Raw genomic sequence first — 56,678 nt, 5'->3', positions numbered from 1 at the left:
GACCACTTCCTGGAAAAACGGGTTTGACGAATTCATCTCGAAACTCACGAACGTTGAGAAGCCGCACGCCCGGCGGGCGCACGGTGCGCGGCGAGGCGCGCGACGAACGGCAGCGGCAGCAGCGTCGCCAGCGCCGCCAGGCCGAAACATTGCTGGTACGGCAGCCGCCCATCGTCCCCGTGGATCGACAACAGGAAGTTCAACGCGCTGCCCAGCACCGCGACGCCGAGGCAGAAGCTCAGTTGCCGGTTGATGTTCCACAGCGCGCTCGCGTCGCCCATTCGCGCGGCGGGGACATCGAGAAACGCCGCGCTTTGCGACGTGCTCGTGCACATGCTGGCGCCGAGCCCCATCGCGACGAACGCGAGCACGCGCCCGGCCTCGAAACCTGCAAGCGGGGTCGCGAGCAACACGATCCCGATCGCGTCGATCGCAATCCCGCACATGAACAGCGGCTTCGGCCCCCACTTCGGGAAACAACGGCGCGTCGTCGCGATCGCGGCGAACGACGCGATCGCCCACGGCACCATCAGCGCGCCCGTATGCGTCGCGCTGAGCCCGAGCGCGTTCTGCAGATACAGCGCGGCGACGAGGTTCACGCCGGTGAACACGCCCGGCACGCACAGGTAGACGATCAGCCCGATCCGCAGCAGCGGCTGCGCAACAAGGCGCAGATCGAGCAGCGGCGCGGCAGCCCGGCGCGCGTGCGCGACATACGCACCACCGGCGACGAGCGCGATCGCGAGCGGAACGAACGCGTCGCGGCCCGCGCCCGGCTGTCCCGCGAACGTCAGGCCGAGCAGCAGCGCAACGAGCGCCGCGGCGCTCAGCCCGAGGCCGCGCACGTCGAGCGCCGGCGGGCTGCCGTCCGGTTCGTCGGCCGGCAGCCACGCGAACGCGAGCACGCTCGTGACCGCAGCGAGCGGCAGCATTCCGAAGAAGATCGCCCGCCACGACACGCGATCCACGACCACGCCGCCCAGCGCCGGCGACAGCGCCGGCACGAGCAGCGCGACCATCATCACGATCGACGTCAGATGCGCCCGCGCATCGGGCGGATACGCACGGTAGGCCATCGTCTGCCCGACCGGGATCAGCAATCCGCCGCCGAGCCCCTGGATCAGCCGCCATGCCAGCAGTGCGCCGATCGACGCCGACAGGCCGACGCCGAGGCTGCCGAGCGCGAACAGCAGCAGCGACGCGATCAGCAGCCGGCGCTCGCCGAACCGGCGCGCGAGCCACGTGCCGAGCGGGATCACGACCGTCAGCCCGAGCACGTACGCGTTGCCGATCCACGCCAGCTGCGCGACCGACGCGTGCAGCTCGCGCTGGATCGTCGGATAGGCGGCGTTGATGACGAACATGTTCGCGAGGTCGATCGCGAACCCGAGCAGATAGACGGCGGCGATTTTCGAGCGATCGGTCATGGCGGCGGAAGACGAACGAAACGCCGCAGTGTAAGGTTCGCCGCGCACGTCGATAAGCCCGGCCGGACGGCAAGACTGGTCGAAAAATTTTGACAATCAGGGCACCATGTCGGTTTTCCGCCTCACATCCGACACGCCATGGTGAGTCTCGATCGTTTCGCCGTCTTCCGCGCCGTCGTGGAAGCAGGGTCGTTTACGGCCGCCGCCGCCCAGCTGAACCAGGCCCGGGCCGCGGTGAGCTTCAACATCAAGCAGCTGGAAGCCGAGCTCGGCGTCACCCTGCTCACGCGCACCACGCGGCGCGTCGAGCTGACCGACGCGGGCGAGCGCTTCCATGCGCGCTGCCTGCGCGTGCTGGAGGAAGCCGAAAGCGCGATCGAGGACGCGCGCAGCGAGCATGGCGGGATGCACGGCGTGCTGCGCGTGACGTCGACCGTCGAGTACGGGACGATGGTCGTCGCCCCCGCGCTGCACACGTTCATGCAGCGGCATCCCGCGCTGCGCGTGCGGCTCGAAACGCATGCGTCGCAGGTCGATCTGGTGCGCGAGCGCGTCGACGTGGCGATCCGGCTCGGCCGCCTCGAACAGTTCCAGGATCTGCCGTACCGCGGCGCGTGCCTCGCGACGTACGAAGTGCGGCCCGTGATCGCGCCGTCACTGCTCGCCGCGGCCGGCCTGTCGCACATCGATTCGCCGGACACGCTCGCCCGGCTGCCGCAGCTCGGCCATACGCGGCTCGAGCGCATCGCCACGTGGCCGCTCGCCGATCGCGACGGCAACCCGCACGCGTTCCGGCCCGGCGCCAAGCCGCGCGTCGTGGTCGACAACGCGTCGGTCCTGCGCGTGCTCGCGCGGCAAGGCAGCGGCGTCGCGCTGCTGCCCGAATGGCTCGTGCGCGACGATCTCGCGAGCGGCGCGCTGGTCGATGCGCTCCCCGGCTACCGGTTTCCGCCGCAGGCCGTCTATGCGCTGTACCCGTCGACCCCGCACGTACCGCAGAAAGTACGTGCATGGGTCGACTTCATGAAGGCATATCTCGCCTGAACCCGGCGTGAACGTGGCAGGCGCGCGGCGACTCACGCGCGCGCCGCATCGTCCCGCAGCAGCGCGTCGATCCGCCGGGCGATCGCGAGCAGACGGCGATCGCCGCCCCATGGCCCTTCCAGCATCAGCCCGACCGGCAGCGCCGTTTGCGGGGAGCGTCCGGCCGGGATCGAGACGGACGGCACGCCGGCGAGCGTCGCCGGCGAAGTCTGGCGTGCGACGCGCGCGAACAGCGCCGCATCCTGCGCGGCGGTCATCGCGGCCGTGTCGTCGAGCGACGGCGGCTCGCCCGGCACAGTCGGCATCGCGATGCAGTCGACCGGCGTACCGAACGCGTCGTCGTACCAGCGCACGAGACGCCGACGGCACCCGATCGCGTCCGCATACGCCTGCGCATCGACTGGCGTAGACACGAACGACCGGAAGATCGCGCGCACGTCGTCGCTCGCGATCCGCTCGACGAACGTGTCGAACGGGATGCCGAGCCGTTCCGCCGCGAAGCGGCGCCAGTATTGGTTCGCCTCGTATCCGACGAGCGGAAAGCCGCATGCTTCGCTGGCCTCGTGCAGCGGCATCGCCGGCAATGGCACGAGCGTCGCGCCGGCTGCCGCGAACGACGCGAGCGCACGCTCGATGCAGGTCGCGACGCCCGGATCGAGCGCGTCGAAGTACGGTGCGCCCGGCACGCCGATGCGCAACTGCGGCCACTCGGGCGCGGTCGCGATGCTGTCGTCGCGCGTCAGCACCGCGTCGAGCAGCAGCAGATCGTCGATGCCATGTCCGATCGGCCCCACCGTGTCGCGCGTGGGCGACAGCGACAGCACGCCATGCGCCGAATAGCGCTGCGCGGACGGCCGCAATCCGTAGACACCGCAGAATGCGGCCGGAATCCGCACCGAGCCGCCCGTATCGGTACCGAGACCGAACGGGATACCGGCCGCGACGGCCGCCGCCGTGCCGCCGCTCGACCCGCCGGCGATACGCCGCGGATCCTGCGGATTGCCGACCGCGCCGAAGTGCCGGTTGCCGCTCGTGATGCCGAACGCAAGCTCGTGCATGTTCGCCTTGCCGAGCGGCACCGCGCCGGCGTCAAGCAGACGCCGCACGGTCAGCGCGTCCGAGGCCGCCCGATAGCCGTTCACCGCGGGGCTCGCACCGAGCGTCGGCATCCCGGCGGTATCGAGGTTGTCCTTGATCACGAACGGCACGCCGGCAAGCGGTAACACGTCGCCCTGGGCGACGCGCGCATCGACGTGCTCGGCCGTGCGGCGCGCGAGTTCGCCATCGACGTGCACCATCACATTGAGCGGCGCGATCGCCGCGAGACGCGCGAGCGCGTCGTCGGCCAGATCGACAGCGCGGCGTTCGGCCGTGCGCACGGCATCGGCAAGCTCGCGCACGCTGGCGGCGGAAACGAATGAAGAGGAAGAAACGCGGTTCGGCTGTATTGTCATGTTGTGTGCTGGACGCGGAATCGATCGGGAAACGCGCGACGTGCCGGAGGCCCTGTCCGGCACGCTACGCGAAGGCGATGGTATCCCGGCCCGCGGCCGCATGCACGCTACGCGCCGCGCGACGACCGCTCGCGCGTTTCCCCCGCGTCGCCGACCGGGCGCGTCAGCCACGGCCCGATCTCCATCTGCTCGTACCGCACGAGCCGGCTCTTGCGCGCGCGGCGATACGCCCACCAGATCGCGACGAACAGCGGAATCCACACATAGATCGACAGCACTTCCATCCAATCGATGCGAGCGGCGAAGAACGCCTGGTAATCCTGCCCGAGCGAGATCACGATGCAGATCGCGATCGCGAACAACGGCCCGAACGGGAACCACTTCGCGCGATACGGCAGCTGATCGAGCCGGTAGCCCTGCTTCAGAAAGCCCTTGCGGAACCGGTAGTGGCAGACCGCGATGCCGAGCCACGCGATAAAGCCGGTGATGCCGACCGTATTGAGCAGCCACAGATAGATGCGCTGGTTGTTGGTCAGTGACGTGAGGAAGCACAGCCCGCCCACCGCCATCGTCGCGTAAAGCGCGTTGCGCGGCACGCCGCCCGGCGACAGCGTCGCGAACATCGCGGGCGCGCGGCCTTCCGCCGCGAGGTTGTACAGCATCCGCGTGGCCGCATACGTGCCGGAGTTGCCGGCCGACAGCACGGCCGTCAGGATCACGAGGTTCATCGCGCCCGCGGCGAGCGGAAAGCCCGCATGGCTGAACACGAGCGTGAACGGGCTCACGCCGATGTCGGTCACGTCGCTCTTCAGCAGGTTCGGGTCGGTGTACGGTACCAGCAGGCCGATCACGAAGATCGCGAGCACGTAGAACAGCATGATCCGCCAGAAGATCTGCTTCACCGCGCGCGGGATCGTCTTGCGCGGGTTTTCCGATTCGCCGGCCGTGATCCCGACCAGCTCGGTGCCGAGAAACGAGAAGCCCGCGATCAGCGCGACGCTCATCATCGCGTGCACGCCGCCGACGAACGGTGCATCGCCGGTCCTGAAGTTGCGCCAGCCGACGGGATGCCCGTTGCCGAGCAGGCCAGCCGCGATCAACAACCCCGCCGCGATGAACGCGATCACGGTGACGACCTTGATCAGCGAGAACCAGTATTCGGATTCGCCAAAGCCGCGCACCGACAGCGTGTTCAGCAGGAAGATCAGCACCAGGAAGCCCGCGCCCCACCACACGCCCGGCACGGCTGGAAACCAGTAGCGCATCACGATCTGCCCGGCGACGAGTTCGATCGCGATCGTCACCGCCCAGCTGTACCAGTAGGTCCAGCCGAGCGCGACGCCGAAGCCTTCGTCGACGTACTTCTCGCCGTAGATCGCGAACGAGCCCGACACCGGCATCAGCGCGGCCATCTCGCCGAGCCCGGTGACGACGAAGTAGACCATCAGCCCGATCGCGATATACGCGGCGATCGCGCCGCCCGGCCCCGCCTGCGCGACCGATGCGCCCGACGCGACGAACAGCCCCGTGCCGATCGAGCCGCCGATCGCGATCATCGCGATGTGGCGGCTCTGCAGCCGGCGCTTCAGCGCCGTTCCGGACGACGCGGCCGTCTCCACTGCCGCTTGCAAAGCATCCATAGTGTTCATCCTGATTGGATTCGGGCCGCTCCAATTGATTCGGAATACCAACCGATTGGCCCGGTTATTCGCGTCGAAGAACGGTCCTGTTCGCCGGGCCGCGCGTCCGATGCGGGCGGCCCGGACGCGCACGGCCACCTCAGACGACGCTGCGCTTGATCGCTTGCAGCTCGGCCGTCGTCACGATCTTCTCGATCCGGAACCGCTGACTTTCCAGCCACATGTTCGCGATCCGCCGGTATTCGTCGAGATCCTCGCACGCGAGCCGCACGAGAAAATCGAACGTGCCGCTGACGAGCCAGCAGTCGAGCACCGCCGGATTGTTCCGCATCTCGTCCTCGAACGGCGCCTGCGAACGCCCGTGGTCGGCCAGCACGATCTGCGCGATCACGACGATCGGCTTGGTCGCGCGCGGCGCCTTGATCACCGCGCGATAGCCTTCGATCACGCCGAGCGCCTCGAGCCGCTCCACGCGCGCCTGACATGGGCGCGGCGTGAGGTTCACGAGCTCCGACAGCTTCCGGTACGAAATCCGTCCGTCGGTGCGCAGGATGTCGAGGATCCGGAGGTCGATCTTGTCGAGCTGCATCTTCTTGTCGGTCATCCGCGTTCGCTCCGGTCGGGTGGTGGCTGGCGCGTGGAGCGTCTGCTCCAGTTCCGCGCGGGGGCCACATTATCCGGCCGAAGCGGCCGCGCGCCAATCGGCTAGAAGCGCAGCGACAGGCAGGTCAGGCCGCCGTCCATCTTGCGGAACTCGCTCGTGTCGATCACGTGCAGCGGCAGCCCGAGCGAGCCGATCGCGTCGTGCACGCGCGGATAGCCGGCCGGTGTGATCAGCGTGCCGTTCACGCGCAGCGTGTTGCCCGCGTATTCATCGGCGGCCGAGATGGCGATCCGGCGATAGTCGGCGAACGCCGGATGCTCGGCCAGCGCCTCGGTCACGAGCAGCGTGTCGTCGCCGAGCGCGTTGACCACCGATTTCAGATGCAGGCCGGCGCCGACCGGCACCGCGACGACCGAGTAGCCGTAGCGCGACACCAGCGACTCGAACGCGGCGATGCCCTCGGCATCGGTGCGGCTCGTCAGGCCGATGTAGAAGCGCTTGCCGACGAGCATCACGTCGCCGCCGTCGAGGCGGCCCGCCTGCATCGGCAGCAGGTCGCGATGCGCGCCGAGCGCCGCTTCGATATGCGCCGTCTCGCCGCGCCGCGCGGGTGCGCCGGGGCGCGTGATCACCGCTAATTCGGGGGTGACGACAGCGACGTCCTCGACGAAGTGCGAATCGGGAAACGCGTCCAGCGGCGGCAGTTCGGTCAGTTCGACACCGAGGCCGCGCAGCGCGTCGCAGTATGCGTGGAACTGCGTGAGCGTCTTGTCGTAGTCGGGCGCGCCGAGCGCGGCGGTGGTGAGACCCGCGCCGCAGGACGGCGCGGGACGGCGAACGATCGCTTGCGTGAATTGCATCGACTCCTCCATGGTCACGCTGCCCCGTGCGGCGCGCGGGGCAGCTGCGTTGTGTCCGGACCATTATCGGAAGCCAAATTGCGCAATTCGCGTCGAATTCGGGCGTGCCCGCAGCCGATCGCGTCGAATTGCGTGCGTGACGCAGCGGATTCGGCAGACGGCTGGCGTGCGCGGCGCAAACGCACCGTACGCGGATGCCGGAGCGACCGACGCGTCCATGCGCTGCATCCGTTATGCGGCGACAGGCGCGAACCCCATTTGCGCACGCCCCAGCGCCGTCAGATCGCCCTCGCCGCCGCGTCCGTCGAAATCGACCTCGAAATGATCGGCCGGGAAATCGGGCGGGCTGTCGCCGCGCAGGAACGCGAGCCGCTGGCGCTGGAGGTACGCATCGTTCTTCGCGCAACCGGGCGCGGCCGCGATGTACATCACGTTGCTGTCGCCGCTGCCGCGATGCGCATCCTCGACCGCATGCACGACGTCGCCATGCCAGAACACCGCATCGCCCGGCTCCATGTGCGGGATCGGCACCAGCGCGTCGAGCAGCAGCGCATGCCATTCGGGCAGGATCGACAGCGCGCGCCCCGGACGCGCGCCGCACAGGTCGTCGTCGGCGACGTCGTCCTGCAGCGCACGCAGCACGACGTACGCCATCGCGTTCGCAACCGGGATCAGCTGCAGCGTGCCGTTGCCGGGCCCTTGCGGCGTCAGCGCAGTCCAGCCCTGGAACGTGCGGAACATCGAGCACACGGCCGGCGACGGAATCTCCTCGACGTCGGGGCGGAACGCCGCGTCGAACGGATCGTAATCGCGCCAGTGGCCGGCCAGCACGTGGCGGTAGACCTGCCGGAAATTCGCGCCGAGCCAGCGTTCGACCGAGCCGCCGTCGACGTGCGGCGACAGCCCGAGCGACGTCGAGCCCGGTGGCCGGCGGCGGATCCGGTCCGCGTAGGCCGGCACCTGGTCGGGATCGAAATGCGTGCGCGCGCCGTCCGCATGACGCCACAGCCGGTTCAGGAACACGCGTGCCCGCGTGAGGGCCGGCGACTGGCGCGCGGCCACCTGCGGCTTCGACCAGTAGACGCCGTAGATCTGCGGCTTGCCCGACGCGAGGTTGCCGAAGTAACGGTCCTCGGCGCGCGCATGCAGCCGCTCGGCGAAGCGGTTCGCGTCCAGATAGGCGCCGATCTCGTCGTTCCAGTCGCGCGCCTGCTGCGCGTCGAACACACCGCGGATCACCGCCGCGCCATGCGCACGGATCGCGGCGATCGCCCGCGGATCGACGGTGTCGTTCGCGATATCCGCGAATCGCAGCACCGGAATCACGTCGCGGCCTTGCGCGTGCGCGCGGCGGATCGCGTCGACCTGCCGCGCGATATCGCCCTCCAGCTCGCGGAACGTGGCCGCGTACCCGGGCAGATCGGCGCGCAGCGCCCGTTTCGCCGTGCGGACCGCGGCCGGCAGATCGTCAATCGTCAGGTGCATCGTCGTCTCCTCGCTGAATCGTGTGTCGTGTCGAGCATTCAGCGTACGGCCGACGCGGCGCCGTCATCGACACTATCCGGTCAACTATCGATACAATCCCGACAACCACTCGCTACTCGGGGCGATGGCAGACCACGCACAGCTTGTTGCCGTCCGGGTCGCGGAAATACGCGCCGTAGTAGTCGGCGTGATAGTGCGGCCGCAGCCCCGGCGGGCCGTCGCAGGTGCCGCCCTGCTGCAGCGCGAGCGCATGACAGCGGTCGACCCGCGCGCGCGTCGCCACGTCGAACGCGATCGTATGGCCGTTGCCCGGTTCGGGCGCGCGGCCGTCGAGGGGCCAGCCGAAGAAGAACAGCGGCCGGTCGGCATCGGCCGGCATCCAGCCCGACCAGCCGTCCGGCTCGCTGAACTTCAGACGCAGCCCGAGCTCCGCGAACAGCGGCGCGTAGAAGTCGTACGCGCGCGCGGTATCGCTGACGCCTACGCAAACATGTGAAAACATGGCATCGCTCCGTCGTGACGATCGATCACGATCATGCCACGGCGCGCTGCCCCGCTCGACCGGAGGTCGCGATGAAGCCGCAATACGAGCATGTGACGTTCGCCCCCGGCTGTTCGATTCGCGTGTATCACCGTCAACTCGCGCACATTCCGTTCGAATGGCATCGACATCCCGAATACGAACTGACGCTGACGCTGAACAGCCGAGGCCGGCGCTTCGTCGGCGATCATGTTGCCCGTTACGGGGACGACGACCTGGTGCTCGTCCCGCCCAACCTGCCGCACACGTGGTCGTCGAATGCGCGCATCGATCGTGACGCGCCGGAAGTCGCGCTCGTCGTCTGGTTCGACGGCGACTGGGCACGGCGCATGGCCGACTGCTGCCCCGAGTACGCGCCGCTGCGCTCGCTGCTGCGTCGCGCGGCGCCTGGTCTCGCATTCGACGCCGAGACAGCCCGCGCGATGCGCGCGCGGTTGCCGCAGTTGCTCGACTCATCGCCGCGCGTCCGCCTCGCGGCCGCACTCGACACGCTCGCCGATCTCGCTGAAGCCGGCGGCGAACCGCTCGCCACCGCCCAGGCCTACGGCCGGCCCGACGCAGCCGCGTCATCGGCCGACTCGGCCGCACCCGAAGCCGAACGCCTCGACCGCGTGCTCGACGCGATCGACCGGCGCTTCCATGAGCCGCTGCGCATCGACGCGCTCGCCGCCGTCGCGCACATGTCCGAACGCACGCTGCAGCGGCTGTTCGTGCGGCACCTCGGCGAAAGTGTCGGCCGCTACGTGCAACGGCTGCGGCTCGCGCATGCGTGCCGCCACCTGGTGGGCACCGACTGGCCGATCGCGACGGTCGCCGCGCGCTGCGGCATTCCGAATGCCGCGAACTTCAACCGCCAGTTCCTCGCCGCGCGCGGGATGACGCCCGGCGCATACCGGCAGTTCTTCGCGCGGCATGGCCACGCTCCCGACGCCGGCGCGCCGCCACCGCTCGACACGCGGCCGCCGTCGCTGGAACGCCATGCCGTTCGGCCGCGCAAATGAAAACACCCCGGCGGGATGACCCACCGGGGTGTCGGGGCGTTGCGATTGCCGGACGCGAGCGGCCTTGCGGCCGTTCGCGCCGCGCACGACTCAACGTGCGTTGAGCGGCTTCGCTTCGCGCGGCGTGTCGCCGATGAACAGCTGACGCGGACGGCCGATCTTCTGTTCCGGATCCGCGATCATTTCGTTCCACTGTGCGATCCAGCCGACCGTACGTGCCATCGCGAAGATACACGTGAACATCGACGTCGGGATGCCCAGCGCGCGCTGAACGATACCCGAGTAGAAGTCGACGTTCGGGTACAGCTTGCGCGACACGAAGTATTCGTCTTCCAGCGCGATCTTCTCGAGCTGCATCGCGAGCTTGAACAGCGGGTCGTCGTGCAGGCCGAGTTCGTTCAGCACTTCGTAGCACGTTTCGCGCATCAGCTTCGCACGCGGGTCGTAGTTCTTGTACACGCGGTGACCGAAGCCCATCAGCTTCACGCCCGAATTCTTGTCCTTCACCTGCTTGATGAATTCGGGGATGTTGTCCGGCGAACCGATCTGCTCGAGCATGTTCAGCGCGGCTTCGTTCGCACCGCCGTGCGCCGGGCCCCACAGACATGCGATACCGGCTGCGATACACGCGAACGGGTTCGCGCCCGACGAGCCGGCCAGACGGACCGTCGACGTCGAAGCGTTCTGCTCGTGGTCGGCGTGCAGGATCAGGATACGGTCGAGTGCGCGGACGAGCACGTCGTTGACCTTGTACTCTTCGCACGGGTTCGAGAACATCATGTGCATGAAGTTCGCGCTGTACGACAGTTCGTTCTTCGGATAAACGAACGGCTGGCCGATGCTGAACTTGTACGCCATCGCGACGAGCGTCGGCAGCTTCGCGATCATGCGGATCGCCGACACTTCGCGGTGACGCGGATCGTTGATGTCGAGCGAGTCGTGATAGAACGCCGACAGCGCGCCGACGGCAGCCACCAGCACTGCCATCGGGTGCGCGTCGCGGCGGAAGCCACGGAAGAAGAAGTGCATCTGCTCGTGCACCATCGTGTGCTTCGTGACGGTGTCGACGAATTCCTTCTTCTGTGCTGCGTTCGGCAGTTCACCCTTCAGCAGCAGGTAGCAGCTTTCGAGGAAGTCCGCGTTTTGCGCGAGATTGTCGATCGGGTAGCCGCGGTACAGCAGTTCGCCCTTGTCGCCGTCGATGTACGTGATCGCCGAATTACAAGCTGCCGTCGACATGAAGCCCGGGTCGTAAGTGAACTTGCCGGTTTGGCCGTACAGCTTGCGGATGTCGATCACGTCCGGGCCCATCGTCCCCTTGTAGATCGGCATTTCGACGCTCGGCGAATTGTCGCTGAACGATAGCGTGGCTTTAACATCAGACGGAGTCATGGCACATCCTCAATCGAAATAAAGAAACGGGATTCGATAACGGGCGTAACGCGTTACACGTTGCGCAGCATCTCCAACAGCCGGTGAACGTCCGGGCTGTCTAGGTCGCCCTCTGGTTCCTTGCGCGCGAGGAGCAAGTCCATCAGGTCGTTGTCGCTCAGATCGAGCAGGCGCGACAACGCGCCTACGTCTGCATCGGTGAGGTCATGCTCGTATCTGCTGAAGAAACGCTCGAATACGATGTCGTTTTCCAGCAGACCCCGCCGCGCGCGCCAGCGGAGGCGCGCGCGACGGTGCGGGTCGGATTGATGCGAATCGTCGCTCATCACAAACTTTAAACCGCGCGACGGACCATCAGTTCCTTGATCTTGCCGATCGCCTTCGTCGGGTTCAGGCCCTTCGGGCAAACGTCGACGCAGTTCATGATCGTGTGGCAACGGAACAGACGGTACGGGTCTTCCAGGTTGTCGAGACGCTCGCCGGTGGCGGTGTCGCGGCTATCGGCGATGAAGCGGTAAGCCTGCAGCAGGCCGGCCGGGCCGACGAACTTGTCCGGGTTCCACCAGAAGCTCGGGCACGACGTCGAGCAGCTCGCGCACAGAATGCACTCATACACGCCGTCGAGCTCGTCGCGTTCTTCCGGCGACTGGAGACGTTCCTTCTCCGGCGGCGGCGCGTCGTTGATCAGGTACGGCTTGATCGAGTGGTACTGGTTGAAGAAGTGCGTCATGTCGACGATCAGGTCGCGCACGACGGGCAGGCCCGGCAGCGGGCGCAGCACGATCTTCTGCGGCAGGTCGTTCAGGTTCGTCAGGCACGCCAGACCGTTCTTGCCGTTGATGTTCATCGCGTCGGAACCGCACACGCCTTCACGGCACGAGCGGCGGAACGACAGCGTCTCGTCCACGGCCTTCAGCTTGACCAGTGCGTCGAGCAGCATGCGCTCATGCTGGATCTCGAGCTCGTACGTCTGCATGCGCGGCGCCGCGTCCTTGTCCGGATCGTAGCGGTAGACTTCAAAAATGCGTTTTGCCATTTCGGATTCCTTTGACTCGGCTTAGAACGTGCGCGGCTTCGGCGGCACGGAGTCGACCGTCAGCGGCTTCATTTGAACCGGCTTGTAGTCGAGGCGATCGCCTTCGCTGTACCACAGCGTGTGGCGCAGCCAGTTGTCGTCGTCGCGATGTTCGAAATCGCTGTGTGCGTGCGCGCCGCGGCTTTCCTTGCGCGCTTCCGCCGACACCATCGTCGCGCGGGCGACTTCGATCAGGTTCTCCAGCTCGAGCGCTTCGACGCGCGCGGTGTTGAACACCTTCGACTTGTCCTTCAGGTGGATGTTTTCCACGCGTGCCTTCAGGCCGGCCATCTGGTCGACGCCTTCCTTCAGCAGTGCCGACGTGCGGAACACGCCTGCGTGCTTCTGCATCGTCGCGCGGATGTCGTTGGCGACGTCCTGCGTGTACTCGCCCGAGGTCGACTTGTCGAGCTTGTTCAGACGCGCCAGCGAGAATTCGCCTGCATCGGCCGGCAGCGGCTTGTGTTCCTTCTGGTTCTTCACGTGCTCGACGATGTGGTTGCCGGCCGCACGGCCGAACACCACGAGGTCCAGCAGCGAGTTCGTGCCGAGGCGGTTCGCGCCGTGCACGGACACGCACGAGCACTCGCCCACTGCGTAGAAGCCGTTGACCGGATCCTTGTGGCCGCGCGACGTGCCGACGACCTGACCATGGATGTTGGTCGGGATGCCGCCCATCTGGTAGTGAATCGTCGGGACGACCGGGATCGGTTCCTTGATCGCATCGACGTTCGCGAACTTCAGCGCGATTTCGCGGATCGACGGCAGACGCTTCATGATCGTCTCGGCGCCGATGTGCGACAGGTCGAGCAGCACGTGGTCCTTGTTCGGACCGACGCCGCGGCCTTCCTTGATTTCCTGGTCCATCGAACGCGACACGAAGTCACGCGGCGCCAGATCCTTCAGCGTCGGTGCGTAGCGTTCCATGAAGCGCTCGCCGTTCGCGTTGCGCAGGATGCCGCCTTCGCCGCGCACGCCTTCGGTGATCAGCACGCCCGCGCCGGCCACGCCGGTCGGGTGGAACTGCCAGAACTCCATGTCCTGCAGCGCGATGCCCGAGCGCGCGGCCATGCCGAGGCCGTCGCCGGTGTTGATGAACGCGTTGGTCGACGCCGCGAAGATCCGGCCTGCGCCGCCCGTCGCGAACAGCGTCGTCTTGCCTTCCATGATGTAGACGTCGCCCGTCTCCATCTCGAGGGCCGTCACGCCGAGCACGTCGCCGTCCGCGTCGCGGATCAGGTCGAGCGCCATCCATTCGACGAAGAATTGCGTCTTCGCTTCGACGTTCTGCTGGTACAGCGTGTGCAGCAGCGCGTGACCGGTACGGTCGGCGGCCGCGCAAGCGCGCTGGACCGGCTTCTCGCCGTAGTTCGCGGTATGGCCGCCGAACGGACGCTGGTAGATCGTGCCGTCCGCGTTACGGTCGAACGGCATGCCGAAGTGTTCCAGCTCGTACACGACGTTCGGTGCTTCGCGGCACATGAACTCGATCGCGTCCTGGTCGCCGAGCCAGTCGGAACCCTTGATCGTGTCGTAGAAGTGGAAGTGCCAGTTGTCTTCGCTCATGTTGCCGAGCGACGCGCCGATGCCGCCCTGTGCGGCCACCGTGTGCGAACGGGTCGGGAACACCTTCGACAGCACGCCGACCGACAGGCCCGCGCGCGACAGTTGCAGCGCTGCGCGCAAGCCCGAGCCGCCCGCGCCGACGATCACCACGTCGAACTTGCGGCGCGGCAGGGAAGTTTTGATTGCAGCCATTCTTTACACTCTCCAGAGAATCTGCGCGGCGTAGCCCGCACATGCGAGCAGCCAGACGATGGTCAGCGATTGCAGCAGCAGGCGCACACCGACGGGCTTCACGTAGTCCATCCAGATGTCGCGCACGCCGACCCATGCGTGGTAGAAGAGGGAAAGCAGCGTCACGAAGGTCGCGAGCTTCATCCATTGCGCGGAGAAGATCGATGCCCAGCCTTCGTACGAGAAGTCATGCGCGCCGAAGAACAGGACGAGCAGAATGACCGTGTAGACCGCCATGATCGTGGCGGTGACGCGCTGCGCGAGCCAGTCGCGCAGGCCGTAGTGAGCGCCGACGACGAGGCGCTTCGAGCCGATTCGGTTATTGGCTGCCATTTTCTTAGAATGCTCCGAACAGTTTGAGTGCCATGGCGATCGTCAGGGCGATCGAGACGACAAAGACGACGACGGCCGTCCGCTTGCCGCCTTCCTTCGAGACGGCGTCGTGATTGACGTCCATCAGCAGGTGGCGAATGCCGGCGCAGAAATGGTGGAGGAACGCCCAGGACAACGCGAGGACGATCAGCTTGACGACGATGTTGGAGAGGAAACCCTTGAAGACTTCGAAGCTGAGCTCGGAGGTGAGGCTCTGATCGAAGAGGAACAGCAGGAACGGCAGGAACAGGAACAGCAGCGCGCCGCTGACTCGATGGAGGATCGACAATATCGCCGCCAAGGGCATGCGATATTTCATCGTGATATCGCCGAATCCGATGTTCCGGTATTCCGGCCTCGGCTTTCTTACTGCGTCAGTCATGCTAGACCCCTACTATGTTGTCACACTAATCCGCGATTTTAGCGCCTTTTTATATCGCGCTGCAGCGAAAGTCTGCTCTGGATCATTACGCGAACGGGAATAAAGGCGGCCCGAAACGTGCTACGCGAACATGGGGAGTGCGCGCGCACGCTGCTTGTGCCGATACGTCGTCAGCTCAAGTCATTCTGATAGTAATACCCGGTTGTGACATACCAGCCGCGTCGCACTTCCACCGGCCGGTCTCCGTATGTATAGGACACACGCTCCACAGACAGCAAAGGAAAACCCGCCGGCACGTGCAGCAGGTCGGCCACCGCCGGCTCCGCCGCCACCGCGCGGATCTTCTCCGTCGCGCGGATCATCCGCGTGCCGAATTCCGTCTCGAACATCGCATAGAGCGGCCCCTTGTACTCGCTCAGCCGCTCGAACGTGAGCCCGCGGAACATCACGCCCGGCAGCCAGATCTCGTCCAGCACCGTCACTTCGTTCTCGAACTCCAGCAGGCGGCGCACCTGCACGACCGGGTCGGCCGGCTTCAGGTCGAGCTGCCGCGCGATCTCGGCCGGCGCGCGCAGGCGCCGGCATTCGAGCAGGCGACTCACGTGCGGATGCTCAGCACCGTCGTCGGCCAGCAGACGCAGAAAGCGGAACTGCGCGCGATCTTCGTTGTGCGTTGCAACAAAAGTGCCCTTGCCCTGCCGCCGGACCACCAGGTTTTCAGCGGCCAGTTCGTCGATCGCCTTGCGAACGGTGCCCTGGCTGACCTTGTAACGGGCCGCGAGCTCCACTTCGCTCGGAATGATCTCGCCCGGCTTCCACTCGCCGGATTCCAGGCTTTGCGTGATCAATGACTTGATCTGCTGGTATAACGGACTGAATGTCGGCGACGGCGAAGCGGCAGGCGCCGGCACGGAATCGGCCGCGCCCGGCTGCCCTGGGCCGCCTGCGCCGGTCGGATTCGCGTTGTTCGCCTGGTTCGATGTCATGGCGCGCATTTCATCACAAACCGCGCTTTTCCGTCCACTCAAATTCCGCAAAACATCTGTCTTATATAAGACATATGATACCGTTTGACTTTGGGTCCATCGGCTCCTACACTCCGGGGCGAGCAAGGGTTCGCGGGTGCAAAATGCGTCCCCGGCTACGTGCCACGGCCGTCTCCAGGTTCACCGCGTCTGCCTTTCGCGAGTCCTCCGCCCTGCTTCAATGCAACGCTACGCGTAACGCGCATAGAATGGCGTTTTGCCTAGCGTCCACCGCTTCACCCGTCCTGGAGATTTTCAATGGCTAAGCCCGCAAAGCGCGTTGCCGTCACCGGCGCCGCAGGTCAAATCGCTTACTCCCTGCTGTTCCGCATCGCGAACGGCGACCTGCTCGGCAAGGACCAGCCGGTCATCCTGCAACTGCTCGACCTCCCGCAAGCCCAAGCCGCCGTCAAAGGCGTCGTGATGGAACTCGACGATTGCGCGTTCCCGCTGCTCGCGGGCGTCGTGATCACCGACGATCCGAAGGTTGCATTCAAGGATGCAGACGTCGCGCTGCTGGTCGGTGCACGTCCGCGCTCGAAGGGCATGGAGCGCAAGGACCTGCTGTCGGCGAACGCCGAGATCTTCACGGTCCAGGGCGCTGCGCTGAATGAAGTCGCGAGCCGCGACGTGAAGGTGCTGGTCGTCGGCAACCCGGCGAACACCAACGCGTACATCGCGATGAAGTCGGCGCCGGATCTGCCGAAGAAGAACTTCACGGCAATGCTGCGCCTCGACCACAACCGCGCGCTGTCGCAGCTCGCGGCGAAGTCGGGCAAGCCGGTCGCTTCGATCGAGAAGCTCGCCGTGTGGGGCAACCACTCGCCGACGATGTACCCCGACTTCCGCTTCGCGACCGTCGAAGGCGAGTCGCTGCTGAAGCTGATCAACGACGACGTGTGGAATCGCGACACGTTCATCCCGACCGTCGGCAAGCGCGGCGCGGCGATCATCGAAGCGCGCGGCCTGTCGTCGGCAGCGTCGGCAGCGAACGCGGCGATCGACCACGTGCGTGACTGGGTCCTCGGCACGAACGGCAAGTGGGTCACGATGGGCATCCCGTCGGACGGCTCGTACAGCATCCCCGAAGACATCATCTACGGCGTGCCCGTCACGTGTGAAAACGGCGAGTACAAGCGCGTCGAAGGCCTCGAAATCGACGCATTCTCGCGCGAGAAGATGGACGGCACGCTGGCCGAACTGCTCGAAGAGCGCGACGGCGTCGCTCACCTGCTGAAGAACTAAGCAGACTGCATGGCCGGGCCACCTCCGGGCGGTCCGGTCACGGCACGGGCGGCGGGCCGGCAGCCGGCCCCGCCGCCCGATCCGATCCGGGCACGTTTTGCCGCCCAGGCGCCCCGCGCGCCGGCCCAGAACGCGCCCGAATCCGATTTTCTCCACGTTGCCCGCCTCCTTGACGTAGAAGAGATGTCCGCGCTCACTCCTGCACAAGTGCTGTACGACGGGGCGTCCCCGCCCGCGATCCTGCCCTGCTGCGATCACTACGCGGGCAGCGAGAAGCTGATGCGCAAGTCGCTCGCGCTCCAGGCCGAACTCGGCCCCGTGTTCGACATCACGCTCGACTGCGAGGACGGCGCAGCCGTCGGCCAGGAAGCCGCGCACGCGCAGCTCGTCGCCGAACTTCTCGGCAGCGCCGAAAACCGCTTCGGGCGTGTCGGCGTCCGCATCCACGACTTTTCCCATCCCCACTGGCGCGACGACGTGCGCATCGTACTGCGCGCCGCGCGCGCGCCGGCCTACGTCACGCTGCCGAAGATCGCGAGCGCCGCGGACGCGGCCGAGATGGTCGCGTTCATCGAAGGCACGCGCCGCGAGCTCGGCCTCGCGCAGCCGATCCCGGTCGACGTGCTGGTCGAGACGCACGGCGCGCTCGCGCAGGCGGCCGCCCTCGCCGCGCTGCCGCTGGTCGGCACGCTCAGCTTCGGGCTGATGGACTTCGTGTCCGCGCATCACGGCGCGATTCCCGATGCGGCGATGCGCTCGCCCGGCCAGTTCGACCACCCGCTCGTGCGCCGTGCGAAGCTCGAAATCGCCGCCGCCTGCCACGCGCACGGCAAGACGCCGTCGCACAACGTGACGACGGAGGTGCGCGACATGGCCGTCGTCGCCGGCGACGCGCGTCGCGCGCGCGACGAGTTCGCGTTCACGCGGATGTGGAGCATCCATCCCGCGCAGATCCGCCCGATCGTCGACGCATTCGCGCCGCGCACCGATGAAGTCGCGCTGGCCGCCGAGATCCTGCTGGCCGCGCAGGCCGCCGACTGGGGCCCGACGCGCCACGGCGATACACTGCACGACCGCGCGAGCTACCGCTATTACTGGTCGGTGCTGCGCCGCGCACGGGCGACCGGCCAGCCGGTGCCGGCCGAGGCCGCGCCGCTGTTCGGCCCGGCCGCCGGAGACGCGCGGTGAGCGCGCGCCGACACACGCATTTCATCGAATCACCGGAGCGTGAACCCGAGACAGGTTTGCGAAACGACAAAAAACGTAACGGAGCCCGAAAACCTGAAATATGCGCGGCCAAATAGGTGAAAATAGCGGCCGCTGCGCGCTTCCGGGGCGCGTGCAGTTTCAAACCGGCCGACGGTGTCTGCCGCCGGCCCTTGTCAACTGATTATCGAAAGGTTCTGACTCCATGAAGAAACTCCTGATCGCTACCGCCATCGGCGCGTTGTCCGCCACGATGCTGGTGTCGGCTCCGAGCGCGTTCGCCCAGGATACGGCGACGACCGCGAAGAAGACGGCCAAGCGCCCGGCGCCGGCCAAGCGCATCGTTCCGCGCAGCAAGAAGGCGCAGGCGCGTGCCGCGGCCAAGGTCGATCCGGTACCGGACGGCGCAGTCAAGTGGGCGTGCAAGGACGGCCTGTCGTTCGACCTCGCCGGCGACATGAAGCGTGACCAGGTCGTCACGGTTCACTGGGCGAAGAAGAACTACAAGCTGCCGCGTCAGGCCACGACGACGGGCGCCGACACGTTCTACGATCCGGCCGCGGGCTTCAAGCTGGTCGTGATCCCGAGCAAGGCGATGCTGTTCAGCGACGCCAACGGCGGCGAGCGTCTCGCCGACGAATGCGTGACGCCGGAAATGGCGCAAGGCACGCCGGCTCCGACGCAATCGAACGAACTGAAGCCGGCAACGAACTAAGCGCCCGCGTCTTCACGCTCCCAGGCCCCTCGATGTCCGCCTCGGTCTCCAACGTCCGCCCCGCTCCGGATACGGTACTCGTCGATATCGTCGACTACGTGCTGAACACCGGAATCGACAGCGCGCTCGCGCTGGAGACGGCGCGTCATTGCCTGATCGACACGCTCGGATGCGGACTCGAGGCGCTGTCCTACCCGGCCTGCACCAAGCTGCTCGGCCCCGTCGTGCCCGGCACGATCGTGCCGAACGGCGCGAAGGTGCCCGGCACGTCCTTCCAGCTCGATCCCGTCCAGGCCGCTTTCGACATCGGCGCGATGATCCGCTGGCTGGATTTCAACGACACCTGGCTCGCCGCCGAATGGGGTCATCCGTCCGACAATCTCGGCGGAATCCTGGCGACGGCCGACTGGCTGTCCCGCACGGCCGTCGCGGCCGGCAGGAAGCCGCTTTCCATGCGCGACGTGCTCGTCGCGATGATCCAGGCCCACGAGATCCAGGGCTGCCTCGCACTCGAGAATTCGTTCAACGCGGTCGGGCTCGACCACGTGCTGCTCGTCAAGGTCGCGTCGACGGCCGTCGTCGGCCGCCTGCTCGGCCTCACGCGCGACGAGCTGATCAACGCGGTATCGAACGCATTCGTCGACGGCCAGGCGCTGCGCACGTACCGCCACGCGCCGAACACCGGTTCGCGCAAGTCGTGGGCGGCCGGCGACGCGACGTCCCGCGCGGTGCGCCTCGCGCTGATCGCGAAAACGGGTGAAATGGGCTACCCGTCGGCGCTCACCGCGAAAACCTGGGGCTTCTATGACGTGCTGTTCAACGGGCAGCCGTTCCGCTTCCAGCGCCCGTACGGCACGTACGTGATGGAGAACGTGCTGTTCAAGATCGCGTTCCCCGCCGAATTCCACGCGCAGACGGCCGCCGAGGCTGCGCTGCAACTGCACGCGCAGCTCACCGCGGCGGGCCGCACGACCGACGAGATCAGCCGGATCACGATCCGCACGCACGCGGCCGCGATCCGCATCATCGACAAGCAGGGTCCGCTCGCCAATCCGGCCGACCGCGATCATTGCATCCAGTACATGGTCGCCGTGCCGCTGCTGTTCGGCCGGCTGACCGCGGCCGATTACGAAGATGCGGTCGCCGCCGATCCGCGCATCGACGCGCTGCGCGCGAAAACCGTGTGCGTCGAGGATCCGCAGTTCACGAAGGATTACCATGACCCGGCCAAACGATCGATCGCGAATGCGCTGACGATCGAATTCGCGGACGGGTCGAAGCTTGCCGAAGTGGCGGTCGAATACCCGATCGGCCATCAGCGACGCCGTGCGGACGGCATCCCGCTCCTGGTCGAGAAGTTCAGGACCAACCTCGCCCGTCGCTTCCCGGCAAAGCAGCAACAAGCGATTCTCGACGTGTCGCTGGACCAGGCAAAGCTCGAAGCGATGCCGGTCGATGAGTACGTCGATCTGTACGTGATATAGCCGTCATTTACAGGACTCTTTGTTTCCTAGCCTTAAACCCAGGAAAATCACCATGGCCCACAATCTCCACAAGACCCTCAAGGAATTCGACAGCGGTTCCGGCAAAGGCAAGTTCTACTCGCTGCCGCAGCTCGGCAAGGAACTGAAGACGAAGATCGAACGCCTCCCGGTGTCGATCCGTATCGTGCTCGAGTCCGTGCTGCGCAACTACGACGGCAAGAAGATCACCGAAGAACACATCGAGCAACTCGCGAACTGGAAGCCGACCGCGAAGCGCGTCGACGAGATTCCGTTCGTGGTGTCGCGCGTCGTGCTGCAGGACTTCACGGGCGTGCCGCTGCTCGCCGACATCGCGGCCATGCGCGGTGTGGCAGAGCGTTCGGGCAAGAACCCGAAGAAGATCGAGCCGCTGGTCCCGGTCGATCTCGTCGTCGACCACTCGGTCCAGATCGACTACTTCCGCCAGAAGGACGCGCTCGACCTGAACATGAAGCTGGAATTCCAGCGCAACAACGAGCGCTACCAGTTCATGAAGTGGGGCATGCAGGCGTTCGACACGTTCAAGGTCGTGCCGCCGGGCGTCGGCATCGTCCACCAGGTGAACCTCGAATATCTCGCGCGCGGCGTCCACAAGAAGGCGGACGGCGGCGACACCGTGTACTACCCGGACACGCTCGTCGGCACGGACAGCCACACGACGATGATCAACGGCATCGGCGTGGTCGGCTGGGGCGTGGGCGGCATCGAGGCGGAAGCCGGCATGCTCGGCCAGCCGGTGTACTTCCTGACGCCGGACGTCGTCGGCGTCGAGCTGAAGGGCAAGCTGCGCGAAGGCGTAACGGCCACCGACCTGGTGCTGACGATCACCGAAATGCTGCGCAAGGAGAAGGTCGTCGGCAAGTTCGTCGAGTTCTTCGGCGAAGGCACGAAGTCGCTGTCGCTGCCGGACCGCGCAACGATCGGCAACATGGCGCCGGAATACGGCGCGACGATGGGCTTCTTCCCGGTCGACGAAAAGACGATCGACTACTTCGAAGGCACGGGCCGCACGAAGGCGGAAATCGCCGCGTTCGAAAACTACTTCAAGGCCCAGAAGCTGTTCGGCATTCCGAAGGCCGGCGACATCGACTACACGAAGACGGTGACGCTCGACCTGGCAACGGTCGCCCCGTCGCTGGCCGGCCCGAAGCGCCCGCAGGACCGCATCGAGATCGGCAACGTCAAGTCGACGTTCACCGACCTGTTCTCGAAGCCGGTCGCGGAAAACGGCTTCGCGAAGAAGGCGGACGACCTGAACGCGCAATACACGACGAGCAACGGCGTCGACGTGAAGAACGGCGACGTGCTGATCGCCGCGATCACGTCGTGCACGAACACGTCGAACCCGAGCGTGCTGCTGGCCGCCGGCCTGCTCGCGAAGAAGGCCGTCGAAGCCGGCCTGACCGTCGCGCCGCACATCAAGACGTCGCTCGCGCCGGGATCGCGCATCGTCACCGAATACCTGACGAAGACGGGCCTGCTGCCCTACCTCGCGAAGCTCGGCTTCGAAGTCGCCGCCTACGGCTGCACGACCTGTATCGGCAACGCGGGCGACCTGACGCCGGAACTGAACGAAGCGATCACGAAGAACGACATCGTCGCGGCTGCGGTGCTGTCGGGCAACCGTAACTTCGAAGCGCGCATCCACCCGAACATCCGCGCGAACTTCCTCGCGTCGCCGCCGCTGGTCGTCGCCTACGCGATCGCCGGCAACATCACGCGCGACCTGATGACCGAGCCGGTCGGCAAGGGCAAGGACGGCTACGACATCTACCTCGGCGACATCTGGCCGACCAGCGATGAAATCCACGCGCTGCTCAAGTTCGCGCTCGACCCGAAGAAGTTCGAGGACAACTACTCGAAGCTGACCAAGAAGGGCGACCTCTGGAGCAAGATCGAGGGCGAAACGGGCCAGGTCTACGACTGGCCGAAGTCGACCTACATCGCCGAGCCGCCGTTCTTCGGCAACGACTTCTCGATGGAGCCGGCAGCGTCGATCCCGACGGTCAAGGGCGCGCGCGCACTGGGCATCTTCGGTGACTCGGTCACGACCGACCACATCAGCCCGGCAGGCTCGATCAAGGAAGACTCGCCGGCAGGCAAGTGGCTGAAGGAGAACGGCGTGCAGAAGGCCGACTTCAACAGCTACGGCTCGCGCCGCGGCAACCACGACGTGATGATGCGCGGCACGTTCGCGAACGTGCGGATCAAGAACCTGATGATCCCGGCGAAGGCGGACGGCACGCGCGTCGAAGGCGGCCTGACGATCCACCAGCCGAGCGGCGAACAGCAGTCGATCTACGACGCGGCCATGCAGTACGTCGCGGCCGACACGCCGACCGTCGTGTTCGCAGGCGAAGAGTACGGCACGGGCTCGTCGCGCGACTGGGCCGCGAAGGGCACGCAACTGCTCGGCGTGAAGGCCGTGATCGCACGCAGCTTCGAGCGGATCCACCGCTCGAACCTGGTCGGCATGGGCGTGCTGCCGCTGCAGTTCAAGGGCGCGGACAGCGTCCAGTCGCTCGGCATCACCGGTGAAGAGACGTACGACATCGAGGGCCTCGGCGACGACTTCAAGCCGCAGCAGGACGTCACGCTCGTGATCCACCGCAAGAACGGCGAAGCGACCCGCGTGCCGGTGCTGCTGCGCATCGATACGCCGATCGAAGTCGACTACTACAAGCACGGCGGTATCCTGCCGTTCGTGCTGCGCTCGCTGCTCGCAGCGTAAGCGTCCTGCTTTTGCAGGTGCCGCAGCCGCCTCGCGGCGGTTGCGGCCGATTTGGATGCCCGACCTCGTGTCGGGCTTTTTTTATGCGCGCGCGGCGGGAGCGCGATGTCGGCAGTACGTCATGCGGCCTTGTCGCCGCGTGCCTTGGCCCCCGCCCGCACGTTCTTCTTCAGGTGCGCGCGGTTGTAGTCGATCGCCGCGCGAACGAGGCGCTTCAATGCCCGCTTGTCCAGCTTGTCGCCTTCGAGGAAATCGATCGCGCGCCGCGCATTGCCGTCGAGGCCGGCATTGAACAGCCCGTCGGGATCGGGCAGGTGCGCGCCGTGCATGAACGTGAGCTTCACCTTGCCCTTGTGCGCGTTCGCGACCGCGATCATCCCGTCGCACGACCACACCGGGCTGCCCATCCATTTCCATTCCTCGACGATGCCGTCTTCGGCGGCAAGGATCGTCTCGCGCAGTTCGGCGAAGGTCTTGCCTCGCCAGTCGGCGATTCCCGCGATCAGCGCGTCGATGCGTGCCGACGGCTCCAGGTCCGATGCGCTCATGCCCCGGCCTCCGGTTCTCCATCGGGCCGCGCCAGCACCTGTTCGAGCGATTCGAAGAATCGCACCCACCCGTGCTGCGCCCCGCGATACGCCTGTTCCTGATCCGCGCGGAAGCCGGCCTGCTCCATGCGCAGCAGCGTGCCGGCCGGCGTCGGCGTGAGCGTCCACGTGACGACACTTTCCAGGCCATACGCGGCCCATGTATAGGACAGCACGCGCTGCGGCTCGATCGTCAGCACCGTGCAGTCGACCGAACCCCAGTCGGCGCGGAAGCTGAACGCACGGCCCGCGACGGGTTCGAAGTCGCTCTGCATCAGCCACGCCTCGATCAGGTGCGGTTGCGTGAGCGCACGCCAGATCTTCTCCGGCGGATGCGACAGTTCCCGTTCGACGACGACGGTACGCGTTTCGGTAGTGGCCTGGTTCATTGATCCATCCTTTTGAGCAGATCTTCGAGAGCGTCGAACCGGTTCTGCCAGAAGCCGGCCATCTGGCTGGTCCAGTCGATCAACGGCATCAGCGCCTGCGGCTGCGCGCTGTAGTGCGTCTGCCGGCCTTCGTGACGGTCGCTCACGAGCCCGGCCTGCTTCAGTACGCCCAGATGCTTCGATACCGCCGGCTGCGACACGCCTGCATGGGCCGTAAGCGCGGCGACCGTCAACTCGCCCTCCTCGCACAGCCGCTCGAAGAGCGCGCGGCGCGTCGGATCGGCCAGTGTTCTGAAAAGCAGGTCGTGAGCGTCGTGCATGTTCGAATTAATAACCCGACGGTTATGGATTGAAGCATAGCCGGAGAACGATACGCGTCAAGGAGGAATTTCGCGCGTGACGTCGTTCGATCCCGCAGTGTGCTCGTTCGCCGGCGCAGGGCGAGCGGCAACGGAACCGCTGGCGACGGATATCCGGCGCGCGCCGAATCGGCGCCATCGTTCGCATTCGAGCATTTCCTCTAATCCGCTCGCCCGACCCGTGAACCGAAAGCGCGCTGCAAGACTCGGCAACGCGCTGTTCCACAGTTCGGGAAACGCTCGCGATCGACCGGCCCCGTTTCTGTGCATCCGCGCATCGCGGCGTCGTCGCGTTGGCGTCATGGCGACGCTTGACCACATAGTGCAACGCGCGACGCACCGACGCCCCATCACACGCAATGCGCTTTCGCGGCGATTCGCTCCGCAATCGCGCGCATTCCGATACCGCGACGAACGAGTCGTGCGTGCAAACGTCGTCGACCGCAGCGCGATCGCGTCGCGAACCGGTTCCCTTCGGCGGCACCGATGCCGCGTGCGTCGACGCCGCCGCGCATGCGCGCGTACATGCCGATGTCAGAACTGACAGCTATGGAAACTGGCAGCTACCTGAACGGCACCGACGCCCTACGCTCGTCACCGCTCGCGGCCCCACAAGGGCCGGGTGCTCCAGCAACGTCGTCTCTCCTAAAAAGGACTCCCGATGAAAAGGAACGCCTGGTTTGCCCTCCCCCTTCCGTCGCCCCGCCGCCTCGCGTGCGCGTGGCCGCTCGTGCTCGCCGCCGGCGCGGCGCATGCGACGACGGACTGGGTCGACACCCACACGAAGGCCTTTCTGACCGGCCCGCAACTGATGGCGCGCAGCGCGGCGCCGTCGCTCGAACTCGCGGCCGGCGAGACGACCGACGTCGTCGTCAGCCTGAAGCTGCGCAACGCCGCGCAGCTCAAGCAGCTCGCGCACGACGTGAATCGGCCCGGCAACGCGCATTACCGCCAGTACCTGACGCACGAGCAGTTCCTCGCCAGCTACGCACCGACCGACGCGCAGGTGAAGTCGGTCGTCGACTATCTGCGCAAGAGCGGCTTCGTGAACATCGAAGTGGCGCCGAACCGGCTGCTGGTATCCGCACGCGGCACGGCCGGCACGGTGAAGACCGCGTTCAACACGTCGCTCGTGCATTTCCAGTACGCGGGCCGCTCGGGCTTCGCGAACGCGTCCACCGCGCAGGTGCCGCGCGCGCTCGGCGACGTCGTCGGCTCGGTGCTCGGGTTGCAGAACGTCGCCCGCGCACGGCCGATGCTCCGCATCGGCAACGTCGCGAAGCCGCAGGCACTCGCGGCCGGCACGGCCACCGGCCACTATCCGAAGGAATTCCCGGGCCTCTACAACGCGACCGGCGTGCCGACCGCGGCCGGCGTGACCGTCGGCATCATCACGATCGGCGGCGTGTCGCAGACGCTGCAGGACCTGAAGCAGTTCACGTCGAGCAACGGTTACGGCACGGTCACGACCCAGACCGTCAAGACCAACGGTACCGGCACGAGCGGCAGCTACAGCGACGACCAGGACGGCCAGGGCGAATGGGATCTCGACAGCCAGTCGATCGTCGGCTCGGCCGGCGGCCAGGTCGGCAAGCTGCTGTTCTACATGGCGGACCTGAACGCCGCCGGCAACACGGGGCTCACGCAGGCATTCAACCGCGCGGTGTCGGACAACACCGCGAAGGTGATCAACGTGTCGCTCGGCTGGTGCGAAACCGACGCGAACGCGGACGGCACGATCGACGCCGAGGAACAGATCTTCACGACGGCTGCCGCGCAGGGCCAGACGTTCTCGGTATCGTCGGGCGACGAAGGCGTCTACGAATGCAACAACCGCGGCTATCCGGACGGCGCGAACTACACGGTGTCGTGGCCGGCCGCGTCGCCGCACGTGCTCGCGATCGGCGGCACGACGTTGTACACCACGTCGGCGGGCGCATTCTCGAACGAAACGGTGTGGAACGAAGGCCTCGACGGGAACGGCAAGCTGTGGGCCACGGGCGGCGGCGTCAGCACGGTCCTGCCGGCGCCGGCGTGGCAGTCGGGCAGCAATCGTCAGTTGCCCGATGTATCGTTCGACGCCGCGCAAAGCACGGGCGCGTACATCTACAACTACGGCCAGCTGCAGCAGATCGGCGGCACGAGCCTCGCCGCGCCGATCTTCACCGGTTTCTGGGCGCGTCTGCTCGCGGCGAACGGCACGGGTCTCGGCTTCCCGGCCGGCAAGTTCTATGCTGACATTCCGTCGAACCCGTCGCTCGTGCGCTATGACGTCGTGTCGGGGAACAACGGCTATCAGGGGTATGGCTACAACGCGGGCACCGGCTGGGATCTGACGACCGGCTTCGGCAGCCTGAACATCGCGAACCTCAACAAGCTGATCCAGACGGGCGGCTTCTGAGCGTGATGCGAAGGCCGGCGCGCGGCGGTCGTTCGCCGCGCGCCGGCCGGGAAACTCGCGGGCAGCGGGCGCGTACGGAACGCTACTCCGTCGCCGGCTCCTTCGCCGGCGTCGCCGCGACCGATGCGACCGGCGCACCGGCCCGATGCGACGGTGCGAAGAGCCGCAGCCCGCTCGCGACGCTCGCGGCGCCGGCAAAACCCGCACCGAGCATCAGCGCGAGCGTCGGCCCATGACGCCCGGCGATCCCGAACGACAGCGCGACGAGCGCCGCGCCGGTCGCCTGCCCGATCAGCCGCGCGGTCGCGATGATGCCGCTCGCGCCGCCACTGCGCTCGGGAGGCGCGCTCGACATCAACGCCTTCAGGTTCGGCGACTGGAAGAAGCCGAAGCCCGCGCCGCACAGCATCATCCGCCAGCCGATGTCGACGACGTTCGGCGCCGCCGGCAGCGCGGCGAGCGACACCATCCCCGCGCTCAGCAGCGCAAGACCGATCGCGCCGAGCAATCCGGGCGGATAGCGATCCGAAAGCCGGCCCGCGATCGGCGCGGCGAGCGCGACGATCGCCGACCATGGCGTCATCAGGAAGCCGGTCTCCACCGCGTCGCGATGCAGGACGGTTTCGAAGTAGAACGGCAGCGACACGAACGCGAGCCCCTGCGCGGCGAACGCACACACGGCCGTCAGCGCGGACAGCGTGAACACCGGCCGGCGGAACAGGTCGACCGGCAGCATCGGCGCCGGGTGCCCCGGCTGGCGGCGGATCAACAGCGCCCCGAACGCGAGCGCGACCGCGGCAGCCGCGAACACGACGGACAGCGGCCCGCGCTGCGCGAATTCGCCGAGCGCGAAGATCAGCGATGCGAACGTGATCACGTTGAACAGCGCGGCGAGCGGATCGAACGCATGCTTGCCGCGCGCCGTCTGCGACAGCGACGGAATCGCCACGGCAAGCGCGAGCACGCCGAGCGGCACGTTCACCGCGAACAGCCACGGCCAGGCGGCCACCGACAGGATCAGCGACGCGATCGTCGGCCCCACGGCGAACGACACGCCGACGACCAGTGCGTTGAAGCCGACGCCGCGCCCGAGCCGGTGCGCGGGAAACAGGTTGCGGATCAGCGCGACGTTCACGCTCATGATCGCGCTCGCGCCGAAGCCCTGCACGATCCGCGCCGCCGTCAGCTGCGGCAGCGTCGCCGCGAGCGAACAGCCGAGCGACGCGAGCGTGAACACCGCGAGGCCCGCGACATACACGCGCTTGTGACCGACGATGTCGCCGAGCGACGCGAACGGCAGCAGCGTCGCGACCATCGCGAGCTGGTAGGCGTTGATGATCCACACCGACGCGGCCGGCGACGCGTGCAGGTCGGTGGCGATCGCGGGCAGCGCGGTGTTCGCGATTGCCGTGTCGAGCGTCGCGAGCGCGACGGCCAGCAGCACGGCGGACATCGCGCGCCAGTTGACGGCCGGCTCCCGGGCGCCGGCAGGGGATGCGAATTCGGACAAGATGAGGCTCGACTGACGAGCGACGCGCGGCGTCGCGGATTGAGCGGCGCGGCACCGGGCGCCCCTGCTGCAAGAACGGAACGCGCGGCACTGCGAGCCGTATTGTTGCAGAGCCGCATCGAACGTGCAGGCGACCGCGTCGTCAGTCAGCGAAACGAAAGCTTCGGGGCGCCGCGTCGAGTGCGCGGCATCGTTGAAAACGCAACGATCGACGGCACACCGGACGCTGCGCTTCCGGCCGTCACGACACCGCGCGCCGCGCGTTGCGCCCGCGCAGCCATTCGAGCGCGAGCAGCAGGCTCGTCGAGAAAATGATCAGGATCGTCGCAAGCGCGGCGATCGTCGGGCTGATGTTCTCGCGAATGCCGGTGAACATCTGGCGCGGCAGCGTCGTCTGGTCCGCGCCCGCGAGGAACAGCGTGACGACGACTTCGTCGAACGACGTCGCGAACGCGAACAGCGCACCCGACATCACGCCCGGCGCGATCACCGGCAGCGTCACGCGGAAGAACGTCGTGACGGGATTCGCGCCGAGCGACAGGCTCGCGCGCACCAGGTTCTGGTTGAACCCCTGCAGCGTCGCAGCCACCGTCGTCACGACGAACGGCACGCCGAGCGCCGCGTGCGCGGCGATCAGCCCCGTGTAGGTATTCGCGAGCCCGAGCGGCGCGAAGAACAGATACATGCCGACACCGACCACGACCACGGGCACGATCATCGGCGACAGCAGCACGGCCATCAGAAGCCCCTTGCCGCGGAAGTCCGCCTTCGTGAGGCCGATCGCGGCGAGCGTGCCGAGCACGGTCGCGACGACGGTCGCCGACGGCGCGACGATGAAGCTGTTCTTCGCGGCCATCCGCCACTCGTCCGACGCGATCAGGTTCTCGTACCAGCGCATCGAGAAGCCCGGGATCGGATAGACGAGGAACGTGCTCGACGAAAACGACAGCGGCACGATGGCGAGCACCGGCAGGATCAGGTACAGCAGCGTCAGCACGACGAGCACGCGCAACGCGACGTACCACGCGCGCTCGACGAACGACATGTGCGGCGCGAACAGCGGCCTGGCGAGTTTCATGGTCGGCATCCCCTTCCCGTTTCGTTGTGCGCGGCGCTCAGCCGAGGCTCACGTTGGTGCGCGTGAAGCGCCCATATACCGCATACAGCACCAGCGTCGCCGCGAGCAGCAGCCCGCCGAGCGCGCACGCCATGCCCCAGTTGATCGTCACGTTCGTGAAGTACGCGACGTAGTAGCTGACCATCTGGTCGTTCGGCCCGCCGAGCAGCGCAGGCGTGATGTAGTAGCCGATCGCGAGGATGAACACGAGCAGCGCGCCGGCGCCGACGCCCGGATAGGTCTGCGGCACGTACACGCGCCAGAACGCGGCGAATGGATGGCTGCCGAGCGACACGGCCGCGCGCTGGTAGGTCGGCGGGATCGACTTCATCACGCTGTAGAGCGGCAGGATCATGAACGGCAGCAGGATGTGCGTCATCGAGATGTACACGCCGACGCGGTTGAACAGCAGCGTCAGCGGATGCGAGATCAGCCCGCTGCCGATCAGCGCCGTGTTGATGAGCCCTTCGCTCTGCAGCAGCACGATCCACGCGGCGACGCGCACCAGCACCGAGGTCCAGAACGGAATCAGCACGAGGATCATCACGAGGTTCGCGCGCCGCTCCGACAACGTCGAGATCCAGTACGCGAGCGGATAGCCGAGCAGCAGCGCGAACAGCGTGACCGCGACGCCGATCACGAACGTGCGGCCGAAGATCGCGAGATAGATCGACTGATCGGGATCGGCCTGCACGATCCGGCCGAAGCCGTCCTGCTTGTGGTCGAGCGCGGCGAGCAGGTAGAACGGCGACATCTGGCTGCCGTTCTTCGCGATCGACTGCCAGTACGCGACGTCGCCCCAGCGCGAATCGAGATCGATCAGTTTCGCGCGCGTTTGCGCGGGCGTCAGCGCCGCGTCGTTGTCGCCTTTCAGCGGCATCGCGCGCGCCGTCTTCGCGACGAGCGAGCGGTAGCCGGGAATCTCGGTGTTCAGGCGCCGCGCGAGTGCGCCCATCGCCTCGCTGTCGGCGACCTTCGTCATGTCGGCCGCGAGCGCGGCATACGCGGCGTCGGCCGGTGGCGCCTTGCGGTCCCAGCCCGACAGCGCGGCGATCGTGTTCGGCAGCGCGGTCGCGATCTCGGGGTTCTGCACCGCGCGCGTGAGCAGCGTGCCGATCGGCACGACGAAGATGAGCAGCAGGAAGATCGCGAGCGGCGCGATCAGCAGCAGCGCCATCGTGCGCTTGCGGGCCTCGGCTGCCTTCAGCTCGCGCTTGAGCGCAGCTGTCGACGGCGAGGAAGGAGCGATCGTCATCGTGTTCAACGGTTCTCTCCGGCCGGGCTCGATCCGGCGGAATGCCGCGCGACGCAGTCGATGCGCCGCGCGGCAGGTTTCATCAGGACACCTGAGTAGCGGTTACTTCGTCGCCCACGCGGCGAAACGCTGCTCGAGCTCGTCGCTGTGGTCGGTCCAGAAGCCGATGTCCTCCAGCACCGCGTTCTTGCCGTTGGCCGGCGAGTTCGGCAGGTTCGCGAGCGTCTTCGCGTCGAGCGACTTGATCGCCGAGATGTTCGTGGGGCCGTACGCGATGTGCTGCGCATACCCTTGCTGCGGCTTCGGCGTCAGCGTGTACGCGATGTACTGCTCGGCCAGCGCCTTGTTCGGCGAGCCCTTCGGAATCGCCCAGTAGTCGAGGTCGTAGATGCTGCCGTTCCACACGACCTTCAGGTTCTTGCCTTCCTTCTGCGCGGCATCGATACGGCCGTTGTACGCGGTCGACATCACGACGTCGCCGGCCACCAGGAACTGCGGCGGCTGCGCGCCCGCTTCCCACCACTGGATGTACGGCTTCAGCTCGTCGAGCTTCTTGAACGCGCGGTCCTGGCCGGCCTTCGTGCCGAGCACCTTGTACACGTCCTTCGTCGCGACGCCGTCGGCCATCAGCGCGAACTCGAGGTTGTAGCGCGCACCCTTGCGCATGCCGCGCTTGCCGGGGAATTTCTTCACGTTCCAGAAATCGGCCCAGCCGGTCGGCGCGGTCTTCAGCTTGTCCGCGTTGTACGACAGCGCGGTCGACCACACGAAGAAGCCGACGCCGCACACCTGCGGCGATTCGGGAATCAGGTCGGACTTCTTCGCGATCTTCGACCAGTCGAGCTTTTCGTACAGCCCTTCATCGCAGCCGCGGTTCAGGTCGCCCGATTCGACTTCGACCACGTCCCAGTTGACGTGCTTCGCCTCGACCATCGCCTTCACTTTCGCCTGCTCGCCGTTGTACTCGACGGCCGTGACCTTGTTGCCGGTCGCCTTCTCGAACGGCTGGTTGAATGCGGCCTTTTGCGCGTCGCCGTTCGCGCCGCCGAAGTTGACGACCGTGAGTTCGGCCGCCGAGGCCGATGCGCCGACGACGGCGAGCGCCAGTGCGAGCGCGGTGCGACGCGCGGTAGAGCTTGCTCCGTTCATGATGGTTCCTCTCCTCTCGTGGTGGAAGTGGGCAGTTGTTGTTGACGACGTGCTGCGATAAAAGCGGGAAAACCCTGCGTCAGGCGAATACGCGCAGATGCTCGGGCGCGAATGCGAGCGATACCGGCGCGCCGGGCGAGAACGCGTCGAGCGCGCCCGTGCCGAGCGGCACCTTCACGAAGCATTCGTCCTGGCCCGGCAGCGCGCAGCGCATGCGCACGTGATCGCCGAAATAGATGAGACTGCGCGCCTCGCCGTTCACGCGGTTGGCGGTGCCGTTCGCGTGGCCGTTCGCGAGGCTCATGCGTTCGGGCCGGATGCATGCGACGGCCGGCGCGCCTTCGGCCGCGTCGCCGATGCGGCGACCGACGAGCTGCGTGCCGTCGTCGAGGCGGAATTCGCAGAATTCGCCGTCGACGCGCGCGATGGTGCCGCGCAGCCGGTTGCTGTCGCCGATGAAGTTCGCGACGAATTCGTTGCACGGCGATTCGTACAGGCGGTCGACGGTATCGAGCTGCTGCACGATGCCCTTGTCGAACACCGCGACGCGATCGGACATCGTCAGCGCCTCGCCCTGGTCGTGCGTCACGTAGACGAAGGTCACGCCGAGCTTCTCGTGCAGCGCCTTCAATTCGTACTGCATGTGTTCGCGCAACTGCTTGTCGAGCGCGCCGAGCGGCTCGTCCATCAGCACGAGCTTGGGCTCGAACACGAGCGCCCGCGCGAGCGCGATGCGCTGCTGCTGGCCGCCCGACAACTGCGCCGGATAGCGTTTCGCGAAACGCTCCATCTGCACCATCTTCAGCGCATGCGCGACGCGCTCCGCGCGCTCGGCCGGCGGCAGCTTGCGCACCGACAGCGGATACGCGACGTTCTGCTCGACGGTCAGGTGCGGAAACAGCGCGTAGTTCTGGAACACCATGCCGATGTTGCGCTTGTGCGGCGGCACGGTGTTCAGCAGTTCGCCGTCGAGGCGGATCTCGCCGCCCGTCGGAAACTCGAAGCCCGCCAGCATCATCAGGCAGGTGGTCTTGCCCGAGCCGGACGGCCCGAGCAGCGTCAGGAATTCCCCTCGGTGGATGTCGAGGTCGAGCGATTTGACGACCAGCGTCTCGCCGTCATAGGTCTTCCGCACGCCGCGAAAGCTGACGATCACATCATCGGACTTCATCGTGGCTGTCCCCTTGCTGCGCGACAAACGTTTTTGAGATGGGCCCACTATACGGTGCGTACGGTTCTACAATAGGGAACCATTTCAATATTCCTAGTAGGACCACTTTGGATACCGTGATCCTGGCCGACTGGCTCTCCGCCCGTCTCGACCGCAGCTCGTCCGAGCCGATGTATCGGCAGTTGCTGCAACTGATGCAGCAAGCCATTCTTACCGGGGAATTAGGGCCAGGGACGAAGCTGCCCAGTTCGCGCACCCTCGCGGCAGATCTGTCGATCGCGCGCAATACCGTGCTGCACGTGTACGACCAGTTGACGGCCGAAGGCTATGTGCTGACGACGACCGGCAGCGGCACCTATGTGGCCGACACGCGCCCGGACGCGGCCGCGATCCGCGTGCCGGGCGCCGCGCCGCCGCCGTCCGACGCCGGTGCGGCGGCGCAGCAGGACGCACAAGGCGACCTGTCGATGCGTGGCCGGCAGTTGATCGAGCATGCGGGCGTGTCGCGGCGCCAGTGGGGCGCGTTCATGCCGGGCGTGCCCGACGTATCGGAATTCCCGAGCCGCACCTGGAGCCGCCTGCAGGCGCGCCTGTGGAAGGAAGCGAATCCCGAGTTGCTGACCTATGCGCCCGGCGGCGGCTACCGGCCGCTGCGCCGTGCGCTCGCCGACTACCTGCGCGTCGCGCGCTCGGTCAAATGCTCGCCGGACCAGGTGATCATCACGACCGGCATCCACCAGTCGATCGACCTCGCGGTGCGGTTGCTGTCCGACATCGGCGATCGCGCGTGGGTCGAGGAGCCGTGCTACTGGGGCGTGCGCAGCGTGCTGCAGGCGACCGGCCTCGCGCTCACGCCGGTGCCGGTCGACCAGGAAGGCATCGATCCGAGCGCGAGCGACATGCAGCATCCGCCGCGGCTCGTGCTCGTCACGCCGTCGCACCAATATCCGCTCGGAATGGTGATGAGCCTTGCACGGCGCCGGATGCTGCTCGAGTACGCGCGCCAGCACCGCTGCTGGATCATCGAGGACGACTACGACAGCGAATTCCGCTACGGCAGCCGCCCGCTTGCGTCGCTGCAGGGGCTCGACGACGGCGGCCGCGTGATCTACGTCGGCAGCCTCGGCAAGATGCTGTTCCCGGGCCTGCGGATGGGCTACATGGTCGTGCCGGAGCATCTTGTCGACACGTTCCGCACCGGGTTGTCGGAACTGTATCGCGAGGGCCAGCTGATGCAGCAGGCCGTGCTCGCCGAATTCATCATGGACGGGCACCTGACTTCGCACGTCAGGCGAATGCGCACGCTGTACGGCGAGCGCCGGCAATTGCTGATCGATGCGATCCACGCGCGCTTCGGCGACGCGCTGCCCGTGATGGGCGACGAGGCCGGCCTGCATCTGGTGCTCGGCCTGCCCGACACGTGCGACGATCGCGCGGTCACGCAAAGCGCATTCGACGCGGGGGTGATCGTGCGTCCGCTGACCAGCTACTACAGCAACCTCGACACCGCGCGGCGCGGGCTGCTGCTCGGCTATGCGTGCGTCGCGCACGAAGGCATTGGCCCCGCGTTCGACACGCTCGCGGCCACCATCGAACAGCATCTGCCGCGGCACTTCACGCGCGCGGCATGACCGTGTGCGTCACTGCGCGGCAGCCGTTCCGCGGTCGAGCGACGCCGCGCGCATCGCTTCGCCGGGCTTCGTGAACATGCGCTGCCGCAGCGCGGCGATCTGCGCGTCGCGATCCTGCGGCGACAATCCGGCCGCGCCGATCTGCGCGCGCTGCGCCGCATAGTCGGCGTAGCGGCTCTGCCACGATGCGTCGTCCTCCTGCATCTGCGCGACGCGCGCGGCGGCTTCCGGGCCAAGTGTCTGCGTCAATTGCGCGCGCATTGCGTCCGACGTCGCCCCGCTCTTCTGCAACTGCGCGATCTGGTCGATCGCGGCCTGCTGCCGATCGGCCTTCTGCTGTGCCGCGCGTTCGTCGGCGGGCATCTGCTGCGCGAGCGCCGCGAGCCGCTCCGCCTTCTGCGCATCCGTCAGCGTGCGGTCCTGCGCAATCTTCAGGCGCGCGAGATCGTAGCGTTGCCGCCACTGCTCCGAGCCGAAGAACGGCTGGCTCCAATCGCCGAGCGTGCGCGACGCGATCGACGCGCGCTGATCGAGCGCGAGCTGCAGCGCACTGAGATCGGACTTGTCGACCGCGCCCGCCTCCGGCAGCTTCGCCAGCGCGTCGAGATACGCGCGATATCGATGCCAGACGTCGAGCGCCTCGGGTTGCGCCGCCGTGCCGTCGAGCTGTGCGGCGATCTCGCGCACGACGAGCGCATCGAGCGCCGCCGCGTTCAGGTCGCTGCGCGCGGTCAGGCAGTAGTCGAAGAAATCGCGCACGGCCCGCGCCTTCGCGAGATGGCCGCCGGCATCGAGCGGCAGCCTCGGCGCACTGGAACCGGCGAGCGGCGGCGGCAGGCCCGCGCTCGCGGGTAATGCGGCCTGCGGCGGTGCGACACGCGTACCGCCGAGCACTGCCGCATCGGCCGCCGCATGCGTCGCGTCGGCGCCGCGATGCGATGCCGTGCCGCTCCAGATCGCGACGCCGGCAATCGCCGCCAGCCCCACCGCGCCATAGACCGCTACGCGCCGCGCGAGCGGCGCGCGTCCTTCACGTGCCGTCATCGATCACACGCCCGCGAGCTTCAGCCGGTTCGCATGCGTGCGGATCACCGCGACCGGATCTTCCGCATTCGCGCCGCGCACGCCGAGCAACTGGTTGATCTCGTCGAGATGGTTCCACTTGTAGCTCGTGCTCAGCACCTTCCCGTACAGCGCACTGCACTTCGACACGAGCCCGTCGTTCTGGCCCGAGGCGCGATTGATCATCACCGTGCCCGTGCCGAACAACGCAAGCGTCGACAGGTCCAGCGCGTTCGCCGGGTCGATCAACGGAATCGTGCTGGTGTCCGTCGCGCCTGTCACGCCGAACGCGGAGACGGTCGGCTGGATCGCCGTGCCGGCCCACGAATACAGCAGGTGCGTATTGCCACCGACGGTTTCCGTCGGCGCACCCGTCTGGCAGCTGCCCGGCGCGCCGAGGCCCGCGCTCGGGTAATTCTGGTTGTACGTGGCGGCCTGGGAAGTCGTCAGCGTCTTCAGTGCGGCGAGCGCGTCCTGGTTGGCGTTGTTGCTGCTGCTCGTCAGGATACCGAACACATTGGCGAACGCCGCGATCACCGACGACGACAATCCGGTCGGATCGTAAGCGAGCACGCCCTGCACGAAGTCGGCGAACTCCGAGCCGCGATGCGGCGTGCCGATCGTCGTCACCGACGCGACGAGATCGGGCGCGACGGCCGCGACGTAGCGCGACGTGAGGCCGCCCTGGCTGTGACCGACCAGGTTCACCTTGGTCGCCCCGGTCGCTGCGAGCACCGTCTTTACGTAAGCGAGCAGTTGTTCGCCGCGCCCGTTCGGCCCGTCGTCGCTCTGGAACCCCGACAGGTTCGCGACGTAGACGGTCGCGCCATGCTGCTGCAGGTCCTCCTGGATGCCGTACCAGTACTCGAGCACGCCCGCGTACTTGTCGGTGCCGGTGAGCCCGTGCACGAGGATGATCGGATAACGCGTCGCCGCGTAGTCGTCCGCCGGCGCGGTTGCCGCCATCGCCGCGTGCGTCGTTGCGAGCGTCATCAGCGCGGTCGTCCCCGCGAACGGCGCGACGCTCATCGTGCAAGCCACTGCCCCTGCCACCACCCTGGAACGCATCGATCTGGCCATGTATGTTCTCCTGATTATTGTGCTGCCGGTGCGAATGAGATCGGATCGACGCGCACGGCAGGTCGCGAACGGGACGGTCGCGGGCAACGTGTGCGTCGAGTACAGGAGTGAATCACGAGTCGCGAACGTTTGCGCCCTGACTAGATACGGTTCTCTAATCGGTTGACGCGACCCGCCCATTCGGGCGGGGCTGCATTCACGCGTGCGCATGCTGCATCGCACACGCGCGCCGCGCGTTACAGCTTCGCACTCACACGCACCCATGCCGTGCGCCCCGGCTCCATCACCGGCGCGTTCGCCGGATAGCCGAAGCCCGCATTGCCGGCGAGGTTCAGATGCTCGGTGTAGGCCTTGTTCAGCACGTTGTCGATGCCGACCGAGATCTGCACCTTCTTGCTGACGTTGTACTGCACATGCAACGACAGCACGCCGAATCCAGCGCTCGGACCGAAGTCCTTGCCGACCACGTTGCCTTCGTTCAGGGCATAGCGATGCTGCGGTGCAACGACCCGCCACAGGCCGCCGGCCGACCATGCGCCGCGCGTGTATTCGAGCCCGAAGCGCGCCTCGAGCGGCGGCATCTGCGGCAGCGGATCGCCGCTCGTCGCGTTGCGCCCCCACGCATACGCGAGCGACGTCTCGACGCGCAGCGGTGCGACCGGCCGCCACGACACGCCGGCTTCGCCGCCCATGATCTGCGCGTTGACGTTGGTCGCCTGCGTGGTCGGACCCATCATCCCGGCCGCGTAGTTGAACAGGATGTAGTCCTGCACATATCCCGCGTAGGCCGACACCCACGCATCGAACCGGTCGCTCTTGTACTGCGCGCCGATGTCGAGCTGCGTGGTCTTCTCCGGCTGCATCGCCGAGAACGCGTTGATCGAACCGGCCGGCCCGCGCTTCGCGGAGAACAGCTCCCAGTAGTCCGGATAGCGTTCCGCGTGGCCGATCCCCGCGTACCATGTGACCGGTAGCGCGGCGAGATCGCGCTCGTACCGCACGAAGCCGCTCGGCAGCACGCGCGCGCGATCGTCGTCGAAGGTCGGGTTCGGCTTGCTCGACATCATCCCGCGCGTCGTCGCACGCTTGTCGCGCGCGCTCGCGTAGTCGACCCGCGCGCCGCCGATCACGCGCGACGCATCGCTCGCATACCACGTCAGCTCGCCGAACGCGCCGGCGTTCCACATCGTCGCCTGCGCATCCCACGGCTGGTCGCCGTAGTTCTGTCGCCCCATCGCCGAGCGGGCGTCGAGCCGGTTCGACTGCGCATCGACGCCGGTCACGAGCTTGAAATCGTCGCCGAATCGGAACGTCGCGGCCGCCCGCGCACCAAGCGTGCGGCGCCGCACCTCGGATGCCATTCGCATCGGCATGCTGCTGGTCGGATCGGGTTGCCGCAGCGTGTAGTTGTCCATCACGTGGTCGGCTTCGTTGTAGTACACGCGCGCTTCGATCCGGTCGAGCACGTCGCCGAGATGCCGCTTGTCGAACGACAGGCCGAACGTCTCGCGGCGGAAATGCGCGCCGTCCATCCCGCGCCCCGCGTAGCGCGCATAACCGTCACCGGTGCCCGCCGTCAGTTCGACGCGCGTGTGATCGTCGGGCGTCCAGCCCAGCGCCGCGTCAGCGTTCCACTTGTCCCATTGCGACGGCACGGTGTTGCCGTTGCCGTCCTCGTAGTCCTGCGCATGCGCATGGTTCGCGATCACGCGGCCGTAGACGTCCGGCGTGCCGGCCGTCACGTCGACGTTCTGATCGTTGCGGCCGAACGATCCGCCGACCACGCTGCCGTCGAAGCGCATGCCGGGCCGCTCGAAGCGCGGCGTCACGCGTTCGAACAGCACGGTGCCGGCCGATGCGCCGGGGCCGTACAGCACCGTCTGCGGGCCCTTCACGACGGTGACCTTGTCATAGCTTTCCGGCGCGATGTACGAGGTCGGCGCATCCATCCGGTTCGGGCACGCGCCGAGCGTCGGCATCCCGTTCGCGAGGATGTTCAGCCGCGACCCGAACATCCCGCGCAGCACGGGGTCGCCGTTGGTCCCGCCGCTGCGGATCGACGTGAAGCCGGGAATCGTCTTCAGGTAGTCGGCACCGTCGCTCGCCGGCAGCGGCTGGCGCGGCGTCTTCGGATCCGTGACGACGACGAGCGGCGTCGTCAGCGGCGACGCTACGACTTCGACGGGCGGCAGCAGCACGGCCGCGTCGTCCGTCGGCGCACCGGCGGCCTGCGCGGATTCGGTCGCGGCCGCGGCGGCGGCCATCGCGCCGACGGCCAGCGCGGGAACGGTGAGTTTCAGCATGCGCGGCACGCGCCTCGCACGGGAATGGCGCGCCGCCCTCGGCGCGCGCAAGGAAAGAATGGTCATGGTCGAAAGCCCGAGTGACGCCCTCCACGCGGCCTCGACGGACCGCACGGATATCGGCGATGAATGGAACGGAAGACAGCGCGTCAGGCGCGCTCGGGCGGTGCGCGTGGGTACGCGCGCGGATAGCAGTCGGCGCGTGCCGCGACCGCATGCGGCGCGGCGGCGGAAACGGCATCAGGGGGGACGAAGGCGAACGATGCGGCGGCCGCGCCGCCGATCGCGGGACTGTGCGCGAAGAAGCCGCAATAGCCGCACGCATCGAGATGCAGTGCATGGTCGTGCGCGCGGCCCGCATCGGGCGCGCGGTGTGCGCCATGCTCTGCACTACAGACGATTGAGTCGGGGGCGGCCGCCTGCGCGATGCGCCACTGCGACACCAGCGGCGCCGCGATCGCGAGCCAGATCGCGAACACGCCGAGCCAGGCGGTCAGGTGACGATGTCGGTGCAGCATGCGCGGCGATGCGTAAGCGGAATGTAAAAGCAGCCGAGATGTTACAGAATGTTCGCCGCGATGGCCAGTCGCGCATCGTGGTAAACGAACCGGGGCGCATGGTTGTCGATACAACCATGCGCCCCCGGCTGCTGCGCGGCTTCAGCGCGCGGCCATCACGGTGCCATGCGTCGCAGCACGTCGTCGCGCCGGATGAAGTGATGGTAAAGCGCGGCCAGCGCATGCAGGCCGATCACGAAGTAGAACGCGTTACCGATCAGTTCGTGCGCTTCCTTGATCGTCGGCCGCAGCGCCTTGTCCGGGCCGAACAGCGTGAACGACACGCCGATCCAGTCGAGCGACACGGGCTTGCCGCCCATATTGACGAGCATGATGCCAAGCAGCGGCTGCGCGATGATGAATACATACAGCGCGAAATGCGCGAGCTTCGACAGCCACTTGAGCAGCGTCGTCTGCGGAATGGCGTCCGGCACGCGGCTGATCATGCGCCACAGCACGCGCAGCACCGACAGCACGAGCACGAAGGTACCTGCCAGCAAGTGCACGTTCATCCAGAACACGCGACTGTCGCTGCCTTTCGGGCCGCGAATCTCGATGGCCAGGTAGGCCAGCGCCACCAGCAGGAAGATGGCCCAGTGGAAGAAGATCGCGGGTGAGCTGTAACGCGTCTGTTTCGCGAGGATGTTTTTCATGCTGTGTCTCGTAATTTCTCGTGTGGTATGCGGGGCCGCCACATGCCGCGGCTGACGGCGCCCCGGCGGTTGCCCCGATTGTAGCCTCACGCGCGACCGGCGTTGTCCGGCCGGATCAAATATCCGAGGAATCCGTGCGGCCCGTCCACTGGCCCGCCATATGGAAAGTCCGAATCGCGCGTGCCCGCCGCTGTGGCAGGATGAAGCTTTGGTGCGACGTTGCGCGGGCATCATGAGCAAAGCGTTCTTCGTTGCGGCCTACCGGCTGATCGCCGCGTTGCTCGCGGTGTCGACCACGCTGCACAGCGTCGCCGGCTACTGGGGCATGCCTGCCTTCCATCTCGGCGACTACTTCAGCTACTTCACGCAACTGAGCAGCCTCTATGCCGCGGCCATGCTGGTCGTGGGGCTGTCGCGTGTCACGCGTCCCGGCTCGGCGCGCTACGAATCGATGCGCGGCGCCGCCGTGCTCTACGTGCTGATCACAGCGATCGTCTACGAACTACTGCTCGCGCGGCTCGATGCGTTGCGCCACGTCACGCCGGCCCTCAACAACTGGGTCCTGCACCGGATCGTGCCGCTCGTGGTGCTGTGCGACTGGCTGTACGTGGAACCGCGCTCGCCGATCGCGTGGCGCAGCGCGTTCGCGTGGCTCGGCTTTCCGGTCGTCTATCTTGGCTATACGCTCGTGCGCGGCGCGCTGGAGAACTGGTATCCCTATCCGTTCGTCGATCCGCGGCCGCACGGGTACGTGCCGGTCGCGATCCAGTGTTCGCTCATCGCGCTCGGCGCGGCGGGACTCGCGCTGGGCATTCGCTGGCTCGGCAATCATGCGAGGCAGTCCGGCACCGCGGAGCTCAAGGAAGGGTGAAGACGGGAACGTGTGCGCCGCGCGGCGCACACGCCTTGACGCAGCACGTCAGCCGCCGTTGCGCGGCAGGAAGTTCATCGGATCGACGACCTTGCCGTTCTGCCGGACTTCGAAGTCGAACGTCGCGCGACCGCTCGCGTCGGTGCCCATCTCGGCGACCGGCTGGCCCGCGCGCACCGCATCGCCTTCGTTGACGAGCAGCTTGCCGTTGTGCCCGTAGGCCGTGATGAGCCCGTTGTCGTGCTTCAGGATCACCAGCGGGCCGTATGCCTTGACGCCGGACCCGGCGTAGACCACTCGCCCGTTTGCCGCGGCCCGCACCGAACGGTCGGGCCCGGTCGCGGCGATCACGATGCCGCGCGTCTTGCCGGCCAGGAATGGCGCGGCGACCATGCCCGTGGCCGGCCAGGCCAGCGAGCCCGGTTGCGCGGCCGCGGCGGGCGCCTGCCCGAGCGAGGTCGCGGCAGGCGGCGGCGCGACGCGCAGCACCTGGCCGGGCGACACGGCGTCATTCGGCGACATGTGGTTCCAGCTGGCCACGTCCTGCACGCGCTGCCCGTAGGCGGCGGCGACGCCGGCAAGCGTGTCGCCCGGATTCACGCGGTAATAGCCGGCGATCACGCCCGGCGTGGCGACCGACGCCGGCGTCGACGGTCGTACCGGCTGCCAGCTGTCGGTCCACGGCGTCATCGTACAGCCCGTCAGCGCGGCGGCCGCGACGACGAGCGCCGCCTGAGGCAACCAGCGCGCAAGCGCATCGTGGATCGGAATCGTTTTTCTCAAGGGTTCTCCCGGATTTGCGTCGTTGCGCCGCCCACCGCCCTCCGGCGTGCGGCGCACGATGTCCGGCCAGAGGCCGGACCAACCAGTATCCGACCGCTCTCGCGGCCGTCAGTTTCCACAGCGGGACGTCGGCGCGAACGGGCTCACCGGCCCCTTTTTCGCGCCATTTTCGCGTCGTCCCGGCCGTCAAAGATACCATCTGTCGTGGTCAGGACCGCGACAGGCGCCCGATCCGGCAACAATCTTGCGGTCTCGCAGACGCGTGTCGGCGGGCCGCGAGCCGCATCGCGTGGGGTGTCCGGAGCGGCTTCAGGCCGCCGTTCCGCAGCCGCCAGCCGTGTCTCGCCGACAACCTCCACCGCGCCTCCGGCCGCCTCCTATACTCGGAGGTGCACCGCAGGTTCCAGCGATAACGAGGAGAAAACCATGAACAATGCGACGTTTCTGTCCGTGCAACTCAACGCCGAGGATTTCGCCGGTTCCAGCGGCCTCGTCGAACTGCTCAACCGGCACCTGCTGTTCGCAACGGACGTCGCCGAAGCCGCGGACGCACTCGTCCAGCTGGCGAGCGTCGCACACCTGAGCGGCGCCACGCGGCACAGCGTCGAGCTGCCGGCACTCGCGATCGAGCGACTGCGCGACGCGCTCGACACGCTGAGCGGCTACGACGAGGCCTGGCTCCAGGCGCTGGAACCGGCCGACGCGCTGTTCCGGGACATCGGCCGCGGGCCGCGGCCGCTGCATTGACGCGGCGGGCGCCCCCAATGAAAACAGCCCGTCGTTCCGTGATGCGGAACGACGGGCTGCGGGTACTGCGTGGGGTCACATCAGGCCGCACGTGCGGCCCGGTGATCGATGCCGATTAACGACCCTTGTAGACCGGTGCGCCATCCGACACGCGCTTGACCTGCCAGCCGGTCTTGGCGACCGCCGGAGCGCCCGATTCCTGCTGGGCGACCGGTTGCGCACCGTAGCCGCTCGTATCGGCAGCGGCCACGTTTTGTTGCGGGTTCACGCGGGCTTCGGCTGCCTGGATGCCTGCCGGGTAGTCGGTACGGTCGCTGCCCAGTTTGTAGCCGGCCTGTTGCAGCTGGGCCAGTTCGGCCTTCACCTGCGCACGGGTGACGGGGGCGTTCTGTTGGGCGAACGAGACGGCGGGAACAGCGAGGACAGCAGCAGCAGCGAACGTTGCGATCAGCGATTTCATGATTACCTCCGGGATTTTTTTGCTCCGCCGCACACACCATGTCTGCAGCGATGGAACAAAGTTTAGTCCCGAGATCACCTAGGGAAAACCATGAAAGAACGAAAACACTGTTTCCTCGAAGCCAACAATTCCGGCATCCGGGAACGAAAAACCCTACTCAAAGAATAGAATTTCGCAACAATGCCATCCTCGCCCGCCGGTTACGACCAGTTCGCGTGGAAGCTGCCCGGCTTGTCGGTACGCTCGAACGTATGCGCGCCGAAGAAGTCGCGCTGCGCCTGCACAAGGTTCGCCGGCAGCCGCTCGGAACGGTAGCTGTCGAAGTACGCGACCGCCGACGCGAACGCCGGCACCGGCACGCCTGCCTTCACCGCGGCCACCACGACGTCGCGCAGCGCCGTCTGGTAATTCGCGGCGATGTCCTTGAAGTACGGGTCGAGCAGCAGGTTCGCGAGCGCGGGATCCTTCGCGTACGCGTCCGTGATCTTCTGCAGGAAGCGCGCGCGGATGATGCAGCCCGCGCGGAAGATCTTCGCGATCGTCCCGAGATCGAGGTTCCAGCCATACTCTTCGGACGCCGTGCGCAGTTGCGCGAAGCCCTGCGCGTACGAGATCACCTTGCTCAGGTACAGCGCGCGGCGCACCGCTTCGACGAACGCGGCGCGATCGCCGTCGAACGGCGCGGCGGCCGGGCCCGACAGGATCTTGCTGGCCGCGACGCGCTCGGTCTTCAGCGACGACAGCACGCGTGCGAACACCGACTCGGTGATCAGCGGCAGCGGCACGCCCAGATCCAGCGCGTTCTGGCTCGTCCACTTGCCGGTGCCCTTCTGCGCGGCGCGATCGAGGATCACGTCGACGAGGTGCTTGCCGGTTTCTTCGTCCTTCTTGCCGAAGATCTTCGACGTGATCTCGATCAGGTAGCTGTCGAGCTCGCCTTGGTTCCACTCGGTGTACACCACACCGAGTTCGTCGTTGGTCAGGCCCGCGACGTCCTTCAGCACGGCATAGCTTTCGGCGATCAGCTGCATGTCGCCGTATTCGATGCCGTTGTGGACCATCTTCACGTAATGGCCCGCACCGTCCGGCCCCATGTATGCGACACACGGCTCGCCGTCCGACGGGGCCTTCGCGGCGATCTGCTTGAGGATCGGCTCGACCAGGTCGTACGCGTCGCGCTGGCCGCCGGGCATGATCGACGGGCCGCGCAGCGCGCCCTCTTCGCCGCCCGACACGCCGGTGCCGATGAAATGCAGGCCCGATTGCGCGAGTTCCTGGTTGCGGCGGATCGTGTCCGTGAAATGCGTATTCCCGCCGTCGATCAGCACGTCGCCCTTCTCGAGCAGCGGCTTGAGCGATGCGATCGTCGCATCGGTCGCTTCGCCGGCCTTCACCATCATCAGGATCCGGCGCGGCGTCTCGAGCGACGCGACGAACTCTTCGAGCGTATAGGTCGGTACCAGATTACGGCCGGGGAATTCGGCGATCAGTTCGTCGGTTTTCTCGCGGCTGCGGTTGTACACCGACACCGCGTAACCGCGGCTCTCGATATTGAGTGCGAGATTGCGGCCCATCACCGCCAGCCCGATCACACCGATTGCTTGTTTGCCCATTAGTCAATTCTCCGGAAAAAACAGGGCGCGACCCGAACCGGGCCGCGCGCACAGGCGAAAGGATAGTGGAAACCCGGCTGCGATGCGCAGTTGCGTGTCATTGCTCCGCGTGCGGCAGGCGCCGGAACACGACGCTCAGGTTGTTCGCCGGCATCTCGACGACCTCGATGCAGTCGAGCCCGCGGTCGAGGCCGAGCGCGACGACCGCCTCGAGATCGCGCACGCCCCACGACGAGTCGCGGCTGCGCAACTGCTGGTCGAACGCTTCGTTGGACGGCGCGGTGTGCCGGCCTTCGCGACGGTACGGGCCGTACAGAAACAGCACGCCGCCCGGACGCAGCACGCGCGACGCGCCGGCGAACAGTGCGTCGGTGCAGGCCCACGGCGAGATGTGGATCATGTTGATGCAGACGATCGCGTCGAATGCCGCGGCCGGCCACGACGCGTCGCGCACGTCGAACGCCAGCGGCTCGGCCAGGTTCGCGAGGCCGGCATGCGCGACCCACGCGGCGATCGAGCGGCGCGCGTGCGCGTCGGGATCGCTCGGCTGCCAGCGCAGCGCCGGCAGCGCCCGCGCGAAATGGACCGCATGCTGCCCGGTGCCGCTCGCGATCTCGAGCACGTCGCCGCTGGCCGGCAGCACGCGACGCAGCACCTCGAGGATCGGCTCGCGATTACGCTCGGCCGCCGGCGCCGACAGCCGCGCGGACGGATCGGGCGAGGACGTCGGCCCGGTCACGATGCGTGCTCCGGCGCGTCGCCGGCGACGCCCAGCCGCACGTTCAGCGCATCGAGCGCGGGCGCGCAACGCGCCTCGACCTTCAGCGTCAGCATCGGATCGGCGCGCGTATGACCGAGGTTCAGCGCGGCAACGGGCTTGTTCTGCGCCTGGGCCCACACGCAGAACCGGTAGCCGGAATACACCATCAGCGACGAGCCGACGACGAGCAGCGCATCGGCCGCATCGAGTGCCTGCGACGCCAGCGCGACGCGTTCGCGCGGCACGTTCTCGCCGAAGAACACCACAGCCGGCTTCAGCAACCCGCCGCAGGCCGGGCAGGCCGGAATGCGGAACGTGTCGAGCGCGGCCCATTCGAGGTGCGCGTCACCGTCGGCGGCGGGTTCCGCCTGCGCACCGAGCAGCTCGGGGTTGTCCGTTTCGAGCAAGGTCTGGATCGTCGCGCGCGCGTGATGCGCGCCGCAATCGAGGCATGTGACGCCGTTGATGCCGCCGTGCAGTTCGATCACGTCGCCGCTGCCGGCACGCTGGTGCAGCCCGTCGACGTTCTGCGTGACAAGGCGCTCGATCCGGCCGGTGCCGCCGAGCCGCGCGAGCGCGACGTGCGAGCGGTTCGGCTGCGCACGGCCCACCACGGGCCAGCCGATCATGCTGCGCGCCCAGTAGCGGCGGCGCGCGGTGTCGGAACCGAGGAATTCGTGGAGCTGGATCGGCGGCGAGCGCATCCATTGACCGTTGCGGTCGCGATAGCCGGGAATGCCGGAATCCGTGCTGATGCCCGCACCGGTCAGCACGAGCAGCCGCGGATGGCGCTCGACGAACGCGTGCAGCGCATCGAGCGCGGCCGGATCGATGCTGGCGGATGAGGGGGTGGGCAAGGCGATGTCGTTCATGTTGGCGGCGCGTGATCGGGCGCGGTGGCAAACCGTGCGGCCAGCGCGCCAGCACATGATACAGAACGCCGCGCGATCGGGCCGGCGACCCGCGCGACACCGGCGCGGCAAAAAAAGACGCCCATCGACCACAAGGCGATGGGCGCTCCAACAATTGATCCATCGGGGTAGTGGATCAACTGACAGCACAATGTCGTCAGATCCACCGCGGCGCGGCCGGCGGACCTTTCCCCTGGACTACACCTTCGATTTCCTGATGTCGGGCGGATCGCCACGCGGCACCGCGTGCGGCAGGCACACGCATGCGTCGCGCTCGGCACGCGTGCGTTTCGCGCGCCGGCATGACGATCCGGAACTCATGATTGCCCATCTGCGTGCACGGGCGGTTCATCCCCGACGGCCGACCGGCACCGGTCGGCCTCGTGCGTCATGCATGCACGTCGTCGTTCGGAACGAACCCGAATTGTTCGGATGGAACGAAAGGCCGCACGCTCATGTCACCGCGATCAGCGGCAAAGCGAATTCACGGGCAGGTCGGCGATTCATGTTTGCAACACGACACGTTGCGATTCGGTCTGTTCTCATTCTCTTGTCCCCGTCTTCGATGCGTCCGACCCACTGAAGCGATGGCCGGCCCTTTACCGCGCCGGCGATCGCGCTCACGGCGCACACAGACATGCAAGGAGCGCACCATGCTTCGCGGCGCAAGGCCGCGCGGCCGGTGAAGTGACCCCGATGCAGATCGTGCGGCGACAGAAATACGTGAACGTTTCGAAAGTGAAACGACGGGAAGCGGCGTGCGCGACCGGCGGATGGACGCGACGCCAATGTTGCAGGAATGTGACGTGTGCGCCGGCGAGGCGTTTGCACGTGAACGACGCCGACGATCTGCTTACAATCGCCTGCTCCTGACCACGCATGCGGGATCGAACGCGCAGGTCGAACATGCGTGCGTCCCGGCTGCCGACGCGCCCCGGGCGTCGTCCGCAGTGCGTTCGTGCAGATTGACTGCCCGATGACCGAAGGCGCCGATCATGCCGGAACTGACGATGCCGCCGTGCATCGCTCGCGGCGCGTCGCAAGCGTCGCGCAAACACGTTAGCATGCGAACACCGTACGGCGCGCCCGCTTCGCCCCGTCTTCAAGGAATGGACATGCCCCTGCCCGCCTCCGGCCGCGCCGACGTCGCGCAACGCGTCTTCTCGCCCGAGCGGCTGTCGATCGGCCTGACGCTGCCGCTGCTGCGCGGCGGCCGGACCGTCGCCGATTTCAACGAGCAGCTCGAACTCGCGGCGCTGGCCGATTCGCTCGGCTTTCGCGCACTGTGGGTTCGCGACGTTCCGCTGAACAGCGCCGACTATCCCGACCCGGTCGGGCACCTCGATCCGTGGGTGCTGCTCGGCGCGCTCGCGTCGCGCACGCGCCGGATCGTGCTCGCCAGCGGCGCGATCGTGCTGCCGCTGCGTCATCCGCTGCATATCGCGAAGGGCGCGCTGTCGGTCGCGACGCTGTCCGGCGGACGCTTCGTCCTCGGCCTCGGTTCCGGCGACCGGCCGCCCGAATATGCGGCGTTCGGCGTCGATGCGGAAACGCGGCGCGATCGGTATCGCCGGCATTGGGACATCGTCGCGGCCGCGCTCGGCGTGCCGTCCCGCGTGCTGCCCGACGAAACACCGCCCGACGCGCCCGACTTCACGCTGCTGCCGCGCGGCGACGCCTCGGTGCCGATGCTCGCGGTCGGCTCGGGCGGACAGAGTGTCGACTGGATCGCACGGAACGCGATCGGCTGGATGACGTACCACCGCGATCCGGACACGCAGCGTTCTCGTTATTCGATGTGGCGCACGGCCGTCGACCGGCTCGCGCAACCGGGCTTCCGCGCGTTCGGCGTGTCGATGCGGCTCGATCTCGATGCGAATCGCGATGCGCCGGCCCGCGCGCTGTCGCTCGGCTACGCGACCGGACGGAACGCGTTGATCGGCATCTTGCGGGACATGCGCGCAGCCGGCACGCACCACGTCACGCTGAATCCGGGCTCGGACCGGCCCGTGCGCGAGGTCATCGAGGAAATCGCCGAGCACGTGCTGCCGATCTTTCACGACGAGCAGGGTTGATTCATCAGGAGTCCGGAGTTCGCTGCAGGTAGCAGCAGTCGTGGTTTGCACCGAATCGATGTGCCCGGGAGCACGTTTCGTTCCTGGCCTGACCGTCACAAGAGTCGACGTGCGCGAACAAGGGCTCGCGAACACCGCCGGCACGCGAAAACAAGCCGCGCCGCCTGCCGCATGCCCGATTCGAATACTCGTCGACGGAACTATTCGGGTCCGTTCGCGATCATGTTAACTTCCGTCCATCGTCCAGACCGGCGGGCCACATTTCGATGTGCGCCCGCATGCCAACCCATGCGACATTTCCTGCTCGGCTGGCTGCTCGCCGCCGTCGTATCGATCGCTCACGCGGCTACCCCTGCACCAGCCGCCGCGTCGGCCGCCTCCGGCGCGGCGCCGACACTGACGCCGCAACAGGCGCAGCGCGCCCTCTCCGTCCTGCAAAATCCGCGCGAGCGCGAACAGGTCGAAACGACGTTGCGCGCGATCGCGGCCGTCGGCGTGCTGAGCACGCCCGTGCTTCCGGCGAGCGCCGCGGCACCGGCCAGCGCGGCATCGGCCGCCACCGCCGCGCTCACGACAAACGGCCTCGCGTCGATGCTCGTCCGGCAGGGAGCACGCTGGGCCGGCGAAATCGGCGGCGCGCTGAACGAATCGCTGCGCTCGCTGCTCGATGTCGGCTCCGTCGGCAGCTGGTGGCACGAGCGGCTGGTGCGCGCCGACGAACGTGCGGTCCTCACGCGCGCGCTCCTGGTCATCCTCGCCGTGCTCGTGCCCGCGTTCGTCGTCGAATGGTTCGCGAAGCGGCTGCTGCGGCGCGCGCTTGCTGCCCTGGGCACGCGTCGGGCCGAATCGTCGCGTCGGGCCGAGCCCGAACCCGCCGAGGCGGACGATTCCAGGGCGTCAGCGCCGGCCGACGCCGACGCCAGCGCCGACGCCGACGCCAGCGCCAGCGCCGAAGGCACCGCCGCGCCCGATACGTCGTCGCAAGGCCGCGGCCATGCGCGGCGCCACACCACGCTGCTGCGCCGGATGCCGCGCGCGCTGGTCAGCCTCGCGCTGCGCGTGGTGCCGCTGCTGGTGTTCGTCGGTATCGCGAGCCTGACGATGTCGGTGCTCGACGGCGCCGGCACGCCAACCGAAACCGCGCTCGAATCGTTGATCGACATCTATGTGATCTGCCGTCTCGTGACGATCGTCAGCCGGCTGTTCTTCCAGCCCGATGCGCGGCAATTGCGACTGCTGCACGTCAGCGATGCATGGGCCGCGATCGCGCAGCGCTCGATCGCGCGGATCGCGATCGTCGTCGGCGTCTGCACGGCCGCGGTCGAGATCGCCGCGAGCTTCGGCCTCAGCGACGCCGGTCACGTCGCGCTGCTGAAAGCGGTCGCGCTCGTCGGCCACTTGATGATCTCGGCGCTGATTCTCCGGTGCCGCCAGCCGGTCGCCGCCCGCATCCGCGCGGCCGGCGACGATCGGCCGGCCTTCGCGATGATCGGCAACGCGCTCGCCGATGCGTGGGCGCCCGTGTCGGTGTTCGTCGTGATGGCGCTGTGGTTTGTGTGGGCGCTCGACGTCCACAACGGCTACCGCGTGCTGATCGCGCTCGGCGGCCGCTCGATCGCCGCGATGATCGGCATGCGAATCGTGTCGATCGTCGTGTTCGGTGCGCTCGCTCGAGTGTTCCAGCGCCGCGACGACGATCGCACGCTGGTCCACCTGCACGCTTACCGCTACTACCCGCTGGTGCGCCAGATCGTGTCGGCGGCGATCGCCGTCGTGACCGTCGTGCTGCTGCTGCAGATCTGGGGCGTGCCGATCTTCCACGCGTTCCAGACCGGCACGATCGGCCATCGGCTCGCGTCGGCGCTGATCACGATCGCGATCGCGGCCGTCATCGCGCTGATCGTGTGGGAAGCCGCGAACATCGCGATCGAGCGCCGCCTGCAGCAGTGGACGCGCGAGGGCAACCTCGTGCGCGCGGCGCGGTTGCGCACGCTGCTGCCGATGCTGCGTTCGCTGCTGTTCATCATGATCGCGCTCGTCGTCGTGCTGACGGGCCTCAGCGAAATCGGCGTGAACATCGGGCCGCTGCTCGCCGGCGCCAGCATCTTCGGCGTCGCGCTCGGCTTCGGCTCGCAGAAGCTCGTGCAGGATTTCATCACCGGCATCTTCCTGCTGATGGAGAACGCGATGCAGGTGGGCGACTGGGTCACGCTTGCCGGCGTGTCCGGCACGGTCGAATATCTGTCGATCCGCACGGTGCGACTGCGCGCGGGCGACGGGTCGCTGTATACGATCCCGTTCAGCTCGGTGACGACCGTCAACAACACGAATCGCGGGCTCGGCAACGCAGCCGTCAAGGTCAGCATCGCATACGGCCAGGACATCGATCGGGCGATCGCGACACTGAAGGAGATCGGCGCCGCGTTGCGCGACGATCCGAATTACAAGGACGGCATCCTGTCGGATTTCAGCTACTGGGGCATCGACCAGGTCGACGGCGCGACGATTGCGCTGGCCGGACAGATCCAGTGCAAGGACTCGGCACGCTGGGGCGTGCAGCGCGAATTCAACCGGCGTATCGCGGTGCTGTTCCACGAACGCGGAATCCGGATCGCGAATCCGCAGCGCAGCCTCGTCGCGTATGACGACGGTTCGCGGCCCGTGGCGCCCGAGAACGATGCGAACGGCGCCCCTACCGCCGGCACGCCGGCCGCGGAGCAACCGCCGCCGCCCGCTTCACCAGACCGCAAGCCGGACTGATCGTGCGGATGCCGCGGGCTCGGCCACCGCGTATCGTGCCGTGCCTGTGCTATTGAACGACCGATAGCCGTGCTCAACGCGCGGCGGTTTTCATCGCGCGCTGAACGCGCTTCGCCGCGTTCGCCAGCGCTGCCCACTTCGCGTCGGCCACCCGCTCGCCAACTTCACGGTCACAACCATCCCAATCGAAGACGACCGCGGGAGATTCGAATGATTTCTCGAATACCGTTCGTTCATTACGAATCGAATCGCGAATTATTCGGCCGACAGATCTGAAATTGCATCCGGTTTCGGGTTTGAAAATTACAAAATACCCCCTGATTTTTCAAAAACATTTCAACTTATTCCATTTAACTTTGTTTCATATAATCAGAAAAAGTTTGACATCGAACTTTCGTTCTTGATACCGTCCGATTCAAGCAATCCGACGAATTGCAAACCACGCAATCGTTCCCGCTCGACGCATCTCGTTTCCGCCGCACCGAAGCTCTCGCCGCCGACAATCGCTTCTTCCGTTGGCGCATGCAACATCCCGATGCACTCATTGGGCAGCCGCCATCCGGCAGCAGTCCGAAGGACCGAACCAGATGAGCAGGACACCGAAGCTGTTGCTCTAGCCATCCCGCCTGCATCAGGCCTGCTGGCGCGGCCGGTCCTCGTCGCGGCCCAGTGCCTTCATTACCGAGCTTTCCAGCATTTCGCCCCCGGAGGATCATCACCCGTCCGGGTCGGGCGAAAGGCCCCGTCGCGTCCGCGCTATCCGCGCGAGCGCGACGGATAGCGGCGGCGCACGATCCGCGCCGCTGTCGACCGTTGTTGTTCGTGCAGTTCGATGTTCAACCGGAGGGGTAATTCAAAATGAATCAGGTTGCAAACAAGAAACAAAAGCACATCCGCATCGTCAAGCTCGCCTTCGCCGCCGCAGCAGCCGCTTCGTTCGGCATGACGGCCGTCCATGCCGCACCGGCCGCCGGCTGGACGGAAACGCGCACCAAGGGATTCCTGCCGCTCGTCCAGCAAGGTGAAAGCAGCAGTACCGCCGGTGCGCCGGCGGCCAGCACCGCCGCCGCTGCCGCGGCTGCCACCGAGATGGCGCCCGGCGAATCCGTCGACATCGTGCTCGGACTAAACCTGCGCAACGAGGCGCAACTCGATCAATACCTGCACGACCTGCATACGCCCGGCTCACCGCACTACAAGCAGTTCCTCACGTCGGCACAGTTCGCCGCGCAATACGCGCCGACCGACCAGCAGGTCGCCTCCGTCGTCGCGCACCTGCGCCAGGCCGGCTTCGTCAACATCGTGGTCGCGCCGAACCGCCTGCTCGTGTCCGCGTCGGGCACCGCGGCAACGGTCAAATCGGCGTTCCGCACGACACTCAAGCGCTTCACGCGCAACGGCCGCAACGTCTACGCGAACACCGATGCCGCACAGGTGCCGAATGCAATCTCCAGCATCGTCGGTGCCGTGCTGGGCCTGCAGAACGTTGAACTCATGCATACCGGCGCGGGCAGCAAGCCGCAAGGCAACACCAGCAACCTGACGATTCCGGCAGGCGCATCCGCGGTGCCGCACTACCCGACGGAATTCTCGTCGCTCTACGGCGGCGACGGCACGCCGACGGCCTCGCAAACCACCGTCGGCATCATCTCCGAAGGCGATCTGTCGCAGACGGTCAGCGACCTCAACACGTTCGCCGCCAACAACGGCCTCGGCACGATCAGCAGCAGCGTCGTGCCGACGGGCCCATCAGGCAGTTCGTACACCGATACATCCGGCACCGTCGAATGGAACCTCGACAGCCAGTCGATCGTCGGCGCCGCCGGCGGCAGCGTGAAGCAGGTCGTGTTCTACGTGGCGCCGTCGATGACGCTCACCGCGATCACCGCCGCGTACAACAAGGCGGTGAGCGACAATGTCGCGAAGGTCATCAACGTGTCGCTCGGCGTGTGCGAATCGTCCGCGTACAGCACCGGCTCCCAGGCGACCGACGACACCATCTTCAAGCAGGCCGTCGCGCAAGGTCAGACCTTCTCCGTATCGGCCGGCGACCACGGTGCGTACGAATGCGCGAGCGGCTCGCCGTCGCGCTCGACCTACACGGTGAGCGAGCCCGCGACGTCGCCGTACGTGATCGCGGTGGGCGGCACGACGCTGTTCACCAACACGTCGACCAACGCATACAACAGTGAAATCGTGTGGAACGATCCGAGCTGGCAGCCGGGCACCGTATGGTCCACGGGCGGCGGCTATAGCAAGTACGAAGCCGCGCCGTCGTGGCAATCGTCGAGCCTCACCGGGTCGACCAAGCGCGCACTGCCGGACGTCGGCTTCGACGCCGACCTGCGCACCGGCGCGATCCTCGTGGTGAACGGCCAGACGTCCGACACGCTGTGGGGCTCCGGGTACCTGAACAACGAAGGCGGCACGAGCCTCGCCGCGCCGATCTTCACCGGCATCTGGGCGCGACTGCAATCGGCCAACAACAACGCGCTCGGCTTCCCGGCGTCGAGCATCTACAAATACTTCCCGAGCAATGCGGCGCTGGTGCACGACGTGACGTCCGGCAACAACGGCAGCGGCACGTACGGCTACAAGGCGAAGGCTGGCTGGGACGCGACGACGGGCTTCGGCAGCGTGAACATCTCGAAGCTGAACACGTTCATCCAGAGCACGTCAGATTTCGCGCGCTGATCGATCGTGCAATGAGCGGTGCGGTTCCGGGCGCGGGTCGTTTCGCGCGCCCGGAGCCGTATCTGCACCGCTGCGCGCGGCGCCTCCAGATTGACGCTGCGCATCGGCACACACCGCCCGCGGTCGTCGCGGGCCAGCGAAATCACAGCTGCGATTCGATCGGAAACAAGCCGAGAAACCACACTTCCATGCGCCGCGCCGCCGACACTTCCGGTTCGTGATCGAGCTCGGTCACCGTCCCGTCCGCATCGGTCTGAATCCACTTGAGCCGCCCCTTCCCGGCCGGATCGGTCCGCGATTCGACTCGCCACGCGATTCGATCGAGCCGCGGCTCCAGGTCCGTCGCAACCTCCGACGCAATTGCCGGGCTCTCGCAGTAAACGCCGATCTCGGTATTGAGGTTCAGCGAGCGCGGATCGAGATTCATCGAACCGATGAAGATACTCTTGCGATCGAACACATAAGTCTTCGCATGCAGCGAAGCACGCGACGAGCCGATGATGACCTGCTTCGCGATGCTCTTGTCACCGGACGGTCGCCGTTCGTAAAGCCGCACGCCGGCTTCCAGCAGCGCACTCCGATAGCGCCGGTAGCCGGCATGCACGGCCGCGACGTCGGTCGATGCGAGCGAGTTGGTCAGGATCGTCACGCGCACGCCGCGTGCCGTGAGCGCGTGCAGCCGTTCGACCATGTCCTTGCCCGGCACGAAGTACGGCGACACGATCAGCAGTTCCTGCTCCGGCCGCAACGCAAGTGCGCGCAGTTGCGGCATCAGGTGGCCGTCGCTGTCCTTCGGCGAGCGTGAAATCTTCGCCGGATCGTCGTACAGGACCGTCGCCTGCCCCCAGGACAACTCGGTACCCTGCCCGTGCACGATCTGGTCGAGCCTGTGTCGCGCCTCGAGCACGTACGGATTGTCCTCCATCGCGCGCAAGTAATCGCGCAATCGTTCGCGCTCCCGGTCGAGACCGCCCGGCGCTGCATCGTGCCCGACCAGCGCATCGATCGGATACGCATACGGCGAATTCCAGAACGTATCGAATTCGGTCGAGATGTCGTTCACGACGGGGCCGTGCACGACCACATCGAGATCGCCGAACTCCAGCATCGACGACGCGCCGAAATACTCGTCGCCGATGTTGCGGCCGCCGACGATCGCCGCCTGGTTGTCCGCGATCATCGCCTTGTTGTGCATGCGCCGGTTGACGCGCGAGAACTCGAGCACCGTGCCGATCTTCTTGAAGTGGCGCGTGGCGACCGGGTTGAAGAGCCGGATCTCGATGTTCGGATGCGAACTGATCTCGAGCAGCTTGCGATCGTCCGCGTTCGTCCCGAGATCGTCGAGCAGCGCACGCACGCGAACCCCGCGATCGGCCGCACGGATGATCGCGTCCGCGAGTTCGTGTCCGGTCAGGTCGTCGTGCCAGATGTAGTACTGAAGGTCCAGCGAGCGGTCCGCGCGATCGGCGAGCAGCACGCGCGCATCGAGTGCATCGACGGGATCGCGCAGCAGGTGAAACGCGTCCTGCCCCGGATGGGTGGCGGCCTGCTGGCGGAACGCGATGCCGAGGCGCGTGGTTTCGGTATCGGTGAATGCGTGCGTTGGCGCGCGACCGGCCTGCGGCGGCAGGCTGGCGCACGCGGCAAGCATCAGCAACGACAGAATCGCACTCCACGAACGCAACATGATCATGATGGCCGCCCCCACTGTCGGGCGAAGTCTGTTTGTGTTTGTTCTGACCGCCGGGCGGAACGCGGCGCTGGCCTGCGGTTCGCGCGCGCGGCGATTCTCGATCGTGCGCGCCGACCGCGCTACAGCATACTTCGATTGATATCGGGACGGCACGCTCCGCGCGTTTCCCCGGTGGCGGCGATGCGACACGCGACGCCGGCGTGAACGTATCCAACACGCTCGACACATTCAGGCAGCGCGCAAAAGAAAAACCCGCGAGGCCTTGCGGCGTCGCGGGTTTCGAGACTTCCCCGGATAACCTAGGAAGCGAATCTGGTGGGCCCCCCGGGAGTCGAACCCGGCACCAACGAATTATGAGTTCGCTGCTCTAACCAAGCATGAGCTAGGGGCCCAGACGAGAAGCAACGTGTGCTACACGCCACGCCGGCAACGAAGCCGGGCCGGCATTGTAACAACAAAGACACCAAAGAGGACAAACGCCACCGGCATCACGCGGATGCCGGCGGCGTTCGCAAGTAAGACGCTGGAAATCAGTTCCCTTCGAGGAACGACTTCAGCTTGTCGGAAC

The 56,678-nt window shown here is 66.9% G+C and carries 51 protein-coding genes and 1 tRNA gene (2 of these 52 only partly in view); 15 read left to right on the top strand and 37 right to left on the bottom strand.

Annotated features, from left to right (window positions below; translation table 11 throughout):
- Positions 1 to 36, bottom strand: partial view of a hypothetical protein gene (locus tag HWX22_RS11370; protein WP_059818794.1) — the 5' portion only. It extends 363 nt beyond the left edge of the window; the window shows 36 of its 399 coding nt (coding positions 1-36); the start codon lies at positions 34 to 36; the stop codon falls past the left edge of the window.
- Positions 37 to 44: 8 nt separating this feature from the next.
- Positions 45 to 1,427: an MFS transporter gene (locus HWX22_RS11365; protein WP_175915656.1), complete on the bottom strand. Its 1,383-nt coding sequence runs from the start codon at positions 1,425 to 1,427 to the stop codon at positions 45 to 47.
- A 138-nt stretch (positions 1,428 to 1,565) separates the two neighbouring features.
- Here HWX22_RS11365 and HWX22_RS11360 point away from each other — a divergent pair, with 138 nt between their 5' ends.
- A complete protein-coding gene (locus HWX22_RS11360; RefSeq protein WP_059524728.1) occupies positions 1,566 to 2,471 on the top strand; it encodes a LysR family transcriptional regulator in 906 nt (301 codons plus the stop codon).
- Positions 2,472 to 2,503: 32 nt separating this feature from the next.
- Here HWX22_RS11360 and iaaH read toward each other — a convergent pair whose 3' ends face one another.
- The 6 genes from iaaH to HWX22_RS11330 all read right to left on the bottom strand — a co-directional run bounded on the left by iaaH (position 2,504) and on the right by HWX22_RS11330 (position 9,016).
- Positions 2,504 to 3,925, bottom strand: a complete 1,422-nt coding sequence (gene iaaH, locus HWX22_RS11355; protein ID WP_175915655.1) for an indoleacetamide hydrolase — start codon at positions 3,923 to 3,925, stop codon at positions 2,504 to 2,506.
- Between the two features lie 107 nt (positions 3,926 to 4,032).
- Complete coding sequence (locus tag HWX22_RS11350; RefSeq protein ID WP_175915654.1) at positions 4,033 to 5,565, bottom strand: amino acid permease; 1,533 nt, start codon at positions 5,563 to 5,565, stop codon at positions 4,033 to 4,035.
- A gap of 139 nt (positions 5,566 to 5,704) precedes the next feature.
- Positions 5,705 to 6,169, bottom strand: coding sequence for an Lrp/AsnC family transcriptional regulator (locus HWX22_RS11345; RefSeq protein ID WP_059524722.1), 465 nt, complete (start codon positions 6,167 to 6,169; stop codon positions 5,705 to 5,707).
- 101 nt (positions 6,170 to 6,270) lie between these two features.
- Positions 6,271 to 7,029, bottom strand: a complete 759-nt coding sequence (locus tag HWX22_RS11340) for an amidinotransferase (RefSeq protein WP_175906451.1) — start codon at positions 7,027 to 7,029, stop codon at positions 6,271 to 6,273.
- A 231-nt stretch (positions 7,030 to 7,260) separates the two neighbouring features.
- Positions 7,261 to 8,514, bottom strand: a complete 1,254-nt coding sequence (locus HWX22_RS11335) for a DUF1479 domain-containing protein (RefSeq protein WP_175915653.1) — start codon at positions 8,512 to 8,514, stop codon at positions 7,261 to 7,263.
- 112 nt (positions 8,515 to 8,626) lie between these two features.
- The gene (locus HWX22_RS11330) at positions 8,627 to 9,016 is read right to left on the bottom strand and encodes a VOC family protein (protein ID WP_175906455.1); all 390 of its coding nucleotides are present in this window, start codon (positions 9,014 to 9,016) and stop codon (positions 8,627 to 8,629) included.
- A 71-nt stretch (positions 9,017 to 9,087) separates the two neighbouring features.
- Here HWX22_RS11330 and HWX22_RS11325 point away from each other — a divergent pair, with 71 nt between their 5' ends.
- Positions 9,088 to 10,056, top strand: a complete 969-nt coding sequence (locus HWX22_RS11325; protein WP_059525641.1) for an AraC family transcriptional regulator — start codon at positions 9,088 to 9,090, stop codon at positions 10,054 to 10,056.
- A 90-nt stretch (positions 10,057 to 10,146) separates the two neighbouring features.
- Here the strand turns inward: HWX22_RS11325 and gltA are convergent, their stop codons facing one another.
- From gltA to HWX22_RS11290, 7 genes are all read right to left on the bottom strand, one after another.
- Positions 10,147 to 11,448, bottom strand: a complete 1,302-nt coding sequence (gene gltA, locus HWX22_RS11320; RefSeq protein ID WP_050011289.1) for a citrate synthase — start codon at positions 11,446 to 11,448, stop codon at positions 10,147 to 10,149.
- A 53-nt stretch (positions 11,449 to 11,501) separates the two neighbouring features.
- Positions 11,502 to 11,774: a succinate dehydrogenase assembly factor 2 gene (locus HWX22_RS11315; protein ID WP_059450790.1), complete on the bottom strand. Its 273-nt coding sequence runs from the start codon at positions 11,772 to 11,774 to the stop codon at positions 11,502 to 11,504.
- 8 nt (positions 11,775 to 11,782) lie between these two features.
- The gene (locus HWX22_RS11310; protein WP_011658352.1) at positions 11,783 to 12,484 is read right to left on the bottom strand and encodes a succinate dehydrogenase iron-sulfur subunit; all 702 of its coding nucleotides are present in this window, start codon (positions 12,482 to 12,484) and stop codon (positions 11,783 to 11,785) included.
- Between the two features lie 21 nt (positions 12,485 to 12,505).
- The gene (sdhA, locus tag HWX22_RS11305) at positions 12,506 to 14,281 is read right to left on the bottom strand and encodes a succinate dehydrogenase flavoprotein subunit (protein ID WP_175906457.1); all 1,776 of its coding nucleotides are present in this window, start codon (positions 14,279 to 14,281) and stop codon (positions 12,506 to 12,508) included.
- 3 nt (positions 14,282 to 14,284) lie between these two features.
- Entirely contained in the window at positions 14,285 to 14,653 is a 369-nt protein-coding gene (sdhD, locus tag HWX22_RS11300) for a succinate dehydrogenase, hydrophobic membrane anchor protein (protein WP_006399546.1), read from the bottom strand.
- A gap of 4 nt (positions 14,654 to 14,657) precedes the next feature.
- Positions 14,658 to 15,074, bottom strand: a complete 417-nt coding sequence (gene sdhC / locus HWX22_RS11295; RefSeq protein WP_175915652.1) for a succinate dehydrogenase, cytochrome b556 subunit — start codon at positions 15,072 to 15,074, stop codon at positions 14,658 to 14,660.
- Between the two features lie 170 nt (positions 15,075 to 15,244).
- The gene (locus HWX22_RS11290; RefSeq protein WP_175915683.1) at positions 15,245 to 16,069 is read right to left on the bottom strand and encodes a GntR family transcriptional regulator; all 825 of its coding nucleotides are present in this window, start codon (positions 16,067 to 16,069) and stop codon (positions 15,245 to 15,247) included.
- Between the two features lie 288 nt (positions 16,070 to 16,357).
- On the opposite strand from HWX22_RS11290, the gene HWX22_RS11285 reads away from it, so the two are divergent.
- The 5 genes from HWX22_RS11285 (at position 16,358) to acnA (ending at position 23,519) form a co-directional block, all read left to right on the top strand.
- Positions 16,358 to 17,344, top strand: coding sequence for a malate dehydrogenase (locus HWX22_RS11285; RefSeq protein WP_175915651.1), 987 nt, complete (start codon positions 16,358 to 16,360; stop codon positions 17,342 to 17,344).
- 183 nt (positions 17,345 to 17,527) lie between these two features.
- Positions 17,528 to 18,532: an aldolase/citrate lyase family protein gene (locus HWX22_RS11280; RefSeq protein WP_059818788.1), complete on the top strand. Its 1,005-nt coding sequence runs from the start codon at positions 17,528 to 17,530 to the stop codon at positions 18,530 to 18,532.
- Positions 18,533 to 18,755: 223 nt separating this feature from the next.
- Positions 18,756 to 19,265 (top strand): hypothetical protein, encoded by a 510-nt coding sequence (locus HWX22_RS11275; RefSeq protein WP_175906459.1) that lies wholly within the window; start codon positions 18,756 to 18,758, stop codon positions 19,263 to 19,265.
- Between the two features lie 32 nt (positions 19,266 to 19,297).
- Positions 19,298 to 20,749, top strand: a complete 1,452-nt coding sequence (locus HWX22_RS11270) for a bifunctional 2-methylcitrate dehydratase/aconitate hydratase (RefSeq protein ID WP_175906461.1) — start codon at positions 19,298 to 19,300, stop codon at positions 20,747 to 20,749.
- A 52-nt stretch (positions 20,750 to 20,801) separates the two neighbouring features.
- Positions 20,802 to 23,519, top strand: a complete 2,718-nt coding sequence (gene acnA, locus HWX22_RS11265; protein WP_059524704.1) for an aconitate hydratase AcnA — start codon at positions 20,802 to 20,804, stop codon at positions 23,517 to 23,519.
- Positions 23,520 to 23,638: 119 nt separating this feature from the next.
- On the opposite strand, the gene HWX22_RS11260 is transcribed toward acnA, so the two are convergent.
- The 3 genes from HWX22_RS11260 to HWX22_RS11250 are packed head-to-tail and all read right to left on the bottom strand — an operon-like array spanning position 23,639 to position 24,815.
- Positions 23,639 to 24,067: a DUF1801 domain-containing protein gene (locus tag HWX22_RS11260; RefSeq protein ID WP_175906464.1), complete on the bottom strand. Its 429-nt coding sequence runs from the start codon at positions 24,065 to 24,067 to the stop codon at positions 23,639 to 23,641.
- A complete protein-coding gene (locus HWX22_RS11255; protein ID WP_175915650.1) occupies positions 24,064 to 24,495 on the bottom strand; it encodes an SRPBCC domain-containing protein in 432 nt (143 codons plus the stop codon). The genes HWX22_RS11260 and HWX22_RS11255 overlap by 4 nt, the downstream gene beginning before the upstream one ends.
- A complete protein-coding gene (locus tag HWX22_RS11250; protein WP_175915649.1) occupies positions 24,492 to 24,815 on the bottom strand; it encodes a metalloregulator ArsR/SmtB family transcription factor in 324 nt (107 codons plus the stop codon). Before HWX22_RS11250 ends, HWX22_RS11255 begins: the two co-directional genes overlap by 4 nt.
- A 700-nt stretch (positions 24,816 to 25,515) precedes the next feature.
- Between HWX22_RS11250 and HWX22_RS11245 the strand changes: the two genes are divergently transcribed.
- The gene (locus HWX22_RS11245) at positions 25,516 to 27,255 is read left to right on the top strand and encodes a S53 family serine peptidase (protein ID WP_175915648.1); all 1,740 of its coding nucleotides are present in this window, start codon (positions 25,516 to 25,518) and stop codon (positions 27,253 to 27,255) included.
- Positions 27,256 to 27,337: 82 nt separating this feature from the next.
- Here the strand turns inward: HWX22_RS11245 and HWX22_RS11240 are convergent, their stop codons facing one another.
- The 5 genes from HWX22_RS11240 to HWX22_RS11220 all read right to left on the bottom strand — a co-directional run bounded on the left by HWX22_RS11240 (position 27,338) and on the right by HWX22_RS11220 (position 33,457).
- On the bottom strand, positions 27,338 to 28,765 hold the full coding sequence (locus tag HWX22_RS11240; RefSeq protein WP_175915647.1) for an MFS transporter: 1,428 nt from the start codon (positions 28,763 to 28,765) through the stop codon (positions 27,338 to 27,340).
- A 241-nt stretch (positions 28,766 to 29,006) separates the two neighbouring features.
- Positions 29,007 to 29,843 (bottom strand): ABC transporter permease, encoded by an 837-nt coding sequence (locus HWX22_RS11235; protein ID WP_059525632.1) that lies wholly within the window; start codon positions 29,841 to 29,843, stop codon positions 29,007 to 29,009.
- 37 nt (positions 29,844 to 29,880) lie between these two features.
- On the bottom strand, positions 29,881 to 31,137 hold the full coding sequence (locus HWX22_RS11230; protein WP_059525635.1) for an ABC transporter permease: 1,257 nt from the start codon (positions 31,135 to 31,137) through the stop codon (positions 29,881 to 29,883).
- 102 nt (positions 31,138 to 31,239) lie between these two features.
- Positions 31,240 to 32,286 (bottom strand): ABC transporter substrate-binding protein, encoded by a 1,047-nt coding sequence (locus HWX22_RS11225; RefSeq protein WP_175915646.1) that lies wholly within the window; start codon positions 32,284 to 32,286, stop codon positions 31,240 to 31,242.
- Between the two features lie 79 nt (positions 32,287 to 32,365).
- Positions 32,366 to 33,457: an ABC transporter ATP-binding protein gene (locus tag HWX22_RS11220; protein ID WP_059818783.1), complete on the bottom strand. Its 1,092-nt coding sequence runs from the start codon at positions 33,455 to 33,457 to the stop codon at positions 32,366 to 32,368.
- Positions 33,458 to 33,564: 107 nt separating this feature from the next.
- Between HWX22_RS11220 and HWX22_RS11215 the strand changes: the two genes are divergently transcribed.
- Entirely contained in the window at positions 33,565 to 35,088 is a 1,524-nt protein-coding gene (locus HWX22_RS11215; protein WP_175915645.1) for a PLP-dependent aminotransferase family protein, read from the top strand.
- A 9-nt stretch (positions 35,089 to 35,097) separates the two neighbouring features.
- Here HWX22_RS11215 and HWX22_RS11210 read toward each other — a convergent pair whose 3' ends face one another.
- The 5 genes from HWX22_RS11210 to HWX22_RS11190 form a co-directional block, all read right to left on the bottom strand.
- On the bottom strand, positions 35,098 to 36,132 hold the full coding sequence (locus tag HWX22_RS11210) for a lipase secretion chaperone (RefSeq protein WP_175915644.1): 1,035 nt from the start codon (positions 36,130 to 36,132) through the stop codon (positions 35,098 to 35,100).
- 3 nt (positions 36,133 to 36,135) lie between these two features.
- The gene (locus HWX22_RS11205) at positions 36,136 to 37,230 is read right to left on the bottom strand and encodes a triacylglycerol lipase (RefSeq protein ID WP_175915643.1); all 1,095 of its coding nucleotides are present in this window, start codon (positions 37,228 to 37,230) and stop codon (positions 36,136 to 36,138) included.
- A gap of 236 nt (positions 37,231 to 37,466) precedes the next feature.
- Positions 37,467 to 39,599: a TonB-dependent copper receptor gene (locus HWX22_RS11200; protein WP_175906476.1), complete on the bottom strand. Its 2,133-nt coding sequence runs from the start codon at positions 39,597 to 39,599 to the stop codon at positions 37,467 to 37,469.
- A gap of 83 nt (positions 39,600 to 39,682) precedes the next feature.
- A complete protein-coding gene (locus HWX22_RS11195; RefSeq protein WP_175915642.1) occupies positions 39,683 to 40,051 on the bottom strand; it encodes a DUF2946 domain-containing protein in 369 nt (122 codons plus the stop codon).
- A 155-nt stretch (positions 40,052 to 40,206) separates the two neighbouring features.
- On the bottom strand, positions 40,207 to 40,743 hold the full coding sequence (locus HWX22_RS11190) for a cytochrome b (RefSeq protein WP_059818778.1): 537 nt from the start codon (positions 40,741 to 40,743) through the stop codon (positions 40,207 to 40,209).
- 232 nt (positions 40,744 to 40,975) lie between these two features.
- On the opposite strand from HWX22_RS11190, the gene HWX22_RS11185 reads away from it, so the two are divergent.
- Positions 40,976 to 41,614: a Pr6Pr family membrane protein gene (locus HWX22_RS11185; RefSeq protein WP_244135215.1), complete on the top strand. Its 639-nt coding sequence runs from the start codon at positions 40,976 to 40,978 to the stop codon at positions 41,612 to 41,614.
- Between the two features lie 48 nt (positions 41,615 to 41,662).
- Here the strand turns inward: HWX22_RS11185 and HWX22_RS11180 are convergent, their stop codons facing one another.
- Complete coding sequence (locus tag HWX22_RS11180) at positions 41,663 to 42,397, bottom strand: peptidoglycan DD-metalloendopeptidase family protein (RefSeq protein ID WP_175906482.1); 735 nt, start codon at positions 42,395 to 42,397, stop codon at positions 41,663 to 41,665.
- Positions 42,398 to 42,823: 426 nt separating this feature from the next.
- Between HWX22_RS11180 and HWX22_RS11175 the strand changes: the two genes are divergently transcribed.
- Positions 42,824 to 43,144 (top strand): hypothetical protein, encoded by a 321-nt coding sequence (locus HWX22_RS11175; protein ID WP_175915641.1) that lies wholly within the window; start codon positions 42,824 to 42,826, stop codon positions 43,142 to 43,144.
- A gap of 115 nt (positions 43,145 to 43,259) precedes the next feature.
- On the opposite strand, the gene HWX22_RS11170 is transcribed toward HWX22_RS11175, so the two are convergent.
- The 4 genes from HWX22_RS11170 to HWX22_RS11155 all read right to left on the bottom strand — a co-directional run bounded on the left by HWX22_RS11170 (position 43,260) and on the right by HWX22_RS11155 (position 46,849).
- On the bottom strand, positions 43,260 to 43,604 hold the full coding sequence (locus HWX22_RS11170; protein ID WP_175915640.1) for a DUF4148 domain-containing protein: 345 nt from the start codon (positions 43,602 to 43,604) through the stop codon (positions 43,260 to 43,262).
- A 200-nt stretch (positions 43,605 to 43,804) separates the two neighbouring features.
- Positions 43,805 to 45,217 (bottom strand): NADP-dependent phosphogluconate dehydrogenase, encoded by a 1,413-nt coding sequence (gndA, locus tag HWX22_RS11165; RefSeq protein ID WP_175915639.1) that lies wholly within the window; start codon positions 45,215 to 45,217, stop codon positions 43,805 to 43,807.
- 97 nt (positions 45,218 to 45,314) lie between these two features.
- On the bottom strand, positions 45,315 to 45,956 hold the full coding sequence (locus HWX22_RS11160) for a DUF938 domain-containing protein (protein ID WP_175915638.1): 642 nt from the start codon (positions 45,954 to 45,956) through the stop codon (positions 45,315 to 45,317).
- Positions 45,953 to 46,849 carry an NAD-dependent protein deacetylase gene (locus HWX22_RS11155; RefSeq protein WP_175915637.1) on the bottom strand — a complete coding sequence of 299 codons (897 nt, stop codon included), beginning with the start codon at positions 46,847 to 46,849 and terminating at the stop codon, positions 45,953 to 45,955. The genes HWX22_RS11160 and HWX22_RS11155 overlap by 4 nt, the downstream gene beginning before the upstream one ends.
- A gap of 1,154 nt (positions 46,850 to 48,003) precedes the next feature.
- Here HWX22_RS11155 and HWX22_RS11150 point away from each other — a divergent pair.
- On the top strand, positions 48,004 to 48,963 hold the full coding sequence (locus HWX22_RS11150) for an LLM class oxidoreductase (RefSeq protein ID WP_175915636.1): 960 nt from the start codon (positions 48,004 to 48,006) through the stop codon (positions 48,961 to 48,963).
- A gap of 288 nt (positions 48,964 to 49,251) precedes the next feature.
- Positions 49,252 to 51,723, top strand: a complete 2,472-nt coding sequence (locus tag HWX22_RS11145; protein WP_175915635.1) for a mechanosensitive ion channel domain-containing protein — start codon at positions 49,252 to 49,254, stop codon at positions 51,721 to 51,723.
- 369 nt (positions 51,724 to 52,092) lie between these two features.
- Here the strand turns inward: HWX22_RS11145 and HWX22_RS11140 are convergent, their stop codons facing one another.
- On the bottom strand, positions 52,093 to 52,254 hold the full coding sequence (locus HWX22_RS11140) for a hypothetical protein (protein WP_175915634.1): 162 nt from the start codon (positions 52,252 to 52,254) through the stop codon (positions 52,093 to 52,095).
- A gap of 327 nt (positions 52,255 to 52,581) precedes the next feature.
- On the opposite strand from HWX22_RS11140, the gene HWX22_RS11135 reads away from it, so the two are divergent.
- The gene (locus HWX22_RS11135) at positions 52,582 to 54,417 is read left to right on the top strand and encodes a S53 family peptidase (RefSeq protein ID WP_175915633.1); all 1,836 of its coding nucleotides are present in this window, start codon (positions 52,582 to 52,584) and stop codon (positions 54,415 to 54,417) included.
- Positions 54,418 to 54,559: 142 nt separating this feature from the next.
- Here HWX22_RS11135 and HWX22_RS11130 read toward each other — a convergent pair whose 3' ends face one another.
- Positions 54,560 to 56,110: a phospholipase D family protein gene (locus HWX22_RS11130; RefSeq protein WP_175915632.1), complete on the bottom strand. Its 1,551-nt coding sequence runs from the start codon at positions 56,108 to 56,110 to the stop codon at positions 54,560 to 54,562.
- On the opposite strand from HWX22_RS11130, the gene HWX22_RS11125 reads away from it, so the two are divergent.
- Complete coding sequence (locus tag HWX22_RS11125; RefSeq protein WP_175915631.1) at positions 56,103 to 56,249, top strand: hypothetical protein; 147 nt, start codon at positions 56,103 to 56,105, stop codon at positions 56,247 to 56,249. The two genes, HWX22_RS11130 and HWX22_RS11125, sit on opposite strands and share 8 nt — an antisense overlap.
- A gap of 174 nt (positions 56,250 to 56,423) precedes the next feature.
- Here HWX22_RS11125 and HWX22_RS11120 read toward each other — a convergent pair.
- Positions 56,424 to 56,502, bottom strand: a tRNA-Ile gene (locus tag HWX22_RS11120).
- 138 nt (positions 56,503 to 56,640) lie between these two features.
- Positions 56,641 to 56,678, bottom strand: the 3' end of a protein-coding gene (rpoD, locus tag HWX22_RS11115) for an RNA polymerase sigma factor RpoD (RefSeq protein ID WP_082721897.1). 2,380 nt of this gene lie beyond the right edge of the window; only the last 38 of its 2,418 coding nucleotides appear in the window; its start codon lies off the right edge, out of view — the gene reads right to left on this strand; it ends in the stop codon at positions 56,641 to 56,643.

Source organism: Burkholderia sp. BCC1638 (assembly GCF_902833195.1).
In the GTDB taxonomy this organism is placed as follows: Bacteria; Pseudomonadota; Gammaproteobacteria; order Burkholderiales; family Burkholderiaceae; genus Burkholderia; species Burkholderia diffusa.
Note: the sequence above shows the minus strand (reverse complement) of the source record. Positions and strands in the feature narration are given on the sequence as shown.

Excerpts from the sequence above, each read along its gene's own strand:
- HWX22_RS11365 (WP_175915656.1), bottom strand. The coding sequence starts at position 1,427 with ATGACCGATCGCTCGAAAATCGCCGCCGTCTATCTGCTCGGGTTCGCG.
- HWX22_RS11360 (WP_059524728.1), top strand. The coding sequence starts at position 1,566 with ATGGTGAGTCTCGATCGTTTCGCCGTCTTCCGCGCCGTCGTGGAAGCA.
- iaaH (WP_175915655.1), bottom strand. The coding sequence starts at position 3,925 with ATGACAATACAGCCGAACCGCGTTTCTTCCTCTTCATTCGTTTCCGCC.
- HWX22_RS11350 (WP_175915654.1), bottom strand. The coding sequence starts at position 5,565 with ATGGATGCTTTGCAAGCGGCAGTGGAGACGGCCGCGTCGTCCGGAACG.
- HWX22_RS11345 (WP_059524722.1), bottom strand. The coding sequence starts at position 6,169 with ATGACCGACAAGAAGATGCAGCTCGACAAGATCGACCTCCGGATCCTC.
- HWX22_RS11340 (WP_175906451.1), bottom strand. The coding sequence starts at position 7,029 with ATGCAATTCACGCAAGCGATCGTTCGCCGTCCCGCGCCGTCCTGCGGC.
- HWX22_RS11335 (WP_175915653.1), bottom strand. The coding sequence starts at position 8,514 with ATGCACCTGACGATTGACGATCTGCCGGCCGCGGTCCGCACGGCGAAA.
- HWX22_RS11330 (WP_175906455.1), bottom strand. The coding sequence starts at position 9,016 with ATGTTTTCACATGTTTGCGTAGGCGTCAGCGATACCGCGCGCGCGTAC.
- HWX22_RS11325 (WP_059525641.1), top strand. The coding sequence starts at position 9,088 with ATGAAGCCGCAATACGAGCATGTGACGTTCGCCCCCGGCTGTTCGATT.
- gltA (WP_050011289.1), bottom strand. The coding sequence starts at position 11,448 with ATGACTCCGTCTGATGTTAAAGCCACGCTATCGTTCAGCGACAATTCG.
- HWX22_RS11315 (WP_059450790.1), bottom strand. The coding sequence starts at position 11,774 with ATGAGCGACGATTCGCATCAATCCGACCCGCACCGTCGCGCGCGCCTC.
- HWX22_RS11310 (WP_011658352.1), bottom strand. The coding sequence starts at position 12,484 with ATGGCAAAACGCATTTTTGAAGTCTACCGCTACGATCCGGACAAGGAC.
- sdhA (WP_175906457.1), bottom strand. The coding sequence starts at position 14,281 with ATGGCTGCAATCAAAACTTCCCTGCCGCGCCGCAAGTTCGACGTGGTG.
- sdhD (WP_006399546.1), bottom strand. The coding sequence starts at position 14,653 with ATGGCAGCCAATAACCGAATCGGCTCGAAGCGCCTCGTCGTCGGCGCT.
- sdhC (WP_175915652.1), bottom strand. The coding sequence starts at position 15,074 with ATGACTGACGCAGTAAGAAAGCCGAGGCCGGAATACCGGAACATCGGA.
- HWX22_RS11290 (WP_175915683.1), bottom strand. The coding sequence starts at position 16,069 with ATGCGCGCCATGACATCGAACCAGGCGAACAACGCGAATCCGACCGGC.
- HWX22_RS11285 (WP_175915651.1), top strand. The coding sequence starts at position 16,358 with ATGGCTAAGCCCGCAAAGCGCGTTGCCGTCACCGGCGCCGCAGGTCAA.
- HWX22_RS11280 (WP_059818788.1), top strand. The coding sequence starts at position 17,528 with ATGTCCGCGCTCACTCCTGCACAAGTGCTGTACGACGGGGCGTCCCCG.
- HWX22_RS11275 (WP_175906459.1), top strand. The coding sequence starts at position 18,756 with ATGAAGAAACTCCTGATCGCTACCGCCATCGGCGCGTTGTCCGCCACG.
- HWX22_RS11270 (WP_175906461.1), top strand. The coding sequence starts at position 19,298 with ATGTCCGCCTCGGTCTCCAACGTCCGCCCCGCTCCGGATACGGTACTC.
- acnA (WP_059524704.1), top strand. The coding sequence starts at position 20,802 with ATGGCCCACAATCTCCACAAGACCCTCAAGGAATTCGACAGCGGTTCC.
- HWX22_RS11260 (WP_175906464.1), bottom strand. The coding sequence starts at position 24,067 with ATGAGCGCATCGGACCTGGAGCCGTCGGCACGCATCGACGCGCTGATC.
- HWX22_RS11255 (WP_175915650.1), bottom strand. The coding sequence starts at position 24,495 with ATGAACCAGGCCACTACCGAAACGCGTACCGTCGTCGTCGAACGGGAA.
- HWX22_RS11250 (WP_175915649.1), bottom strand. The coding sequence starts at position 24,815 with ATGCACGACGCTCACGACCTGCTTTTCAGAACACTGGCCGATCCGACG.
- HWX22_RS11245 (WP_175915648.1), top strand. The coding sequence starts at position 25,516 with ATGAAAAGGAACGCCTGGTTTGCCCTCCCCCTTCCGTCGCCCCGCCGC.
- HWX22_RS11235 (WP_059525632.1), bottom strand. The coding sequence starts at position 29,843 with ATGAAACTCGCCAGGCCGCTGTTCGCGCCGCACATGTCGTTCGTCGAG.
- HWX22_RS11230 (WP_059525635.1), bottom strand. The coding sequence starts at position 31,137 with ATGACGATCGCTCCTTCCTCGCCGTCGACAGCTGCGCTCAAGCGCGAG.
- HWX22_RS11225 (WP_175915646.1), bottom strand. The coding sequence starts at position 32,286 with ATGAACGGAGCAAGCTCTACCGCGCGTCGCACCGCGCTCGCACTGGCG.
- HWX22_RS11220 (WP_059818783.1), bottom strand. The coding sequence starts at position 33,457 with ATGAAGTCCGATGATGTGATCGTCAGCTTTCGCGGCGTGCGGAAGACC.
- HWX22_RS11210 (WP_175915644.1), bottom strand. The coding sequence starts at position 36,132 with ATGACGGCACGTGAAGGACGCGCGCCGCTCGCGCGGCGCGTAGCGGTC.
- HWX22_RS11205 (WP_175915643.1), bottom strand. The coding sequence starts at position 37,230 with ATGGCCAGATCGATGCGTTCCAGGGTGGTGGCAGGGGCAGTGGCTTGC.
- HWX22_RS11200 (WP_175906476.1), bottom strand. The coding sequence starts at position 39,599 with ATGACCATTCTTTCCTTGCGCGCGCCGAGGGCGGCGCGCCATTCCCGT.
- HWX22_RS11195 (WP_175915642.1), bottom strand. The coding sequence starts at position 40,051 with ATGCTGCACCGACATCGTCACCTGACCGCCTGGCTCGGCGTGTTCGCG.
- HWX22_RS11190 (WP_059818778.1), bottom strand. The coding sequence starts at position 40,743 with ATGAAAAACATCCTCGCGAAACAGACGCGTTACAGCTCACCCGCGATC.
- HWX22_RS11185 (WP_244135215.1), top strand. The coding sequence starts at position 40,976 with ATGAGCAAAGCGTTCTTCGTTGCGGCCTACCGGCTGATCGCCGCGTTG.
- HWX22_RS11175 (WP_175915641.1), top strand. The coding sequence starts at position 42,824 with ATGAACAATGCGACGTTTCTGTCCGTGCAACTCAACGCCGAGGATTTC.
- HWX22_RS11170 (WP_175915640.1), bottom strand. The coding sequence starts at position 43,604 with ATGAAATCGCTGATCGCAACGTTCGCTGCTGCTGCTGTCCTCGCTGTT.
- gndA (WP_175915639.1), bottom strand. The coding sequence starts at position 45,217 with ATGGGCAAACAAGCAATCGGTGTGATCGGGCTGGCGGTGATGGGCCGC.
- HWX22_RS11155 (WP_175915637.1), bottom strand. The coding sequence starts at position 46,849 with ATGAACGACATCGCCTTGCCCACCCCCTCATCCGCCAGCATCGATCCG.
- HWX22_RS11150 (WP_175915636.1), top strand. The coding sequence starts at position 48,004 with ATGCCCCTGCCCGCCTCCGGCCGCGCCGACGTCGCGCAACGCGTCTTC.
- HWX22_RS11145 (WP_175915635.1), top strand. The coding sequence starts at position 49,252 with ATGCGACATTTCCTGCTCGGCTGGCTGCTCGCCGCCGTCGTATCGATC.
- HWX22_RS11140 (WP_175915634.1), bottom strand. The coding sequence starts at position 52,254 with ATGTTGCATGCGCCAACGGAAGAAGCGATTGTCGGCGGCGAGAGCTTC.
- HWX22_RS11135 (WP_175915633.1), top strand. The coding sequence starts at position 52,582 with ATGAATCAGGTTGCAAACAAGAAACAAAAGCACATCCGCATCGTCAAG.
- HWX22_RS11125 (WP_175915631.1), top strand. The coding sequence starts at position 56,103 with ATGATCATGATGGCCGCCCCCACTGTCGGGCGAAGTCTGTTTGTGTTT.
- HWX22_RS11130 (WP_175915632.1), bottom strand. The coding sequence starts at position 56,110 with ATGATCATGTTGCGTTCGTGGAGTGCGATTCTGTCGTTGCTGATGCTT.